This window comes from Clostridia bacterium, assembly GCA_034926675.1.
In the GTDB taxonomy this organism is placed as follows: domain Bacteria; phylum Bacillota; class DTU025; order DTU025; family DTU025; genus JAYFQW01.
Map to the genome: position 1 here is coordinate 57,672 of JAYFQW010000006.1, position 57,671 is coordinate 115,342.

Sequence of the window (57,671 nt, forward strand, 5' to 3'; positions counted from 1 at the left end):
AGGTGCAGCAGACGCCGTAGCTGCATCGCCCGATTTCGAGCTCGCGGGGATCATCCGCCGCCGCGCAGCGAGTGGCGAAACGCTTCACGGGCAGGGCTGGGAAGCGCCCGCAGTTGAGAGAATCGCAGACCTAGGAGGCGCCATCACAGGAGCCCTGGTGTGTGCCCCAACCCGCGAGCTTGCCAGGTCGGAGAAGGCGCTTCTGGAAGCGGGAATAAGCACTGTGGATAGCTTCGATGTGCACGGCGACGCCATGCTCGCCCACAGGGAGGAGCTTATTCCGTGGGCACAGGCAGGAGAATCGGTGGCGGTGATCGCGGCTGGTTGGGATCCCGGCGCCGACTCCATGGTCCGGGCTCTCATGGAGGCCCTGGCCCCAAGCGGGATAACCTACACCAATTTCGGCCCTGGAATGAGCATGGGCCATTCGGTCGCAGTCCGCGCCATTCGCGGAGTGGTGGATGCTATATCCATTACCCTCCCGGCAGGCTGGGGCAAGCACCGCCGAGCCGTGTACACGGTCTCAGACGGCAGTAGGCCTTTCCAGGATATCGAGTCTGAGATACGCCATGACCCATATTTCGTCCACGATCAGACCGACGTATTCCAGGTAGAGTCGATCTCTGGTCTATTCGACACCGGCCATGGAGTGGTGATCGATAGGAAGGGAACATCTGGCGCTGCCGCTAATCAGATACTCAAGTGGGAACTGCACGTGTGCAACCCGGCGTTCACGGGGCAGACCATGCTCGCCGCGTTGAGGGCTGGACTCAAACAGAGCCCGGGGGTGTACGCCATGCCTGAGCTTCCCGCCGCCCACCTGCTGCCCATTTCGATAGAGGAGACGATAAGGCGACTCGTGTGATCCTATCCTCGGCTCATCCCAAAGCGACGCGGTTCTTGCCGCCTCGCTTTGCTTTGTACATAGCACAGTCGACAGCCTTAGTGAGCTCATCGACCGTCGCGCCAGCAACCGGATACGACACGACGCCAATGCTCACAGTGGTGGTGACAGGCTCTCCATCTATGTGCAATGGTGAGTTCTCGACACGGGTCCTTAGGCGTTCAGCCATTATGGCGGCATCTCTTAGATCAGTATCGGGGAGTATCACCATGAACTCGTCGCCAGCGTACCTCGCCGCGATATCCGACTTGCGGATGATGGCTTCGACAGATCGAGCCAGCTCCTTGAGGTGAAGGTCTCCATAAACATGCCCGTACCTGTCGTTGACGAACTTGAGCGAATCCGAGTCGAGCATAACTAGGGACACAATCCCTCCGCGCCTCTTTGCCTGCTCCATTTCCTTCTCGAGGATATCGCCGAAGAACCTGTAGTTGCCAAGGCCCGTAAGGTCGTCGGTAAGGGACAACTCGCGCGCCCGCTGGTAGAGCCTTGCGTTCTCCACAGCCACTGCGGCAGTTGCGGCAATTGTGGTGAGAAGCTCCAGTTCCGCCTCGCCGAAGGCGTTGGCGACATAGCTCTGCGCGGATATCGCTCCGATAACGCGCGAGCCAATCTTCATCGGAACGATCAGTATAGATCTGGTGTTGCCATCTTCCACATTGCCGATATTGATAGAGCCCTCCACCGCGCCACCCTGAACCGAGCTAACAAGGATCGGCTCTCCGCTCATGATCACTCTGCCAGTAAGCCCAACCCCCACCGGGTGTCTCTCGATCGGATACCGTTCGCCCCTGTCCATGGCAAAGGCCATTTCGAACTCGCCCTCCTTCGCGTGATACAAAGCGACGAAGAACGCCTCGGCCATCAGGACCCGGCTGACCTCACGGTAGATCTTCTCGAACAACGCCTCGGGCTCAAGCACGGCCACAATGCCATGGGATATCTGGCTCAGAATCGACAGGTACTCCTCTCTCCGTCGTGCATCCTCCAATAGCCAGATATTCGCCACAACCACACTCAGCTGCTTGGCCAGGGATTCCAGGAACTCCCGATCCTCCGCGGCGAACACGGCGCCTTCCCGGGTATTCCCGAAGGAAATCGCGCCCATGAGTTCGGAACCAGCGAACAGGGGCGCCGCTAATGCGCTTGATACTCCCGCCTCAATGAACTCAGGTATACTGCCTGAGTCGGAGCGGTAATCGGCAGTGATAATAGTAGTCCGTAGTTCAATGGCACGACCGATGGCGCCATCCCCCGGTTCGATGAAGCGGCCCTGAACCGCGCTTGGCGCGTTCCGGGATGCGCGAACCATGAACCGGCCTTGCCTGTCCCTGAGCGCAATCAGACCTGCGCTCACCTCAAGCACAGCAAGTCCACCATCCAGAATCAGCTCAAGCGTTGGAGTCAGCGCCAATCCGGAGCCTATCTCCCTTGCGATATTGGCGACCACCCTATCCCACCGAGCCTGCCTCTCCACACGAGTGCGTTCGGCCTCAACCCATGCCACCGACCGCTGGAAAGCCTGGGCCAGAAGGCCTATCCCACATGATGCGAACACCAGGAGCGCGCATCTGTAAGGGAGAATCCAGGCAGGCCACATGCCAGATCGCCACGATGAGTAGCTGGCGCCGAAGTAGGCGGCCGCCATAATCATGCCCAGCGCGGAACATGGGATAACCGACTCGTGAAGGGAGGCCGCCACAAGAGAGATGACGAAAAGGAAGAAGGCATCACTCGCAAGCCCACCGCCAGAGTGCACGATCGTGGTGATGAGCAGGGTATCAATGGCGGCTGCGACCAGGCCCGCCCAGCGGAACCGGGGCTTGCATTCAATGGAACCGATGTAGATGGCCGCAGCGGCGGCAGGCACAACCGTGAGGATCAGCGAGGGTCTCGCACCTTTGGCCTTCATGGCGAACATGATGCAGGATAGGTAGACCACGGCCCTTAGCATGACCGTGCCTGCGTCAGAGACACGAGCTACGGAGCCACACTGAATCAGACCGGATCCCGAATGGGCCGGTCCTGCGCGCCTCGCATGGTCACGATCTGCTGCCATCCCACACCACCGCTGCCTTTCGCCCAGGTGATCAGGCCTTGACCGCCGATGCCTCTGGTAGCCGAATCTCGCCAGCCTTCTTGAGGGACATGACAACGATAGCAGGGCCGATCGCCTCGAACAGCAGAACTCCTGGAATGACCATCGATGCGATCATCTCGCTCTGTTCGGGCAGCGCCGCGCAGGCTGCAACTGCTAATGCCGCCGCAAGGCCGGCCTGTGGAAGCAGGGACACTCCTAGGTACCGACGCACTCCCCTATCAGCACCAGACAGCGCGGCGGAAATCCACACTCCAACGACCTTGCCAAGGGCCCTAGCCACAACGTACGCAAGGAAAAAACCAAGAGCGGCCCAAAGGGACCTGAACCTCACCGGCACTCCTGCCAGGCAGAACAGAAGCACGTATATGGGTGGAGAGAACCTATCGACAGCCGCAAACACCTTCCTGCTGCCAACCACCAGATTGGATACAGTTACGCCCAAAACCAGCGACGCAATGATTGGAGAAACATGCATCCTTCCGGATAGCCCCGAAGTGAGAAGGATGGACCCCAGCACAATTACAATGAGTTCATCAGCCCCTCGGGCGTACTTGACGAAGAAACCGAGGGCGATTCCTACGACCACGCCGACAACGGCTGAACCAAGCACCTCCCAGGCGGAGATGCCGATTACCCCTGTTAGGGTGCGGGAAACCACTCCATCGGGCAGCGCTCGCGCAACTGCAATTGCCATTGCGTACATCAGGATACACACCGAATCATTCATCGCCACCACCGAAACAAGAGCTTGCGTTAGGGGACCTTCGGACTTCTGCTTCCTGGCAATCATGATCGTGGTGGACGGCGCCGTCGCAGCAGCAATGGCCCCTAGGATGAGGCCGAGCCCAGTTGGCTGGCCGAGCAGATGCGCTGCTCCGGCCACGGCTGCCAGGCTCCCGACCGCCTGCGCGACCGTTATGCCAACCACGCTGCGTGGGAGAGCGCGAAGCCTCTCGACCTCCAGCTCGCCGCCTATTACGAATGTGATCAGGGCGAGGCCGATCTCTGCCACAAACCCGGCGCCGGCTGCGCTTATCGAGCCGCCCAGGCCTGGCCACGCATGCCCCAAAACCAGCCCAGCCACTAAGTAGCCTATGACAGATGAAAGGCCGGACCCGGAAGCTATTCTCCCGACCGCCAGACCTGAGAGCATGAGAACTCCAATGGCCAGAACACTGCTCATCCTGAATCTCTCCGCGAACCCTAGTCGTTATTGATCCGGGTCAACGTTGCCAGAGTGGCGTTTGGGGAACCCCACCGCTCTCCCTACTGGCACAGTGAACAAGAGCCCAGCGCCTGGGCGGGTCAGGTCACCCACGACGCTCTCCACAGCGCCGATAGCCTCATCAACCTTGTCGTCGGGAAGGAGAGCGAAAATGGTCCGGTTGAACGGTCGGCTTTCGTTTAGATGATGGCGCAGGGCTGCGAAGATTGGTATGGATGAGTTCCCTATCTCGGAAATGGTGCGCCCCATGCCTACACTTTCTATGCAGGTGGCACCGGTTATCCCGGCCCTGAGGAAGGCCGAAAAGAGGTCATCGAGGAAGGTCGTATCATTCAGTACAACGAACAGAACCTGCAAGTTCCTTCCCTCCAAGATGGGTGCAACTTCTTACTTAACTATAGTGCAGCCAGATATCGATGACAAGACATGCCTACAATATCGCAAGGAACCGCAGTGCACCATTGCCGCCCGTGTGAAGGTATTCCGCAGAGATGGGAGAATACACGACATTCAAATGAGCAAGGGCGGTGGACGCGACGCGGAACACGATAAACGTTGGAATGCTAGGTTTTGGAACAGTCGGCGCCGGGGTTTACAGGGTCCTGGCCGAAAACGCAGCAGAAATCGGCGCAAGAGTGGGGCGCCCAGTGCGCATCTCCAGGATACTGGTGAAAGATCCCACAAAGCCAAGGCCGCTCAGGTTCGATAGGTCCATTATAACATGTGATGCCAGTGATATCCTGTCGGATCCAGATATCGATATCGTCGTGGAACTTATCGGAAATTCGCATCCTGCACTTGAGTACACACTGCAGGCCATCGGAAATGGGCATCATGTCGTCACAGCCAATAAGGAGGCGATTGCGAAGTATGGCGACAGAATATTCCAGGCCGCAGCCTCTTCGGGAGTAGATGTAAGGTTCGAGGGCAGTGTGGCCGGCGGAATACCGATCATTCGCTCCATCGTCGATTCCCTGGCAGCGAACAGGGTGGAGAGCATTTTGGGCATAGTGAACGGCACTACCAACTTCATTCTCACTCAGATGACCGAGAATCACACGGAGTTCGGCGATGCGCTCTGCGAAGCTCAGCGACTCGGCTACGCCGAGGCCAACCCGAGCGATGACATTGAGGGCTACGACGCGGCCTACAAGACAGCCATTCTGGCCTCGGTGGGATTCTCCGCGCAGGTCGCCCCGGAGATGGTCTCCCGTGAAGGCATATCTCGCATCCACGCATTGGACATCGGGTACGCCCGGGACCTCGGATATGTGGTCAAGATGGTGGCCTGCGCAAGGAGGCGTTGCAGCGGCCTTGAGCTATGGGTGCGGCCCACTCTTGTGCATGAGGCCCATCCTCTGGCGTCTGTTGCCGGGGCTTACAATGCGGTAATGGTTAGGGGCAACGCATCAGGCGATCTCATGTTCTCAGGGCGTGGCGCGGGCGATCTTCCCACCGCCAGCGCAGTGGTTGGGGATATCGTGGAGATTGCCGAGGGAATCGTGCACTCCCGGGGTCCTCGCACATGGCGGTCGGCAGGCAGTCCGGCGCCAGTGTACCCCAATGACGAACTCGAATCCAGTTTCTACATCCGCACAGTGGTCGACGATTCCCCTGGAGTTCTTGCCTCCATTGCGGGCGTATTCGCAACACTAGGCGTAAGCCTGCAATCGGTGATCCAGAAAGGCAGGAAGAGGCCAGTCGATGTGGTGTTCATTACCCACCCTGCCAAACTCGGAGCTGTTCGGACAGCGGTGGATCAGATCAAGGCAGGCAGGTTTGTCCACGATGTTCCAGCCGTCATCCCAGCCCTCGATGATCCCGAGTGGCGGGGCGCCCTTAGCTGATCGGTCTGTTCCCGCCGGACCGCGTCAACCACGCAACACTAATTGGAGGCAGCGACATGTTCGAGAGTCTCATCGACATAACCCGCCCGCTTGATCCAAACACGCCGATATGGCCAGGAGACCCGGCAGTGCGCGCACTGCCCTTCCGTTCCATCCCAGCCGACGGAGCGAGGGTCACTCAGATCGAGATGGGCACGCACTCTGGAACTCACATGGACGCGCCCTCCCACTTCCTAGAAGGCGGCGCAGGTATCGACCATGCTCCACTCCAAGCCATGGTGGGGAAGGCTCTGGTGTGCGCGGTCGGCGATGAGCGCGGGCTGGTCAACCGCGCCGCGCTTTCGGCCGCACTTGGCAATGGCCACCTAAAGCGGCTGCTCCTCAGAACACGTTCCGTGGCACACCGCTCCGGAGCGTGGATAGACACTGATGCTGCGCTCTATCTTGTAAAACACGGAGTGCGCCTGATCGGCACGGAGGGGATGTCGATTGAGGCGCCCGATGGATCCGGCGCCGTTCACAGGGCGCTGCTAGGAGCTGGGATCGTGATCCTGGAGTACGTGGATCTGAGTCACGTGGAACCCGGCATCTACAACCTTATCGCTCTTCCCCTGCGCCTCACCGATCTTGATGCGGCGCCGTGCAGGGCGATACTTGCTTCTGTCGGGGCACACTATCGCCTTACGCGCCGTTCGCTCGGTTTCCTCCGCACGGAAAACCCGAAATGCCCAAGCTGCACGCCAACGGAGTGGTAGTGGCCATGCGCGTATGTGATGAGGCCGGCGCGCTCCAGGGCAAGTCGGCCATCATCTGCCACAAGCTCCGCCGACACCTGAACCGAAACGACCCTTGCTATGAACATCGTGTGTGAACCCAAGCCGATTGACTGAGTCACCACGCATTCGATGTTGAGTGGGCACTCCTCGATGATGGGAGGTCCCACTGCCTCGGCCTTTCCCGGGGTGAGGCCAGTTCGCTCGAACTTGTCAACGTCGCGCCCTGAGGCAACTCCGCAGTAATCGGTTGCCCATGTCAGCTCCCGTGTGGGCACGTTCACCACGAACTCGCCGGAGGACGCAATCAGAGCGTGAGAGTGTCTCTCAGGCCTTACCGACACAGAGAGCATCGGCGGGTCGCTGCACACTGTCCCCACCCAAGCCACAGTGATTATATTTGGTTTCACATCCTGATCTTTGCAGGTGAGCATCACGACTGGAACCGGCGAGAGAACGGTGGAAGGCTTCCATTTCAGCTTCTCGGTGTTTCCCCGAGTTCTTATGCCTCCCTGACTCTCGTCCGACGCTGTCCTGACCATTTCCGATTCACCTCAGTCCGGTTTTCCTGTGTACGCCCGCGCATTCCTTCTGTGACGTAATCTGCTAGCATGCGCCGGCCTGCAGCGGCCAAACTACGAATGCAACCGCAGTTCATGCGAGAAAGGAGGATACCTAGATGCCAAGACGGAGCAATAGGATTATGAACCCGCAGGCACGCCAGGCCCTGAACCAGATGAAATACGAGATAGCCAGCCAAGTAGGCGTCGACTATAACACAACCGGCGGGTATCTCGGAGACATCCCCGCCCGGGAAGCGGGCAGGATCGGCGGCCAGATGGTGAAGCAGATGATCGCCGCCGCTGAGCAGAGCTTGATCGGCCAGACCGTCGCCGGTGCGCAAGCCAGTTTCTCGCAGGCGCTTGGGCCCCAGAGTTCAACAGGCTACACTGGAGGCGCTGCCTCAGGCTTTGGGTCTCACACCAACCTCAATCTGCCGAGATCGTAAGCCTAGTTACCTCCTGAGCTGGCGCGGCATCCGCTAACCGGATGTATCGACCATCCAGAGACAACGCCCGGCCCAGTGCGGTCGGGCGCTGCACTACGCCCGGACCCCGTCGTGAGCTGGTGACTTACGCCGGATGTAGGCGATCCAGTAGGCAACCGCCACAAGCAGCCCACCCCCAGTTATGTTTCCCAACGTGACCGGTACGATGTTCCTGGCCATGCCGGACACGGCCTGCGCCGCCGGAGTTGAGTCAAGCATGAACCCCATGGGCATGTAGAACATGTTGGCGATGGAGTGCTCTGCCCCACACATCACGAAGGCCGACACCGCCATCGCGGTGGGAACGATGCGTCCAGTGACATCATCGGCTGCGTAGGACATCCATATTCCCATGCACACGAGCCAGTTGCATAGCACGCCGCGGAAGAACGCCTGCCAGATATCTAGCGACGCTTTCTTGTGGGCTGTCTCGATTAGCGCACGCGACAGTTCACCGTCTGCCGTACGCCACAGGCCTGTTCCATAGTAAAGCCACGCAACGAAAACCGCGCCCGCAAGGTTAGCCAGGTACACGATGATCCAATTTCGCAGCAAGGCGCCTGCTCGTATCCGCCGATCAAGCAGGGCGGCAATCATGAGTGAGTTTCCGGTGAACAGCTCCGCTCCACCGATAATGACCATGACGATCCCGATGGAGAACGCCAAGCCTGACAGGAGCCGGACTGCCCCTGGTCCGGCCCATGAGCCTAGCCCATTCGCCACAGTATTCGATGTGATAGCAGCTATGGCTATGAAGCCGCCGGCCAGGAAGCCTAGCATGGAGAGAGTTGTGAGATCGGTCGTAGCTTTGGTGATTCCCGAGTTCACAACTGCCTGACCGATCTCAGATGGGGACCTGTAAGACAATGGCTACACCGCCTTCCGGAAGATGACGACCCGGAGAATATCACACCAAATATCTCAGGACGCAGACTCCGTGTCAAGCCGTGGCAGACGTGGCGCCCGTGGCAGTGCCAGTGTCGGCCGCAGCAGTGTCAGAAGCACTCCCAAGAATAGCGCCAAACCGGGCAATGGTGCAGCTCCATCCATTGCTCCCTCCACTTTCCAAAGGGAATCCTGCATCTCTCTGGCGAATAGGCCAAACAAGAGGAAGCCCACCCCTTCCGAACCAGGCCTATCAGAGAAAGGAGTTGCAGGTATTGAGATCCAGAAATCACAGCATCAGATGCGCCCTCATCATCTCAATGGCCATGGCAGTAGTCATCGCCACAGCCGCAAGCGCGGCGTCAGCCGCTGCCGCCTACACGGTCAGGGAGGGCGACTCCTTGTTCCTCATCGCGCGCCGGTTCGGCACAACATCAAACAGCATCCGCTCAGCAAATGGGCTAGCTGGCGACTGGATCTACCCCGGTCAGGCACTGTATATTCCAAATGCTTCCCCAGGGCAGACCCAACCGCCGACCGGCTCCACCGGTCCTTCCGTTCCGCCCTCCCAATCTTCAACCACCTATGTGGTTCGAGAGGGAGACTCTCTTTACCTTATCTCGCAGCGGCACGGTGTAAGCATTGATGCGATCCGCGCGGCTAGCGGCCTCGCAGGCGATTGGATCTACCCAGGGCAGGTATTGAGGATCCCATCCCAGTCAGCATCGCGGCCTCCGTCGTCTCCGACCGTTCCAAGTCAGCCGAGCAATGATCGCTACAGCGCATCCGACACATACCTGCTGGCACAGCTCGTCACTGCAGAAGCAGGAGGAGAGCCATACGAAGGGCAAGTAGCCGTGGCTGCCACAGTGCTCAACAGGACTCGCAGTGGGCAGTATCCCGCGTCTGTATCTGGAGTCGTGTTTCAGGTGGTTGACGGCAGGTACTACCAGTACAGCCCTGTGCTTGATGGCCGCATTCGCAACACGCCGTCGGCATCGGCGCAGAGGGCAGTTCGAGATGCGATGAACGGGTCGGATCCGTCGTATGGAGCACTTGGGTTCTATAACCCGACGAAGACTTCGAACTACTGGGTGCGTTCGCGCACCATCACAAGGGTAATCGGCGAGCACGTTTTCTTCAAGTAACGCGAAAATACGGCAGCATGGCGCCCTAGCTGGAAGACGGGCCAGGGCATCCTCATATGACCTAACACACGCCATGCTGAGAAATTGCCGCCCCGGGCTTGGAGGGCCCCGGGGCGGTCCTCTTCATTGCACTACAATTCCCAATTGGCAGGTTAACATGACTCTGTCTATGTCAAGCGGCGCCGTCTGTTGACTCGAGAGGGTCTTTCCTGTACCATAGTTGTTTGCAGCCTATTCTGGGAGGTGGGGTATTGTCAGGGCAATCATCAGATTCCGTTGTCACTGAGAATCTCCGGCGAACGTACCGAGGCAAGAGCCAGAGGAATCGGAACGGATCCGACTTCGTGGCCTTGGATGGAGTGAGCCTGACGATCCGCAGTGGTGAGCTATTCGGCCTCCTGGGGCCGAATGGCGCCGGGAAAACCACTCTCATCAAGATCCTTTCTACTCTGCTTGCCCCTTCATCTGGACGTGCCTTTGTGGGCGGGGTCGACGTAATGGAGGATCCTAACGCGATCCGAAGGATCATGAATATGGTCTCCGGAGGTGAGAACTCAGGGTACGGACTGCTCACAGTCCGTGAGAATCTTTGGATGTTCTCGCAGTTCTATGGAATACCCACCCAATCCGCACTCCCGTGGATCGATGAACTGCTCCATCGCCTCGATTTCTGGGAAGAGCGAAATACGAAGATCAATAAGCTGTCCACCGGTATGAGGCAGAAGATGAACTTCATTCGGGGGTTCATAAACCATCCGAGGATTCTCTTCCTTGATGAACCCACACTGGGGCTGGATGTGACAGCGTCGCGAAGCATCCGGGGATTCGTAAAGGAATGGGTCGGAGGCGAGGGAGGAAGAACAGTGCTGCTCACAACGCACTACATGGCCGAGGCTGATGAGCTGTGCGATAGGATAGCAATCATCGACTCCGGCAGAATTCTCGCCTGCGATACTCCCGACAACCTCAAGAGGCGCATTGGCAGGAACTCGGTGCTAAGGATAGTCACGTCCCCGGCGCGTGATATCGCCCCAGCTCTCCAGGATGCTCCGGGAGTTCTCAGGTGCGCTGGAAACCTCAAGCCGGAGAGCGATAGCGCTGAATTCACCCTCATGATCGAGGATGACTCTGCGCTATCTCAGGCTGTTCACGTGATTGAGGATGCCGGATCAACCATAATCTCGCTTGCCAAGGACGAGCCGTCCCTTGAGGATGTGTTCATCGAGCTCGTAGGCAGGAGGTTGGCAGATAATGAGCATGCTCAGGGCTAACCTCATGGCCATATGGGGCCGAGCTTACGTAAGGATCGTGGGAGTGAACCGTGAACCCTCATGGATCCTGTTCGATGTCATCTTCCCGATGCTTGGGGTCGCCTCCTACGCCTACATATACAAAGCAATGAACGCAAGCCGGGAGTTCATGGGGTTCGCGATCTTAGGCGGCGCGATGACCGCTTACTGGATGAATGTGATCTGGTCGATGGCAAGTCAGTTCTACTGGGAGAAGCAGAACGGCAACCTGGAGCTGTTCTTCGTGGCGCCCACTTCCAGAATGGCCATACTGCTGGGAATGGCATTCGGAGGCATGGTCACCTCCACCACCCGCGCGGTGGCGGTCATTCTGTTCGGAATGCTTGTGTTCGGAGTGCGGTTTACATTCTCCAGCTTTCCGCTGGCCGTTCTTGCGTTCATTCTGACCGTCGTGGCGCTGTATGGGCTCGGCATGATGCTCAGCTCCGTCTTCCTAATGTATGGACGCGACGCATGGCACATGGCGAATCTCATGCAGGAGCCGGTGTATCTGATCAGTGGCCTGTACTTCCCCGTAAAGGCGCTTGGATTCTGGGCTGCGCTGGCCGGATCGATCATCCCGCTCACCCTCGGCCTCGACGCCATCAGACAGCTTTCGTTCTCAACCGCGCCCACGGGTTTTCTGCCCGTGAAATGGGAAATCGCTGGCCTCTCCTGCCTCACAGTGCTGCTGTTCTTCGGAGCAAGCAGATCCCTCGCCTACATGGAGAAGCTCGCGAAGCGCGAAGGGAGGCTGACGTTGAAGTGGCAGTAGCGGTACAGGCAGCACAGGTAAGGCATAGGATCACTTCTGTCCGGACCGCATTCTGGCTTGGATGGCAGATGGATTCGAACTGGACCGATCCGTTCCTGTTCGCAGTGTACTCTATCATTAAGCCTCTGTCTGGCGCCCTGATCCTGCTGTTCATCTACAGGGTGGCGGCAGGGCCAGCCATAGGAAGCGCGTTCTTCTCCAACATGTACGTTGGGAATGCCTTCTTCGCCCTCGTTGGGCAGATGCTCCTGGGCATGAGCTGGGTGATCGTCGAGGACCGCGAGTTCTTTCGGATGATCAGGTATGTGTACGCCTCCAGTTCACCATACCACCTGTACCTGTTGGGAAGAGGACTCTCCAAACTCGCGATTTCCGCGGTATCCGTTCTGATATTGATGGGATTCGGCCGAACTGTGCTCGGACTTCCAGTCTCACTTCACTCAGTTAACTGGCCGATGCTGTCATCCACTGTGCTCCTTGGCGTACTATGCGCTGCTGGCTTGGGATATGCCATAGCCTCGTTGCAGTTCTTCATGGCCCGCCACGGCGGCGCTGCATCTGAGGCAGTCGCAGGAGTGCTGTATCTTCTGTGCGGCGTACTTTACCCCGTGTCAACCCTTCCGCCGTGGGCGCAGCGCGTCTCGAGGCTCATCCCGCTGACCTACTGGCTTGAGGCCCTTCGCAGGTCGGTGCTTGGATCAGAGACTGCTGCCGCATTCACCGGCGCCTACGCCGGGCGCGACCTATCGCTAATGGCCTTGCTCACGCTTGGAAGCGTTGCCTCTCTAGCCATCGGCCTGCTAGTCTTCAAGGCCGGGCAGGCCGCAGCCACGAGGCGAGGAATCATCGATACAGCTCAGGACTATTGAGTTGCAGCACGGAAGGGTGTAGAATCGTCGGAGGGAGGGACAGATCGTGCCGATTTTCGAGTATGTATGCAGCAAATGTGGGAAGTTTGAATTCCTGCACGGAACGGGAGAAGGCCCCCTTGCCCGCTGTCCAAAATGCGGGGCGCCAGTTAAGAGGCTTTTCAACTCACGTATGGGCATCATCTTCCATGGATCTGGCTACTATGTCACCGATCACCGGTCTGAGAGCTACAAGAGACAGGCGAGCACGGATAGCTCCGCCAGCAGTTCATGCTCTGCCAGCAGTTCATGCTCTACCGGCAACTGCGACAGCAAGTAGAGGCCACGCCCATCTGCTCAGACAGGCCCTGACCTGCAGATCCTGCGAATCCGGGCGATCGCGCTTCTGTTGCGACCGCCCTTTGCATTTCTCGCGCAGCCATCGGCGCCTACATTGCTGCATCAGGACCCCAGTCCGGCAGAACGGAGTTCCCAGTTTCAGTGAGCTGGCACAGGCCGCGGCCTGGCTCGAATGCATGCACCGCGTAATGGCCCGACCCATCGACCCTGGCGGCCACTGCCACTGCCCTGGAGTCGGGGCTCCATGCAAGCCCAGCATAGCGCGGATCAGTAGCGATTGTGGCCTCCTGGGTCGCAATATCACCGTCACGCCCTATGTCCGCCACTGCCACTGTCACTGCCTGCCCCCATCGCTGTGGTTCTCCTCCAATGCAGTATGCAAGCCTGCGCCCATCGGGTGACCATGTCAGGGACCACGGCCAGATGTCCACTGACACTCCGATCTCGGTTTCATTTCCTGTGAATGTATCCAGGATACGGAGGACTATCGAGCCAGATCCGGACGCGATGTATGCTGCGCGTGCTCCATCGGAGCTGCCTGCAAGCCCCCATATTCTCCCGGGATCTGCACTGATCGTCGCGCCGTCGCCAGTTGCCATGTCCCGCCGGGTCAAGGCGCCTCTCGATACGAACAAGGTGCGGTATCCATCTCCGAGCCAGCACGCGAGAAGCCCTTCGAAAGCAAGAGCCTCCTCACCCGTAACTGCATCGATCAGCTTCGTGGCGCCGCCAGTCTCGATCATGAGCGCCTCTCCACTCGGCGCCCACCTCGGCGACACCAGACCTGGAAGAGGATCTCCTATTGCCTTTTCCTCCCTCGTACGTACGTCATAAGCCCGAAGCCGCCCGTCCGCTCCTTGGAACGCAACGCGCGAGCCGTCAGGCGATATGACAGGGGCAGACGCCCATGTGCAGCTGGATACGGGGGCCTCATGGATGGCGCCATTGGATACGTTGACGAGGATGAGACCGGGGTTCTGCATGTGATCGGAAAGCGCGGCAATGGTCCCGCCCAGACCATGCTGTGCAGTGTAGCATGGCGTGTATTCTAGCATCGCTAACACCTCGCTTGCGGCCGTGCCTAAGACCAAGTATATGCCTTGCGCACCGATTCTGTGCGCACTGGCCCCTTGGCTCAGGCACGGCCGCGGGAGGCCTTACTTCATCTCAGCCCTATGGCATGCCACGACATGGCCCTCGCCATGGGCAATCAGAGCCGGTTCCTTCTCTTTGCAGATATCCATGGTGTAAGGGCACCGCGGGTGCAACCTGCATCCACTCGGGGGGTTGATGGGGTTCGGCACCTCGCCTTGCAGTACCTCTCCAAAGCCCTTGTATCTCGGATCAGGCACAAACACAGCACCGATCAGGGCCGTGGTGTACGGGTGCAGCGGATTCCGAATCACCTCGTCCACCATCCCCATCTCCACAACCTTGCCCAGGTACATGACTGCGACCCTGTCGCAGATGTGCCTCGCGGTCGCCAGGTCATGGGTGATGTACACGAAGGTGACGCCTTTCTTCCGTGAAAGGTCGAGCATCAGATTGAGGACCTCTCCCCTGATCGATACGTCAAGCATCGACACGGGCTCATCGGCTACGATGAAATCGGGATTCAGAGCCAGGGCGCGCGCTACGGCGATTCTCTGCCGCTGCCCTCCCGACAACTCATGGGGATACCGGCCCATGTACTCCTCTGGAGGAGTCATCTCCACGTCCACGAGTGTGGACATGACTGTCTCCTGGGCATCCCGAGTCGATTTGGCTATTCCCTGCAGGCGTAGGGGTTCGGAAATGATAGTCTGAACATCCATGCGGGGGTTCATCGACTCATACGGATCCTGGAAGATTACCTGCATCTTCCGACGGATCTGCTTCATCTCGACCGAACCCAGCTTCAGTATGTCGACTCCTTCGAGGTTCACGGAACCACTCGTTGGCTCGATAAGCCTCAGTATCATCCTCGCAAGCGTGGTCTTGCCACAGCCCGATTCGCCCACAATTCCGAAGACCTCGCCCTTCTTCACATCAAGGCTGACACCGTCCACCGCGCGGAGCACGGGAGTCTCCTTGGCGCGAAGCGACTGCCCAATGCCCATCCTAACCGGGAAGTGCTTGACCAGATCACGCACCTTCAGTATCACATCTCCGGTCTTGGGCGCGCGAGCCTCGCCCGCCTTCGCTACTGCCGAGCCCATATGTCCACCCCCTTCTGGGTCAGCTCTGCCTTATGACATGCCACAAGATGACCCTTCGCTCCCACCTCGCGAGGCATCGGCTCCGCCTGGGTGCATTCCTCATCCGCCAGAGGGCAGCGAGGATGGAACCTGCACCCAGACGGTGGGTTCAGCAGGTTGGGTGGAGATCCAGGCAGGGATCTCACGGGAGACCTCTCCGCCTTGATGTTGGGAAAGGACCTGACCAGGCCTATTGCATAGGGGTGAGCCGGAGTGATGTACACGTCCCGCACATCGCCGTACTCGGCTATCTTGCCGGCGTACATTACTGCCACGGTATCGCATGTTTGCGCTATCACCGACAGATCGTGGGTGATGAGCATCATGGAGAGATTGAACTTCTCTCTGAGCTCCTCCATGGCCTTCAGCACCTGCGCCTGAACCATGACATCCAGAGCGGTAGTGGGCTCATCCGCAATCATCAGTTCCGGATGGCACGCGAGCGCCATGGCTATGACAGCACGCTGCTTCATACCGCCGCTGAACTCGTGGGGATACTCACCATAGCGCTTAGGGTTGATCCCAACAAGATCGAGAAGCCCCCGCGCCCGCTCCTGAGCATCCTCGCGGCTGACATCCTCATGCTGCACGATGGCCTCGACGATCTGATCGCCAACTCTGTGCACTGGATTCAGGGCGTTCATCGCGCCCTGGAACACCATGGACATCCTCTTCCACCGCACTGTTTTCCGGAATTGATCCTCCGGCATGTGCAGGATGTCCTGGCCGTCCATGGTCACAGATCCCCCGATTATCTCCGCATTGCTCGGGAGAAGCCGCAGCAGCGCTGTGGCCATGCTGGATTTTCCGCACCCAGACTCCCCAGCGATTCCGATCGCTTTTCCCCTCTCGATATCAAAGCTGACGGAATCGACCGCCTTGACATGGCCCCTGAGGGTCCGGTAGTACATCTTCAGGTCTCTCACTTCAAGTAGGGCCATGGCTACGATCTCTCCCTATACCGTGGATTGAGGACCTCATTCACTGTGTTGCCGATGAAGACAAATGCCAAGCTGAGGAATGTGAGCGCAAAGCCTGGAGGCAGCAGCCACCACCATGCCAGTTCGGTGAATGCCCCAAACTGCCTGGCATTCTGCAGCATTCGTCCCCACGTAGGCACTCGAGGGTCGCCAAGGCCCAGGAAGCTTAAGGCAGCCTCCGTCAGGATGGCGCCCGGTATCCTCAGCACCAGGTTCGCAAAGATGAGCGGAGTGACGTTGGGAAGGATGTGGGCGGCCATGATATAGTTTCCCGACGCGCCTGACGCTCTCGCCGCCTCAATGAATGTTCGTTCCTTGAGTGTGAGCGTCTGTGACCGTATGATCCTCGCTATGCCCATCCACGCGAATGCCGACACGATTATCACTACATTGAGAAGGCTCTTTCCGAACAGAGCGCCCAGCACAATCAGGATCGGAAGATCTGGAATGGACAGCAGGACGTCCACGAGCCTCATCAGGAACTCGTCCAGGGCGCCTCCAACGTATCCGCTCACGATTCCCACGGTTGTGCCGATCGCCACCGATATGAAAGCAGAGGCCAGTCCGATGATAAGCGCAAGCCTGGTCCCGTATATCAGTTGCGCCCATAGGTCCGATCCCATGTGATCGGTGCCCAGCACTCCGTGGAGCAGTCCGAGGATCTCAAACGTCACCGGGCTTATCCTGACAGACGCGGGCCCAGACGGCGACTCAGAGGACACCAAGAATCGAAGCAGGTAGTCGCCCTTCTGTGAGAACACGACTGTGGCAGGATCGTCGAAGAAAGATAGCCCCATTCGCATCTTCATATCGAAATCGCGTGCGTCTGCAATGGCGGGGCTCTCCCCCTGGCTGCCGTTGACGGCAGCGTCCCATAGGTCATGAGTTGTGCCGTCTGGCGAGATCATCTCGAGCCTCACCTTGGTCACAGCATCATCAGGCGCATCCACTGTGTAGTCGAACTTCGCGGAGAAGGTCTGGGGAGGTTGATAGGCGTACTTCATCCCGTACGATAGCACGACGCCATCCCCGGACCCTTCGCCTTCGGCGCGCGCAGGAATGCTGATGTCCACGCCGGCGCCTCGGTCGAATTCGGTCTTGGAAATGGTCGCTCCCCCGTCCTGCTCAACATGCCAGTCCTTCTCCGCAATTATGTTGCGGGAGGTCGCCGGCCAATCCTGGTATTTCGGATTCACCTTGCCAATCCAAGCAGGAGCGGCAAGCCGGTCTGCCAGGTACATGTCCTCCATGGGGTTGTAGGGGGTAATGTACGGGGCAAACACTGCAGCGAGCACGTACACGAGCACTATTGCCAGCCCGACCATTCCCTGAGGTTTCCTTCGGTACTGCTCCCAGAAGGTGACCGGCCTTGGGGGCCTCGCTGTCGAAATCGCTGCCGATCCAGTCTTCGCCGCGGTATTCGTATCCTGCGTCATCTAGAAACACCTGCCCCCACGCGGATCCTCGGGTCGACCAGACCGTACGCGATATCCGACAAGAAGTTGGAGACGATCACGGCGAGCGCGATCAGGTAGAAGGCGCCCTGCGCCGCTGGGTAGTCCATCTGCAGGGTAGCGTCGAGCAGGTATTTGCCGACGCCATACCATGAGAATATGCTCTCAGTGATCACCGCGCCGGAGACAGCCCCGGGCAATGACATGAATATGATCGTCACGATCGGAGGAAGCACACTGCGGAGCGCATGGTGGTATAGGATGTCCCGAGGAGGGATTCCCTTCGCCCGAGCAGTAATGATATAGTCCTGCCCCAAGGCCTCAAGCATCGTATTGCGGGTGTACAGGGCCCACGATCCGAAGCCCATTATGACCAGGCTCCCTGCGGGCAGCACCAAGTGCCACATCCGGTCGAGCAACCGCAGGAACATGCCATCTGGCGGAGGCGCGCTCATTGTGCCATGTATAGGCAGAATCGGCCAGTAGTAGCCGAATAGCAGCAGCAACATAAGCTGTATGAAGAAGCCGGGAACCGCATGGGCGAAAAGCCCGGCGCCGACCACGAATCTATCAGCGAAAGTATCTCGCCTAGAGGCCGCGTACACCCCTAGAGAGATGCCGACAAGCATGTCCAAGATGAAGGTGACGAGGAACAACACGGCAGTGTTCGGAAGCCTCTCTGCAAGCTCCTCTCGCACAGGCCTGCGCGTGGAGAATGAGAGCCCCATATCGAACCTGAGCAAAGAGGTTATGTAGTTCCAGTACTGCTTCAGCGGCGGATCGTCAAGGCCGTACTGCTTGCGCAGCATCGCCCTTGCCTCTGGAGTGAATTTCGGGTCGATTATCATCTTCGTTGCATCGCCGGGCATCAAACGAAAGAGGATGAAGTTGAATGTGAGAATTACGAATAGAACAATCACTGCGTAGAATACTCGCCTGAGCAGGTATGATCGAAAACCCAAGTCCTTCTCACCTCGTTCTGCCTCGCTACTAGAACCGCCGCTCGGGACCTAGGCCCCGGAGCGGCGGTCCACGACATCAGCTCGGCGCTACTTCGCAGTTGGCTTGATGTGCCAGTAGTTCGGGTTCTTCACGAGCGTCACGTACTCGCCTGGCCTGTAGTCCTTCAGCATGAAGGGTCCGAGGCCGATGAGCTTCGTGAGTCCTTTCACCTTTGGATGGGGCTCTTTCCAAGGCTCGAAGGTCTTGTAGTCCTTGACATCCTTCCATATGTGCTTGGGGATGAGAATGGGAGACGCGTTGTACAGGTGCCAGTAGCTCTCTGTGCTGAAGTACACCTTCACCGTGTACTTGTCGACTATTTCCGTCTTCACTATATCCTGGGTCGCAGAGAGAAGGCGGGCTACCTGCTGCTCCTTAGCGTAGTCGATGGAGAACTTGACATCCTCCGCCGTGAACTCGACTCCGTCCTGCCACTTGACTCCCTTGTTGAGGTAGAAAGTGATGACGGTGCCCTTCTTGCCAGGCTCAGGGTTCCAAGTTCCAACATCCCACTTGCGGGCGATCCAGGGCATATCCTCGAGGGTCTCCGGATGCATCCGGATCAGCGAGTCGGTGATCTTCCGGTATACATCGAACTCGTAGGCGCTGGACATGACCAGCGGGTTCAGGTTCTTCGGCTCCTCTTGGAGCAGCCAGCGGATGGTGCCGCCCTCAATGGGCTTGCCGGTGCGGTCAACACGGCGGATATTCAGAGGAGTCCAATAGTTCGAGGACTCGGCTGCGCCGAAGCCAGGCTGCGGCACATAGCCGGTGACTAGGTCCGTGCGCCAGGCATCGATGTACGGCCTCGAGTATAGCGGCACGTACGGCATCTGCTCTGCCAGAATCGCCTGAGCCTTGTCGGCAGCGGTCTTGGCGCCCTTCTGGTCGACTGCGTAGAACAGAGCCTCAGTGGCCTTATCGAGCTCTGCGTTGTGGATGCCAGGCCTGTTGTAGCCTGCCTCAACGTCGAAGCTGGAGTGGAAGAAGTCGTACAGGAAGGTAGGATCACGGTCGAGGCCCCATGCAAGGGCGTACATATCGAACTCAGACCTGTCCAGCTTATCGAGCATGACTGGAAAATCCATCGGCTCGGGAACGATGGGGATGCCGATCGCCTGCGCGGCTTCAGCGATCATCCTGCCAATTTCGGCAGAGGTGGGCGCCACTTCGTATGTAGGCGTAAAGAACTTGATCTCAGGCAGCGGCTTGCCGGTCTTGGGATCGATCCGGTTCTTGCCTGTGGCGTCAAGCTTGTACCCGGCCTTGTCGAGGAGCTCCTTCGCCTTGGCAGGGTTGTACGGGTACGTAGGGACATCTGACTTGTAGTAGTTCGACGACTGCGGCACGAAACTGGTCATCGGCAGCATGTAACCCTTGAAGAGGGTCCGGATGATGTTGTCGCGATCAGTTACGTACGCAATGGCCTGACGCAGGACCTGGGAATCCAGGGGGGCCTTGCGCATATTGAAGCACACATAGAACATATGGAACCCGAGAACCTGGGTGAGCTCGACGTTCGAGCTGCCTTTGAGCTTGTCGATGTCCGCCGGCCTGGTGAGGCCTGGGAATACAATGCTCTCTCCGCGCTCGAACGCAATGCGCCGGGCCTCAGAGTCCTTCACGATCGGCATGATGATGGTGTCAACGTGGGGTCCCCAATCCTCCCACTTGAATTTCGCGGCACTCTCCACGCTCGACGCGCCAAACACGAGTGCAAACAGCAACACTAGGGCGACGGACAAGCGGATCCTTCTTAGCATCAAGTTATACCTCCTTGCGATACGAGATTGAACCGCGGTTGCACTGCAGTGGAACCGAAACCCGTAGGATTTGTTCTCACATCCCTCCCTCCGATAACCAGCGATTTGGAAAGGACAGCAAATCATGGCGAATATACCTCTGCCGATTGTATTCGGCGCCAGGGAGCGAAACTCCTTCTAACAACGGCCTAGCCCAAGGTCCCATATTCAGCAGGGTATAATCCGTAGTGACTACAACACAGCAGGACGTAATCGCGAATAGAGGATCACAGACTCGCCATTACTCTGCTGCTCACATCGGATTCAGCGCCGCCGTCCCATCCCTCGCGAACATATGTTATCTGCCCGGATCTGTTGATCACAAACAGGACCGGCACTCCCCTGACTCTATACAGCACAGCAGCATCGGATGCCGCAGTTCCTCCGGCCAGCGGAAAGGAAACGCCTGCCTGCTGCCCAGCTTGCCTTACAACCGACGCGTCCTCGCCGACGTCGGATAGCCCTGCGCATACTAGTCCCCTTCCCTTGCACGCATCCCAGATGCGGCCAAGAGCAGCAAGGGCCTCCACTGACAGCCTGTATCTGCTGTTCCAGAAAAGGACGACAGTGACCTTTCCCGGCGATGGTATTGCCACGATCTCCCTATGGGCGCCCTCAATGCTCACCCGTGGCGCCGCGGAACCAACCAAGGATGAAGGCTGGGCAAATGCGGGAAGGCACACAAGGAAGGCAACCACGACAGCCGCCGCAGAAGCACAGGCGCCAGCGGCGGCCGCTCGCTTGAGCATCGCGTTCACAGAGCTCACCTCGCAGCTTGATGCGGGACGGCATCGGCGACGCCATCCGCTCACTGCGATGCGACGCGCCAGGCCAGGAATTGTTCCGCCTGCTCAGCCCCTTAGCTTCCCCCGAGGTAGGCCTGGCGCACCTTCTCATCCTGTGCGAGTTCACGTGCTGCTCCGGAGAGGATAACCCTTCCGGTCTCCAGAACATAGGCCCGGTCCGCAATCGACAGAGCCATGTTCGCGTTCTGCTCCACCAGGAGCACTGTAGCTCCGGATTCCCGTATCTTGACTATGGTGTCGAATATCTCTCTTACAAGAAGTGGAGCAAGTCCCATAGAAGGTTCATCAAGCAGGAGCAGATCCGGCCTCGACATGAGCCCTCTGGCAGTGGCCAACATCTGCTGTTCCCCTCCAGAGAGAGTGCCCGCGATCTGGCCTGATCTCTCCAGGAGCCGCGGAAACAGCTCAAACGCCCATGCCAGGTCGGCAGCGATTCCCGCCTTGTCGTTCCTGGCGTACGCTCCAAGCTGGAGATTATCGAGAACGCTGAGGTTGGCGAATATCCTTCTGCCTTCAGGCACATGCGATATTCCCAGGGAAACTATCTTGTGCGCAGGTACGGCAGCCAGATTAACCATGGACTCATTTCTACTCGAGGCCTTTGTGGACGTGAACGCAATCGAACCGGACGTGGGCCGGATAAGCCCCGACACAGTCCGCAGTATGGTGCTCTTGCCCGCTCCATTGGCGCCGATCAGGGTCACGATCTCCCCTCGGTCCACATCGAACGATACGCCCTTTATGGCGTGGATCGCTCCATAGCTCACGTTAAGGTCATTCACTGAGAGCAGCATCAGCACACCTCCTCGCCGAGGTAGGCCTCGACGACCCTTCGGTTGCGCCTTATCTCCTCAGGAGAGCCCTCAGCAATCGTGATCCCATAATCAAGGACTACGATCCGCTCGCACAGCTTCATGACCAGACTCATGTCGTGTTCAATCAGGAGAATAGTCAGCCCAAAGCGGTCGCGGATCCACAGGATCAGTTCTGAGAGTTCGCTTGTCTCCTGAGGGTTCATCCCGGCCGCAGGCTCATCTAGAAGAAGGACCCGGGGACCAGTGGCGAGGGCCCGAGCGATCTCAAGCCTGCGCTGCGCGCCGTACGGAAGTGAACTCGCCATTTCGTCCGCCTTGTCATCAAGGTGCAGAAGCTTCAGGAGTTCCAACGACTTCACGCGTATCTGCTCTTCCTGGGCGCCGTATCTTCCGGCCCGAATCACAGCCTCAGCCATGGAATACTCACATTCGCCATGGAACGCCGTCCTCACATTATCCAGGACCGAAAGGCTGTTGAACAGCCGGATGTTCTGGAACGTGCGCGCCATGCCCATGGCAGCAACGTGCGATGCCTTTCTGTTTGTTATGGTCTTTCCCATCAGGCGGACTTCGCCGGATGTAGCGTCAAGCATCCCTGTAAGCATGTTGAACACCGTGGTTTTCCCGGCGCCGTTCGGGCCGATCAACCCCACCAGCTCTCCATGGCGCAGGGCAACGCTGAACTTCGACACTGCCTGAAGGCCCCCGAAGGAACGCGACAGATCGCAGGCTTCCAAAACAGGGACCTCGTCCGACAGCTTCAGCGGGCGGCGACGCTCAAGCTCCGGCTGGCCGCCGGACCCGCTGGGCGCTGACCGTCCTTTGCCATTGCCAAGCCCCAACGACGCAAAGGAGAATTCAGTCGTTCCCATCAGCCCCTTGGGGCGGTAGATCATCATCACGATGAGCATCAGCGAGTAGATGACCATCCGATACTCGGCAGCCCCCCGCAGAAGCTCTGGAAGCATGGTCACTATGACTGCGGCGACAACTGTGCCCGTGAGGCTTCCAAGGCCGCCGAGGACTATAACGACCAGGGATTCAATGGATTTCATGAAATCGAACTGCCTGGGATCGATGAAGGTTATCTTGTGCGCGTACAGCCCCCCAGCGACCCCTGCGAAGAATGCTCCGATGATGAAAGCGAGGATCTTGTATCTGGTTGTGTCGATGCCCACAGCCTCCGCAGCCGTCTCATCCTCGCGTATCGCCACGAACGCCCTGCCCTGCTTCGACCAGATCATGTTCCTAATGATAAGAACCACAGCCGCTGCAGTCCAATACGCCCAGGCCATGCTGGTGTTTGCGGGAATCGCCCACATGCCTCTGGATCCTCCAACTGCCTCGATGTTGACTATCGCCACACGGATTATCTCGCCGAAACCCAGAGTGGCTATGGCCAGGTAGTCTCCGTGCAGCCTCAGCGTTGGAACGCCGACTAACACTCCGCCGACCGCTGCGCCGATTCCACCGGCAAGCAGGGCCAGGGGAAATGGAAGGCCCATCATCTTGGTCATGTATGCCGCAATGTATGCTCCGATCGCCATGAATCCCGCATGCCCCAGGGAGAATTGCCCGGTGAATCCGTTGATCAGGTTGAGGCTTGCCCCCATGATCACATTGATCCCGATCCAGATGATGATCTGCACATGGTAGTCGGATAGCACGCCCGCCCGGTAAAGCCATGTAAGCCCCAGGTATCCGAGAGCGAGGGCCCCTGCCCCGATGAATAGCCGCAGCGCCGTCCTGCGTTTGTCCGAACCACTCACTTCGCTCATTGCCGCTCCTCCTAGACCTTCTCCCGTGCAGCCCGGCCCAGGATGCCGGCGGGCTTCACGAGTAGAATGACAATGAGTATCGCGAAGGCAATCGCGTCTTTCAGCATGGAGGAAGCGAACGCAACCACCGACACCTCGGCGATGCCCATGATAATGCCTCCCAGCATCGCGCCTGGAACCACGCCGATCCCTCCCACAACTGCCGCAACGAAGGCCTTGAGCCCATACATGCTGCCCATCGTCGGAGAGATCCTATTGTAGTAGAAACCGACCAGCATGCCTCCAGCGGCCGCCAGCGCGGACCCGATGGCGAAAGTCACCGAGATGATCATGTCCACGTCGATGCCCATGAGGCTCGCGGCATCTTTGTCGTAGGAGACGGCCCTCATGGCCTTCCCGATCTTGGTCCGATACACCACTAGGCTCAAGATCACCATGAGCGCGACTGCCGTGCCCAGCATAACAAGCTGCGCATTGGAGATCATGACCCCTCCGATATCGTACACTGCCCTTGGCATGATGGGAGGATAGGGCCTGGGTTTGGCCTCAAAGAGAATCAGGCCCAGGTTCTGGATGAGCAGAGACACTCCGATCGCAGTGATCAGGGCCGCAATTCTGGGCGCGCGCCTCAGTGGGCGATACGCAAATCGCTCCATGACTACACCGGTTACGGCGGCGAGGATCATCGAGAGCGGAGCCGCCACATAGAACGGGGCTCTGGCTCGAGTCATCAGCAGGAATCCGTAGTAGGCGCCTAGCATGAAGACATCGCCGTGGGCGAAGTTGATTAATCGGATGATGCCATAGACCATGGTGTAGCCTAGGGCCACGAGGGCGTACACGCTGCCGAGCGCCAGCCCATTCACAATCTGCTGAACGACCTGGCTTAAGTCCACTGTGCTGCCCACCAAACGCACCTCCTTATGAACGAACCGCAAGCCCAGTGCTTGCGGACGTGAATGCTCGCGGATGAAGTTGCAGCTGCTTGGTGACAATTATACATAGGTGCGCTCAGGCGGTCAAGTGCATATCCGACATATCCGGCATGTTTCCCGAATGCGAGCACAGCCTGGAACCTGATCCAGGGTTCACTGCTCCTCAGTTTGCGATGCAGGCACCCACACCATCTTCCCAACGTGCTCTGAGTAGCGGTACTGCCCACCTCCGGCCGCAATTGAGTCCCTTATGGTCCGCTCGAACTTGTTCACTTGGGCGTCCATGTTGTCGGCATGATGCAGTATGCACGCCTCAATGGTGGCTGGCTGAACAGGGGACCCCCACTCAAGCGTCCCATGATGGCTCACGATCATGTGGGTGATCTCAAGCGCCATCTGCTGAGTCCAGCATCCAGAGGCGCAACTCTGCTTCCGAGGACAGCTCGTAACGAGTTCCGCAATTCGCTTGCTGACCATCTCAACTCCGAGCACAATGTGGTCGGTCATAACCCCAGCCGGGGACATGCTCGCGGCTCCGCGAGACCTTTCATAGTCGTAGCTTCTCATCTTCCCTACATCGTGGAGAAGCGCCCCAGCGGCGAGCATATCCCAGTTGACGAACTCATACTGCCCTGCAGCACACCTGCACACCCTCAGAACACATAGCGTGTGCTCAAGAAGCCCCCCCGAATACGCATGATGGTGTTTCACCGCCGCGGGCCATTCCCTGAACCTTCCCATGAACTCAACGTCGCCGAAGAACGAATCGAGAAGGCACTTCACAGGTTGCTGCCTGACTGATGCGATAGTCTCAAGCAACTCGCTCGCCATCCCGTTCACATCTCTGGACGTGGACGGGACGAAGTCGGAAAGATCGCACTCCTCAGGGTCGCAGATAGCGAACGCCCCGCCGTACTGCTGGCTGTCGACGGAAAGCTGGAGGTTTCCGTTGTACTCTGTCACGGTGAGGTTTCTCAGCCTCACGAAGACGCCTGGCGCCAAGCTGGATAGTGCCTGCTGATTGTAGTTCCACAGCTTCATGCTGATCTCTCCGGTCCTGTCCGCCAGACGAACGTCGGCGAACCACGAACCGGACTTGGTTTGACGCGCCCGGACATCTGTGCACAGCAGCACTGTGCTAACAACGGTTCCCGGGCGAAGCTCGGATGCGTACTGCGATTTGGACACCCCAGTAGACATTAGACAAATGACCCCATTTCAAATAGTGCCTGTAAGCTAGGCGAAGAACCGGGCTGCCTCGGCCTCGGCAGATTCGCGGCTATCAGACGCATGCACAAGGTTGTACCTGATCGACGTGGCGAGATCCCCGCGAATAGTGCCGGGCGCAGCCGCCACCGGATCAGTCGCCCCGATCACCTTTCGGCAGGCTTCCACCGCATTGTGGGCCTCAAGAACAATAGCGAGCACAGGGCCGGAAGCCATGTAGTCCAGTATCTCTGGAAAGAATGGCTCTCCCTCAAGATGGCGGTAATGCTCCCTGATCAGCCTCTCCGACATCATCAGCGTCTTCGCTTTGACAACTCGAAGCCCCCTCCGCTCGAAACGGGCAATGATCTCGCCGCAAAGCCCACGGGCAACGCCATCAGGCTTGATCAGAACGCAGGTCCGTTCCACGCAGTGTCCGCCTCCTTGGTTAAATGGCGTTCCGGCGGAGCTGAAGCTCCCGTCCGAGGTTCACCAGGTCGCGGAGGGCAGAGCCTGCGGCTGCAGTGAGCCCGCCAGACCCCCCCATCATCACGAGTTCACCAAACAGATCCGTCCGAAACCTGATGCCCTTCGCATCGCCGGTCACCTGTGCGAGAAAATCCCGATACGGAAGGGGAGTCGGCTTCACATCTATGCTCACGCCGTCTTCTGTTCGCACTGCCCGCCCCACCAGCTTGACCGTGCGCCCCTCCACCGACCAGGCTGCGATATCCCGTCGGCTTATGTTGTCTATGCCGCTCACCCTGACATCCCCAAGTTTCTTGTGGGCGCCCATTGCCGCATTGGCGAGAACCAGCATCTTGCAGGCGGTATCTACACCCTGCACATCTCTGCCTGGATCGGTCTCAGCAAGTCCCATAGCCTGAGCACGGCGGAGCGCGTCTTCGTAGGAGAGTCCCTCATCTGACATGGCGGTCAGCACGTAGTTAGTCGTGGAGTTCAGCACTCCCTCGATGCTCAGGATCTCCGCCCCGGCCAGGCTGACCTTCACGGTGTCGATGGTCGGCAGCCCTGCTGCCGTGGCGCCGCTGAACTTGAGCAGGACATCATATTCCCGCGCGGTACGCTTCAGCCCATCGAAATCCACTACCAATGGGGCCTTGTTCAGGGTGATCAGGTGACATCCCCTGCGGGCCGCACCTAGCAGCCGCGAGAGCCCAGGCTCTCCTGTTGACAGATCCGACCACGTCGCATCCACAAGCACCATCGGAACGCCGGAAGCCTGTGCCGGAAGCCAGATGTCGAGATCCTCAGGATCTCCCCCGATGAATCCGGGCTGTTCCGCAAGGACCCTCGGACCCCGGGCGCGCTCCAATAGCTCCGAGGCGGACATCCCGTTGGGCGCTGCAACTCCGCCGTGGGAAGCGACGATGGACACTACCTGGGGCTCAATGCCATACCGCATAGCGAGTTCACCAGACCTGTCCGCCAATATCCTGACAAACTCGCGCCCCACGTTGCCGAAACCGAATAGGCTCACTGCGATCTGCAAGAGGCCCGCTCCCTCCGTTGCATAGATTGTCTGCAATCTCACCTGCCCGATGCGTGCTGCGGCCTCACTGTGCCATCTTCTCGCCTGCGGGTATTGGATCGCCCTTCCTAACCATTCCAATGCTGAACAGAGCGGCCAATGTGCACAGGACCGCGAACGGAAACAGCGATCCGGCGCCCAGAATGTCTTTCAGAAGCCCGAACAGGGGCGGTCCGGTGATCGCCGCCATGGAGGAGAACAGGTAGTAGAGACCGGTATAGGCGCCTGTTTTGGATCTGCTCGCCATGTCCACCACCATGGGGTATGAGTTGATGTTTATGCAAGCCCAGAATATGCCTGCTACTACCAGGATTGCGGGGACAATTATCGATACTCCCTTAACACCACTGCCGATGAATCCCAGCGCAGCCAGGCTCGCTGCCAGCCCAACTATACCGATCTTGATGGTTCTGCCCCGCCCAATGGATGTGGCCAAAATGCCAGCTGGAATCGAAGATAGAACCAGAGCAAGTGAGAAGAACCCAAGGTAGAAGGCGGCGCTCGCCTCTGAGATGCCCCACACGGACTTCCCGTAGAGGGTGAAGAAGGCCTCGATCCCCGCCCAGGCCACGAACCAGAAGAAGATCGCGAGAAGCATGGCGCGTGCGCTTCTGTCCTCATCGCTGAAAACTTCCCGCAGAGCGCCGAGGATGCCTACGGCCTCGTCGCCCTTTTCCGTTCCCTCAACTGCTGGAGTCTCCTTGATCCACAGCCGCAAAGCGACTGTTGACAGTATCATCAGGACTGCGGCGAAGTAGAATGGGAATCCCTTGTTCGCCCGGTACAGCAGTGATCCAATGAAGAACGCGAGCAACGCCCCAAGCCCGCCCATGAGGTTGATTACCCCATTAGCCTTGCTTCGAAGGGGTGACGGGGTGATGTCTGGCATGAGCGCAACGGTTGGAGCGCGAAACACCGCCATCGAGATGTTCATGAGCACCAGTGTAGTGATCATGGCCAAAAATGAGGAACGAAAGACCGGAATCAGCGCGAGAAAGAGCGCCCCCAGAGGCATTCCGACCAATATGTAGGGCATCCTTCGTCCGTGCGCGTTCCACGTTCTGTCGCTCTTCGCGCCGAAATACGGCTGAAGAGTGATCGCAGCGATATTGTCGAAAGTCAGGATGATCCCAATGAGAGTGCTCTTGTACGCGACATCGGCAAGTAGTCCATCGAGGAATACGGGAACGAACGCATTGTACAGCGCCCAGCTCAAGCTGATGGCGAAGAAACCGAGGCCGAGGATGAATGTGCGTCCGTAGTCTAGCTTCATGCCTTTTCCTCCCTCTCCCTGACTTCCAGGGCCGTGGCGGTGTCATTGGTGATCACGGCATCCACACCCGATCTGATCATCCGAACCAGGTCATCAGGCTTATCCACTGTCCAGGCATTAACCGCAATTCCAGTGGCGTGCGCACCCGCCACAAACTCAGGGAAGACGGTGTAGTGGGCTGGATGCAGCGCATCCGCTCCAATCCTCCTGGCATAGCGCCACGGCTCTACGAGGGCCTCCATATACAGCAGGCCTACCCTGAGATCCGGCGCGATCTGCTTCAGCTGCATCAGGCTGTAGTGGTTGAATGATGAAAAGATGACCTTGCCCTCAAGAGCACGCTTGCGCACAAAAGCCACCAGCTCCTGTTCGATGCCGGGGTACAGCACGATCCCGCTCTTGATCTCGATGTTAAGCAATGTGCATTCCGCCCCTACCTCATCGACGACCTCCGCGAGGGTGGGGATGCGGTGTGGCGCGCAGTCCCGTCCGAACTTCGCCGCAGCATTCAGCCCGAGGAGCTCCGCAAGGGTCTTGTCGCGCACTAGCCCAGAGCCATCGGTAGTGCGATCCACCTTCTCATCGTGGATCACCACAAGCTGGCCATCCTTGGACAGATGGACATCGAGCTCGATTCCGTCAGCTCCCGCGCGCATCGCCTGCCGAAAACTGGGAATCGTGTTTTCGGGAGCAGACACGGGCATCCCACGGTGCCCCAGTATCAGAGGCACACTCGCCAAGGCACATCACACCTTTCGTGGCGGCAGGGGTGGACCGCCTGCCATGCCGCACACTCTAACCCTGGTTTAATTAGACACGATGCGCTGAAATCCTTCGCCGAGTAGATCCGCGGCGATACCGATATCTGGGTAGGCCCCTATTCCAGATAGCAGCCTGAGCGCAGCGCTCTGAAACCCAAGGCATGCTTGAGGATCGCTCTCAACGGCCCTGCCTTCGCCTGCCAGCAGCATCCGAGCTGAATAGGCATTATCCAGGCACGCAGCACATTCGATCCCACTTCGCGTTCGCATGGCCGCAAGCTGCGCCTGTCGCGCCAGGAGCATCGGTTCATCAGACAGAACCTCAATTCCTCTGCCAGGAGGAAAAGCAGACCCCTGCTTAGGGCGAAGGCCCATATAGTCAGCCTCGGCTCGGACTCCGATAGACCACGACGGAGCAGCCTCATTCCCAGCCCACTCGAGCCCCGCTGTTACCGTGAACCGCGGATCCATTTTGCTTGCTTCAGCAGAGGCTGCCGCCAGCGCCAGTTCCGCTTCGGCTTCGACCACGGCTGGGTCAGAGTCGATCCATATCCGCGCCAGCTCGTCGACACCGAACATGCGGACTGAATCGAACATGTCCAGGAGTAAGGAGAACCCCGCATGATCCATGAGCACAGTCCGGGGATCGGCCGCATCCAGCCCCAGCATTGCGCATGCCTCGGTCAGGCCCCTGAGCGCCGCCAGCGATTCGCCCTCCCGCGCCGACTGCACTGCCCACCTCACTCGATCAAGGGCAGCAGCCGCTGCCTCTCCTACTGCTCTAACAAGCCCAAACTGCGCAGAGCGAAGTCGGAGTTCGCGCCAGTGGGCAAGGGGATCACTACCAGGCGCCGTGCACCCGCCGCGGCCGTTCGCCAGAACGGACTCCAGGGGCGCCTCGAGCCGCGCTCGCCACTCCCCGGCCTCACAGCTCAGATGGGAGGGAAAGGTGTACACAACAGACGCCCCCATCCCCGCCGCGCTTTCCAGCCCGCCAATCACCTGGAGACCTCCAGCCCGGACCTGGGTCGTAATCGAAAGCCGCCAGGCATCGGAATCCGCCTCCTCACGGCCAAGGTCCGAAAGCCGCAGCCAAGCAGAGACACAACCCGAGTCGGCGACTGCCGCTCTTGCACACAGTTCCTCCAGGCCCATTGTCACCACGCTGGCATCTGGCCTCTCTGCGACAAAAGCTGCGCCCTCCCGCGAAGCCGAACCCGCTCGAGCTGCGGGGAGAGGCGACATCAGGGCTGCCATCAGGGCAAGCGTCATGGCCAGGCACGGGACACGCAGGGCTCTTCCTCCATGGATCCGCATGATCGAAATCTCCCCCATTCTCTTATTCCAGTTACCCAGAGAATAGGGCATCTTCCGTTGGCCCGCCATCGCCCATCTAGGTGATTTCCCTGATCACTACGGTGTAATCCACACCATTCACCCGCATGGTCAGTAGACGCCCGTCATGTGGCCCGCCATCCGTCTCTGCGCACATCGGATCATGAGACTGCGCCTCCATGCAGCTGGAAGCACCGTGCGTCGTTGTGCAGCCCCTGCATGCCTCGCTCTCTCGCTCCCACGGAGGGGTGCGGGCAAGCGCGTTCGCCTTCTGCACCGGGATTCCGCAGAATTGCACTCTCGCGCCCGGGCGCAGCTGCGCAAGGACGCTCTGATCCTCCCGTATCACACAGGCGATTTTCGGGTATCCGCCCGTCGTCTGCCTGTCCGCCATCATCACTATGGGTTTTCCGTCCGCTGGCACCTGGACCGCGCCTGCCGGCATTCCGTCGGATATGATGTCCGCGCCTTCTAGGCGCTCGATTGGAGGTCCGTCGAAACGCATGCCCATCCTGTCGCACTGCGCTGTGAGTGTATACTCACTATCAAGGAACGAAGAGAGTCCGCACAGAGTAAAGCAGTCATCCTGCGGACCAATGACGACCCGTATGCGATTCGCGCGTCCGGCCGATTCGGCATCGAAAACTGCGCGGAGCGCTTCCCTCGTCCATGCCAGCCTTCTGGGGTCCACCGCATATGCGCCCATGTCATCAAGGCGGCCTCTTCCTGCCCTGCTCACCGATATCATGTCGCCTTCACGGAAGGGCCGACCATGCAAGCCTCCGAGCTTGCCTCTTACATATGTTGACGCGCTCTTCCCGATCCGAGGGACATCGATTCCGCCCATCACTGCCACGTACACTCGAACCCCCGAATTGGGCGCGCTCACCCTAAGCACCTGATCGGGGAATGCCTCAAACGCCTCCCACATCTGCCGCTGCTCGCCATCTAGGGTGATCTCGGCATCAGCTCCGGTGCACGAAAGCACGGTACGCCGAAGAACCTGCGCCTCGAATCCGCCCATGGTCAGCTCGATCCCTGGGCTTCCAGCACTGTTGCCCGCGATCAGGTTGGCCATGCAAAAGCTCTCCCTGTCGAGCGCACCAGAGGGAGGCAGCCCGTATTTCATCCATCCAGTCCTGCCCAGGTCCTGCACTGTTGCGCATGGGCCGGAAGAGACGACCCTAAGAACCTCCGCCATCCCGAGCTGCCCCTCCTCTCTCGCAGGTTGCCTCAGTGAACTGCGGCGCGTAGGACCCGCGCTCGACATCGGCGCAGATGGCCTCGTACTCACCCCGCGTTACCGGAGTGAACCGCACGAAATCCCCCGTTTGGAGCAGGCATGGGGGATCAGCGGCAGGCTGCGCGAGCCGAACTGGGGTGCGCCCGATGATCCTCCATCCCCCGGGGCTGTCCACAGGATAGACGCCTGTCTGGTCTCCTGCTATCCCCACAGACCCGGCCGGAACCCGCGTTCGCGGAGTCGCAAGGCGCGGGGTGGCGATACTCGATGGCATTCCTCCCAGGTACGGAAATCCTATCGTAAAGCCTATCATGTACACGAGATAATCGCAGGAGGAATGGATCGCTGCCACGTCTGCCTCTGAAAGGCCGGTATGGGTCGAGACGTCGGCCAAGTCCGGACCTAAGTCCTCCCCGTAACAGACCGGTAGGCTGAGGCGCCGGGGCGGCGGAGCACACTGGACAGCTGAAAGCCCATCCAGATCCCTGAGCGCCTTCACTACCTCGTCGGGACACGCGAGGCCTGGATCGTACATTACCAGAACGGACCTATACGATGGCACAGCCTCCTGAAACCACTCGTGCCCAGCGGCTTCCACAGCTCTTGTCATCGCCCTCACTCTCATGGCGATTTCCGGGGATATCTCATTGCCGTACTCCACCGACACCGCAGAATCGCCCGCCCACCGGTAACGTGGCTCGCTCATCCTCTCCCCTCCCTTCTCTCATGCTGGCGGCTCGCGGCGTCCCCAACATCCATCCCCATGAGGAAACCCTGCACCGAGCTGTCAGGAATATCGGTGATGAACATGAACCCCGGCGAATGGGTGATCATCAGCTCGGGCCCGGCTGTTAGCGCCACAGCCTGAGGCGTAACCCCGCACGCCCAGAACACAGGGATCTCGCCGTCCCTGATGGGCGCCGGGTCTCCGAAATCCGGTACTGCAAGGTCTCTGATGCCCAGGGATTCCGGGTTCCCGATGTGGACCGGCGCGCCGTGCACTGCATGCATCGCAGCGGTGACCTCCACTGCTCGCGCCACAAGCCCGGCGGGAATGGGCCTCATGCTCACAACCATGGGTCCACTGAAAACCCCCGCAGGCCTGCACTTGATGTTCGTGATGTACATGGGTGCATTGCATCCGCATTCAATGTGCCTAACAGGAACCCCGGAGGCCAAGAGTGCACTCTCAAAGGAGAAGCTGCAGCCCAACAGGAATGCCACCAAGTCATCGCGCCACATGGAGATGATATCATCTGCCTCGCCTGCAAGCTTCCCGTGTCGGTAGACCCGGTATTTCGGGATATCGGTACGGATGTCGGCGCCGTCTGCACAGTAACGGGGCACAGCAATTCCCCGATCCAACACCTCAATGATCGGGCACGGCTTCGGGTTCCTCGACGCGAACAGAAGGAAATCGAAGGCCAGATCCCCCGGGATAACCACCAGGTTCGCCTGGGTGTAGCCAAGGCATACGCCCGGGGTCGGACGCCGCCACAGCCCATTCCGAACCACTTCGCGAAACTCACTGGGCGTTGTGTTCGCCATGTTATCAGCAGCCAACCGTCTGTCACCTCTCTTGCCGCAGTCCGTGCCGTATCGCTGGGGCAGTGCAATAGCAATTTTCTCCAGGATCACCCCTCATTCGCACCCTCCAACACCCGAAGAAGGGGAACAACGCGGACGCCTGCGTCCTCAATGCCCGCCCGCACCAAGGCGCCAAGTCGGGCCGCCCCCGTCGTGTCGCCATGCAGGCATATGGTATGTGCGTGCACAGGGACGGCCTCCCCGGTGGATGTCCATACAAGCTGGTCTCTGGCTATGGATATGGCGCGCCTAAGGACATCATCGGGATCGTGCACCACAGCTCCAGGCTGGGAACGTGGCGCGAGGGCGCCGTCAGGACGATACACTCTGTCGGCGAAGGCCTCCCCGGCAAAGCCAACGCCTGCCTCCTTGGCAGCGATGCCCATCTCAGATCCTGCAAGGCCCACTAGGATCAGGCCGAGGTCAAGCGAGCGAACGGCCTCTGCTATCGCTCTCGCTGCCCCGTGATCTCGTGCGGCCCTATTGTATAGAGCGCCATGGGGTTTCACATGTGTGAGCTTGACGCCCTCCACCCGGGCAGCGGCCCATACCGCGCCCACCTGGTAGACGAGGTCGTCGAAGATCTCCTCCGGGGACACGGCCATGTCGCGGCGGCCGAAGCCCACTAGATCGGGATACCCAGGATGCGCGCCACATGCCACACCCCTCTTGCGAGCGGCGGAAAGTGTGGCCCTTATCACGCCCGGGTCGCCGGCATGGAACCCGCAGGCAATATTCGCGCTGGTGATCGCCAGCATCACCAGTTCATCCTCTCCTAGCGTGTAGCGGCCGAAGGACTCCCCCACATCCGAGTTCAGATCGATGAGCACAATCTCCACCTCCCAAGGCATCGTCACTTTTCGAGGTGCTCATTCGCCTGCACTGCCCGGTGTTCCTGCCTCAAACCAATCCGCCGCGTGCACATATGGAAAGGAAATCGTGCGCCGACGGCGAACTTATCTTCCCCGAAAGGATGGTGAGTGGTCCCTTCCAGGGACCGGCGGAATGCTCGTAAGGGATCGCATGTCGTCGCGCCCGGTGACCGTAAGTCCGGAAACATCGGTAATGGATGCTCTTGAACTGATGAAGAGGAACAACGTGCGCCGGCTGCCAGTGATGTCGGGCGATACATTGGCAGGAATCGTCACTGAACTCGACCTGCTCCATATCTCGCCTTCCCCCGCCACATCGCTTTCGGTATTCGAAATCAACTACCTCATCTCCAAGATGAAAGTGCGCGAAGCCATGACCACCAAGGTGCTCACGGTGGCCGCAGACGACACTCTGGAGAAGGCCGCGCTCATGATGCGGAAACACAAAATCGGCGGCCTGCCTGTGCTCGAGGGAACGCGGCTTGTCGGCATCATCACCGAAACCGACATCTTCGACGCGTTTATCGAAGGGTTCGGCCTGAAGCATGTAGGAGTGAGGCTCACCGTGGATGTGGCCGACCGGAGGGGGGCGTTCGCCGAGCTTACACAGGCGATCTCCTCAGCCAATGCCGACATCATCAGCCTCTCCACATTCGAGCGCGCGCCCGGAGTCGCAAGGCTTGTGATTCGGCTCCGCAATGAGAATGCCGACAAGGCCTGCGAGGCCGTTGCCGCCCAAGGGTTCACGATAGTGCACAAGCACGCCGAGTAGTGGCCCTCGCAAGATGGGCCCGAAGGCCGAGGAGCCGCATGCGCGCGAGCTCCTCGGCACTTCTCATCTGGCGCCGAAGCGATCCCGCGCCGCTAGGAGTTCATCACATGTGGAACCGTCAGCAGGATATGTGACTACCCACCACTGAAGCTCCGGCGCCTGTATCCTGCCTGTGCTCGACGACACGGCGACAGCCCTCACCTGCCGGCTGATCCTGTTGGCCGCCATCTGGGCCCGGGACGCGTCAGCTCCAGGGAGGAGTATGGTGAACTCATCGTCGCCGAACCTCGCCGGCACGTCGCTTGCACGAGAGTCCCCTTTGAGTGCACGGGCAACCATTTCAAGCACCGCGTCGCCCATCTCGTGCCCGTAAGAGGCGTTGATCTCTCCCATCCCAAGGACACCGAAGAACAACAGTGCGAACTGGCCTCCTCCCCCGCGGTTCACTCGGGAGATCTCCTCATTGATCCTCTTGGCCAGGTGTTTGCGGTTGTACAGGCCGGTCTGCGGATCAGTCTCCAAGGCGCGCCTGAGCCGAGCTGCGAGGGACTTCCCCTCAATGAGAATGCCCAGGAAGTCCGCGACACTCTGGTGAACCCCCAGCTCCTCATCGCCGAACACCCCTTCTCTGGAGTCGGACCCAATCACCACACCCACTACCGACTTCCCGCCAAGCATAGGAGCACACACCTCTGATTTCGCTCCAGGGCACGTAGGTTCCAGGCGCTCTCCGGCGGCATGGCCAAGGAGAATCGAGGATCCGTGGCTAACGCAGTAGGTGAGTGTTCTGGAATCGGACGGGTTCGGAACCAGCAGTCTACCTGAAGCCTCGGGCCACGATCCGGAGAAAGCAAGCCTCACCGCGCCGCCATCCTCAGAGAAACCGACTGCACAAGATTCATAGTCCAGAGCATCTCTTACTGCGTGAGCTGCCGTCTGGCGGATCTCGTCGGGATCCGAAAGCTCGCGAAACTCCCTGGCGAGTTCAGCGAGGGCCTGAAGCAGCTTGCCATCAGCATGTTTCTGCGCACACATGAAACGCCACCCCCGATGCAGGTTAGTTCTCGATTACTCACCTGAGTTCCTGCGGCATCGACCGCGGCAAGGCGGTGGGCGAGGCGGTGGGCGAGGCGGTGGGCGAGGAAACGTCGCGCGGACAAGCCGCTTTCAGGCATGCATCTAGACGCAGGGCGGGGCATGACAGCCCCGCCCTGCTCATCTGCAGACCCCTACAGACCCGTCTCGATGCGAAATCGTGTCAGTTGCCGGCGCTTGCTACCAGAACCTTCGCCGCCAGCCCGGCCCGAACCATGGGCCTGGCCCCCAGAATGGGCCGCCGCCCCACCATGGCCCACCGCCCCACGGGCCTCCCCAACCGGGACCGAAGAACGGGCCTCCGCCCCACCATGGCCCGAGAATAGCGGAATTGACGCCTTGCTCAGCAGCTTGTGCAGCCATGGCAGCCTCGGCAGCCGTGATGTCATCGTAGTAGTAGGCGGGCGCGTTCAACATCCACGCCACCTCCATCACCCGTCTTGGAATGCGCATGTTAGCATATTCCGGGCTAGGCCGCTGTGGACTGGTCATGGCGGCCTACCATGCCGCTGGCCTGGGAGCGAGACCCGCTGAATGCCAGGATGATCTGTGACTATCTGACTATGGCGAACACTCCTTGCTTGTAGATGCCGATCTGGTGGCCCTTAACGCTGAATATCACCCGCATGCTCGCGTCGGGCACGCCCGGGAAGTAGCGTCTGAGCCATGCCATGGCGACTGCCCCCGCCTCAGCGTAGGCCTCCGTCACCTCGGAATCGGTCACCGAGAACTGGGTCCCAATGACGTACTCATCCCATGTTGGCTGGGCCAGGGTGTCGACAAACAGGTCGACAGACTCCGGACCAAGGAAACACCTCACACTCTGTCGCATGATCCTCGGCGTTAAAGCGCCCGGCGCATTGTAGTACGCGGTAACCGTAAGCGCCGATAGTTGCCCTGCAGTAATCGGAACGATCTCATTGAGCGAATTCGGAAGGTATGGGAAACTCACTGACTGCTCAGGGCCTGGCACGCCAGGCCATGGCATGGGCGCCGCAGTGACAGCGGCGCCGCAGCATGCGATTCCGAGCACAATGACGGAGACGGCCACGCACGCCATCCCCCGCCTGCGTGCACTGCATGCTTGCATGCATTTCATGATATGTCCCTCCTCATACATGACGGCGCCCTCTCTGAATCGCGCCGCCGCGCGAATGACCAGATGGCAATGCTCCCGGCTGCTCGGATAAGTGCGCAGATGCCTAACGCCCAGTATATGTCCAGTGAACGGACCAAAGCCTGGCCCACCAACGGGCCTATGAACGATGCCAGGTTGATGCAGGTGTTGTAGTATGCGATGTACTTGGTCCTTCCCTCGGCTGGGGCCAGCTCTAGCAGGGAGTTCAAGAGGAGCAGCGTCGTCCCGGATGTGAAGATGCCCATTGAAACGCTGAACACCGCCACCACCCACGGATGCCGAGACATCCCGATCATCACAGGCGTGAGAGCCATTCCGACTGTAGCCGCTGCCAGGGCTGCCGCATTCCCCTTCTTCGCCGCGTACACGCTCCACACTGGAAAGGAGACAAACTGCGCCATGCCGGAAACCACAGAGAACACGCCGACCCAGAAATTGCCACACCTCAGCACTCTCACGTAGAAAATGGTGAAAAGCGGCTGTCCCATCAGCCACCCGAGGTAGAACAGCATAGTGCGCAGTGTGAACCCTCTGAAGTCCCGGTTCGCCAGCACTCGGCTGAGAGCAGTCTGAGGAACCTGTGCTCCCTTGCCACTGCATAGTCCGTCCATTACGGGTTCCCTGATCTGCCTTAGCACATGGATCTCCGCCATCGAGACCGCGAACGCTGCCACGAACACCGCCTGGTAGCCAATGGGGAATGCCGCGGCATCCAGGATGTAACCTCCAAGCATCGCAGGCAGGAAGCCTACAGCAGTCACCAGACGGCTCCTCGCGGCGAAAGCCTCGCCCCTGTGCTCCTCGGGAATGCTGTCAGCTATGAGGGATTGCCATGCCGTATTCGCAACAGCTCCAGGAATGTTCATGAGTGCGATCAGAGCCACTAGTGCACCCGCACGCCTATCGGAGGTAATCAGCGGAAGGGCAGCCACACCAAGAAGGAAGAGTCTGCTCGCGAAGTAAAGAGCACAGGCTGCTCGCTTCTTGCGAGGAAATCGGCTGAGAAACGCCGCGCCGGGCATGCCCACGGCGAAGGACACAGCAGCCGGAAGCGCAGTGATCAATGCCACCTGTGCGTTGGTGCCGCCCATCCTGATTGCGATCACGCCGAGGAACGGGTTGAACAGGTTTAAGGCTAGGCTTTGCCACGCGCCGTGGGCCTTGTTGATGCGGATGTTGTGGCGTATGTCGGCGCGATCTAACCGCACCGATCGTTCATCGTGCTCTTCAGAAATCGTGCTCACCTGCTCCAGCCATCCAGCATGGCACGGATGGTCTTGCGCTGGGCCTCGCTTCCAAATGAGGCCTCGAGGGCGTGTGCGTTCATCGCTGCGAAATCCGCTGCCCCCATGCCCCACGTTTCCGCGGCCCGAGCGTATTCGCCGCTCAGTGTGATTCCGGAGATGCCAGGATCATCAGTGTTGAGGCAGGTTTTCACCCCCATCTCCATCAGCCTAGGCAGAGGGTGCGCCTGCAGATCAGCGGCCACTCCGGTCTGGACATTGCTGGTCAAGCACACCTCGAACAGGGTTCCCCTCTCGGCGGCGAGTGAGGCGACCCGTGGATCCTCCACGGCCCTCACCCCATGGCCAACGCGCGGGGCGCCCAGCTTCTCAATAGCAGTGCGCACTGAGTCCGACCCCTCCGATTCACCGGCGTGCACAGTCACGCCCAGCCCGTTCGCACGAGCCCAGGCAAACGGGCGCAGGTACTCCTCAAGAGGCAGGACCGTTGTATCGGCTGCGATGTCCACACCGCGGACCCCTGCCTCGCGGTAATCCGCGGCCAACCTCACACCATCCCATCCCGCCTTTTCCCCCGATGGCTGCAGTATGATGGCGATGAAATTCACGATAATATCCGGCAATCCGCGCTTGGCAACCCTAGCTCCCTCAAGGACCGCCTCCACCGCCTGCACTGCACTGAGGCCAGTCAGTTCCTGGATGAACGACGGAGCGAACCTGAGCTCGGAGTAGATGATCCCGTCGGCCGCGCAGTCCTCTATGGCCTCGGAGGTGATCCTCGCAAGGTCTGCGGCAGATGCAATACAGGGCATGAAGAAGTTGAACTTCCCCAGAAACGTGGAGAAGGACCTCTCTCCCTCCATCATCTGAATCCTCGGTATGAGCTCTTCGAGACGTGCGCCTAGGTGCTTGCCCCGGTTTCGCTGATAGAGGTCGAGAATGGTTGAAGGCCTAATCGCGCCCTCAAGGTGCCTGTGGAGTTCCACCTTGGGCACTCCCTGGTACTGGAAGGCATCCATGTTGAGCATCCCTCCATGTTCGAGGCTCCAGCGACCCGGCTACTTCCTGTATCGCCCGAGGCCTAGGTATCGGCCGATGTTGGCTGCTTCACACACCACCGGTTCAATGCATGATGAAGCGGAGGTCATGATCGTGGCAACGCCCGGGCCGTGGCCTGCCAGCAGACAGTCGGAGTGCACCACAACCCCGATGCTGATTGCGCCGCGCCTGAAGCTCCTTCCATACAGGTTGTCGCAGTCCTGCAGAGCAACGATATCGCCAAAGCGGAGCTTATCAATGCCCAAGCGTGCGATCTCTTCCTTGTCGGTGGTGGTGATGTCGTAGTCGCCGGACGCAGCATCAGCCGAGCCTATCCCCGATCCCATCAGAACGGCCGGAACCAGCGCAGCCACGCGCACTCGGATCACGCCAGAAGCCTCTTCCGGATTCATCAGCTCAAGAAGACCGGGATCCAGGTTGAGCAGCTTGATGTCAGGGTAGTCCGTAAGCGCCAACCCCTGCCCAAACGAGCGAATCAGAATCTTGTCATCGATGGCAAGCTTGTCCATGGCATCCTCATCGAAGTCGATGATGACATGCTCGATTCCACCGTGGTGCCCGGTGACCACTCCCTGAGCGCCCTTTGCATCCCCGCTCACCACGCGAGCCTTGTTTCCGATGCAGGCGAGAACGTTGTACCCAGTGTTCTTGGCATCGCCGCGCTTGTCGTAATCAGCCGCAGTGGAGACCCCAGGTTCCACGTGATCCGCTGCCCAGCCGAAGGCGGGATCTCCGACGCGAACGTTGTAGGTTATCCCACCTACCCCTGGAAGTGCAAACGGCACGCCATCGGAGCCGATTCTGAATGCCTGCCTCCGCACAGGCGGTGCGACCACCCCCTGAATAGACATCATGACAACCTTTTCTCTGTTTGTTCTAACCACAGAAGAAAGCCCCCTTCCCGAAATGGCTTCACCTTGGAGTTATTCCCCCCGTGCGGCGAGATTCCTTCAAAAGTGCCCAAGGTGATGATGGCCCAGCATGGGTTGGCGAATAGGATGGGCTGGAATGTCCCGTCTCGGTAACTTCGGGTGCAAGGGAGGACGATCCATGAGACCTTATGACGTGCATCAGCCTGCGATGCTGGCCGTGGCGCATGTATGTCCGCAGGCGTACACTCAGAGATTCAACCCCATCGAGGGCCTCAAGCACGGGACGATCTTCCCGGAGCTAGTCATGGCCTACGTGCCTGAGCGGGAATGCCCGTGTGAGCCAAAGGAGGCAGATGGCTAATGCCGTGTGTGAGAACCCGCGAGGAGATGCTCGAACGGATTCAGGCTCTTGAGTTCACCGCAGTCGACCTGAACCTGTACCTCGACACACATCCATGTGACTCCAGGGCCTTGGCCGATTACAACCAGGTATGTGTGGCGCTGCGTCAAACATGTGACGCGTACGAGCACGCGTTTGGACCGATGATGAACTTCGGGAACTCGATAGCGCGCTGCCGGTGGTCATGGGTGGATGAGCCATGGCCCTGGCAAAGTCAATCTTGATTCCGGCCGTGCGGAAGGAGGGAATGCCAGATGTGGGTGTATGAGAAGAAACTCGAGTATCCCATGAAGGTGAGCGGACCGAATCCAAAGCTCGCGAAGTCCGTGGTCACCCAGTATGGAGGCCCTGACGGGGAGCTAGGCGCGTCCATGCGCTACCTTACGCAGCGCTACTCCATGCCAACCTCCCAGGCAGTGGGGGTCCTGACCGATATCGGAACAGAGGAATTGGCTCACATGGAGATGGTGGCATCTCTCGTGTACAACCTGCTCAAGGGGGCATCGATCCAACAAATAAAGGCGGCTGGGATGGATGGCTACTACGCCGATCACGATAGGTCGGTATTCCTTGTGAACGGTGACGGTGTCCCGTGGATTGCCGCGTACATCCAGTCCAAGGGCGATCCCATAGCCGATCTCCACGAAGACCTGGCCGCCGAGGAGAAAGCCAGGGCCACGTATGAGCATCTCATCAACCTATCAGACGACCCGGGCGCTACCGATGTTCTCCGTTTCCTGCGTGAACGGGAGGTAGTGCATTTCCAGAGATTCGGCGAGACGCTCAACCTCGTTCATGAGCATCTATCATCTAGGAAGGTCTGGTGACACCGAGACCGCGCCTCAGCTGCCCGAGCATGGAGCGAGCAGCATGCACGGGCAGCTTGACGCGCATATTGCATTGTGCTAACTTGTGTACATCTTATATGCATTACCAGAATTTGTAGAGAGTCGGGTGTTCGAATTGCGCAGCCTGGTCAACGAGATTCAGTCAATCGGCCTCATCAACCCAGGAGCTATACACCACAACCTTTCGCTGCCGTCGCTTATTGAAGCCGCCTTGGCAAACGGCGAAGGCGTTCTCAGCGCCACAGGCGCACTGTGCGTTGCCACGGGGAAGTACACCGGCCGTTCTCCGGAGGATAAGTTCGTGGTGGACGAGCCTGAGAGCCACGACAGGATTGCGTGGGGAAACGTGAACAAACCCTTCTCGCAGGAGCGGTTCGACGCGCTTTACAGGAGGGTTATGGCATACCTTCAGGGCAGGCAAGTCTATGTGTTCGATGGGTTCGCGGGAGCAGATCCAGCCTACGAGCTGCCCATTAGGGTGATCAACCAGTACGCGTGGCAGAACGCCTTCATCACCCAGCTCCTGCTCCGGCCCTCGGCTGAGCAACTCAAGTCGCACAAGCCCAGTTTCACCGTCATTGCCGCCCCAGGCTTCAATGCGGATCCGGAGCTCGATGGAACAAGGTCAGAAGCGTTCGTAATCGTCAACTTCGCGAAGAGGGTCGTGCTGATCGGTGGAACGCACTACGCAGGAGAAATGAAGAAGTCCGTGTTTACTGTGATGAACTACCTGATGCCCCTGGCGGGCGTGCTGCCGATGCACTGTTCCGCGAATGTAGGCGCTGACGGGAGGACGGCCCTATTCTTCGGGCTTTCCGGAACTGGGAAGACAACGCTTTCCGCAGACCCTGCACGCAGGCTTATTGGCGATGATGAGCACGGATGGGACGACAGCGGCATCTTCAACTTCGAAGGAGGATGCTATGCCAAATGCATCGGCCTTTCCCATGAGCATGAACCGCAGATCTGGGATGCGATCAAGTTCGGCTCCATCACAGAGAACGTGTTGGTGGATCCACTGACACGGATCCCGGACTATTCAAGCGACTCGATCACTGAGAACACACGCGCGGGATATCCGGTGGAGTATATTCCGAATGCGCAGATCCCTGGAGTCGGAGGCCACCCATCCACGGTGATCTTTCTGACCGCTGATGCCTTCGGAGTGATGCCACCCATCTCCAAACTGGATCGGGCAGCTGCCATGTACCACTTCATCTCCGGGTACACAAGCAAACTCGCAGGAACCGAACGTGGGATTATTGAGCCTACGGCCACCTTCTCCGCCTGTTTCGGCGCTCCGTTCCTTCCCATGCCGCCTGCGAAATACGCTGAGATGCTGGGGGATAGGCTGGACAAGCATGGTTCGGCAGTGTATCTGGTGAACACCGGATGGATTGGCGGGCCTTACGGTGTCGGCAAGAGGATCAGCCTCAGGCATACTCGCGCCATGGTCTCTGCTGCACTCGATGGATCGCTCGACTCGGCAGCATACAGCCGGGATCCGATCTTCAACGTCCTCGTGCCAGCGTCCTGCCCAGGTGTTCCGCAGGAGACTCTCAACCAGAGAGGACTGTGGGCTGACAGTGCGGCGTACGACAGGGCCGCGCAGGATCTCGCTCACAGATTCGCGAAGAACTTCGCCAGCTTTCAGGGCATGCATGCTGAGATCGGATCAGCGGGACCCATCGCGTAGGGCGCAGATCCTGGGGCGGGTGGTTCGGGGCCGATAGGTCAAGCGGCGCGATTAGTGCCCGGCCCCGGGGAGAACCTGCTCAATGCCCTATGCGAAGTGAGCAGCTCACGTTCCGCATGTAACATATGGCAAGCAGGCATTTGGGGAATGATCAGCTAAAGGCTTATTTGCTCGCTCTGGTAATGTGGATCCCGGAGGTGCATGCTGTTGCACAACGTGTGTAGAACACGAAGAGATGGCACTCCGCGTTTGGATAGACTCGCGCCACGGTTTTAACGTGCCACGACTCCTTCGGCTTGCAGGCTTTGACGCCAATATCTACACCGATCCTTCGCCCCATATTCAGCACCCTCGGGCCTTGAGTCGCTTGGTTTTCAGAGGAAGCGGTTTTCTCGCGGAATTGTTATGCAGACCGACGGCGATAGTGCGATACTCCGAGGGTCCGGAGCATCTTGTCCGGGAACGGCTTTGATTCGGAAAGCAGCCGACTGCCATCGGGAAGCTGAACAACGATGACAGCATCAAACGAATCCAGGATCATCCGTGCTGTAGGCCGTTTTGTTGTCCTTTTGCCCGGGATCGGCAACTCCTCATCAGTGGCTTCAGCATAACGCCTTGCTCGTCGCTGGATGATCGCACGAACCAGAGCTGCGAGGAGCACTACATATGCAAGAGCCTCCAGCCGTTCAGGCTTCTGAATATGGACTGGGGCTCCGAGGGCGCCCAGAATACTGGCGTTTCGGCCCCCAGACCACCAGCATTGAGACGCCCCAACGGGCATGGAGACACACGTTTGGCCAGGGTCGGGTGGTCAGCGTGGCGCGCTGCTGCAGCCGCGCCACATATATGATCCCCGGCTGTGTCCCCGCGCCGCCTGACGAGGCGCGACCAACGCGATCGAGCACTGGAACGATACTGTCGATGAAACCAGCATTGAGACGCCCGCAGTGTCGATGAAACCAGCATTGAGATCCTCCAAACGCGCGTTCCGGCGAAATTGGCGACACTGCGCGCGAGAGAGCGGGATCATGGCATAATGTGGCGCGGCTGACTTGCAGCTAGACGTGTTTTCGGAAATCGCCCGCGCGCGTCATGGAATCTGCGCGAACCTCGACCGCGGGAGTCGGACCGTCAATGTCGACCAATTGGACACTGACCCCGTGGTCAATGTCCAATTGAGTGGCATTGAGCGCGCGACAATGCCGGTTTGGCCGACATTGACAGCCTGCGGGACCGGAATCTTGAGAACCACGGAGCCGCATCAGCGGCTGTAGACGGCGTGCGAGACGTTGCCTTCCGCGATGCCAAGGCAATGCCCCGGGTACAGACTATCTAGCGAGCTCAGGGCTGCAGCGAAAACCGAGCGATTGAACGCCCAAGGGTGCTGAACATGGGATAGACTCGCCCCACGGTTTTGACGTGCCATGACTCCTTCGGCTTGCAGGCTTTGATGCCAATATCTACACCGATCCTTCGCCGAATTGGTTGAGGGGTTCATCTCCGAATTCCAAGCTGGGAACATTTACATGCGGGACGTGAGGAGCAGGAGTCCTATCTGGATTGCGAGGCTCCCAAGCCATCTCATGCAAACCTGATGCGAGATTCTCAATTGTGCTCCTCATGGCGATCACTCGGAGCCATTTCGATGGGATCGCTTCTACTCCGTAATAGGCCCCTGCGAGCTGCCCATACACTGCAGCAGTGGTATCCGCATCATCCCCTAGGTTAACCGCCTTCAAGAGCCCGTCCTCGAACGATTCCCCGTGGAAAAACGCCCAAAGCGCTGCTTCCAGCGAATCCACGACATAGCCCGTGCCGCGGGGATTGGCAGGACGTTTGAATGACCCATGCGCAATCGCATCGATTGCCGAGGCTAGGGGAGCACCCTCCCATATTCCAAGGGAAGGCTGGAAGTGGCTGGATAGTATCTTGTCCTTGTCCGCTCCAGCTACAGCCCCTGCGATGAGCGCTCCCAGGTACCGGCAGGCATCCACCGCATTGCGAGCACCGTGGGTCGTTCGCGAACTCAGGCCCGACATCTCCACCGCCTTCGCTGGATCAGCAGCGAAGAACAGAGGCACAGGCGCAAGCCGCATTATCGAGCCGTTTCCCGCCGCACCCGGGTCATCTGTTCCACAGTAGGCCTCACCAGTGCGTTCGAACCTCCGGAGAGCCGCCATTGTGGTGTTCCCCACATCGAACGCCCGTCCGGTGCACGACATGTATCCTTTCCGCAGCCATTCCAGGTATCTGCGCAACTGGTCTACAGGGTCGAACCTCCTGATCTCCACCAATGATGCTGCAAGGCAAAGCGCCATCGAAGTATCGTCGGTGAACTGCCCGGGAGCGAGACCATGGGGGCCGCCTCCAACCATATCGGTCACCACTGGGAATGATCCGGGGGGCATGAACTCGACCTGTGCCCCTATGGCATCGCCGACAGCGAGGCCGAGAAGGCTTCCAAGATACCGGCTCTCCCTTTCCAATGAAATCGCCACCTTCAGCTGTGCATCACCGTTCAATCCAGCCTGTCCCCGTGATTGTGCGGTCAGGCAAGCCCTGCCTCCCTGTGCTTGGCTGCGATCGCGTCGGCAAGTCCCTCTATCGCCTGGAAATCTGCTTCGCGCGGCATCCCCTTGCATACGACTGGCTGGATGATCTCTGCCTTCAGATTCGCGATAGCGGCCGCTATCTGTTCCACTGCCTTACCGCCCCAGCTGAAGGAGTTGATCACCGACACGTACTTCGTCCTGGGCCGAAGTGCGTTGGCCAGGAAGGCCACATTGGCCGCTGCGGGATGAGCGCCTGCTAGAACTGTTGGCGTGCCAATCACGACGGTAGCCGCATCCACAAGAGACATGGCGATGCGCCCCACCTCAGACCCGGTAAGCTCGAACCGCTCCACCATCACTCCCCTGGCCGTCAACTCCTGCACAAACGCGTCAACCATCATCCTGGTGCTGCCGTGCATGCTGACGTAGGGAAGGGAAACCAGGTTCGACATTGGACCGCTCGTCCACGCCCGGTACTTCTCGATGATGAACTCCGGATCGTCCTGGATGGGCCCATGGCTGGGCGCGACGAGTTCGATGTCCAGTGAGGCGATCTTGTCAAGGTTCTTCGTGATGATGTTGCCAAACGGCATCATGATCTCTGCGAAATACCTCTTAGCAGCCTCCTGCGCCTTCGGGCCCTTTCCAGCGTACAGCTGACTCGTGGCGAGATGAGAGCCGAGAAAGTCGCACGTGAAGAGGATTCTCTCCTCCACGAGGTAGCTGAACATAGTCTCAGGCCAATGCACCCACGGAGCGTGGATGAACCGCAGGGTCCTCCCGCCGAGATCCAGCACTTCCCCATCATACACGGTCATTATGTCACTTTCCGACAGGTGGAGCAGATCCATGAGCATTGTCTTGCACTTGGGAGTGCACACCACCACCGCCTCAGGATGCCTCGCCAGAACATCGGGGATTGAGCCCGAATGATCCTGTTCGGCGTGGTGAGCCACGATGTAGTCGATTCGTTCCACCTCATCGAGCTGCCTCATAAGCTCACCTGACTGTGAGGGGTCCACGGTGTCGAGCAACGCGATCTTATCGCGCCCTCGGACCAAGTACGCGTTGTAGCTGGTTCCATCTGGAATTGGGACCAGTGCATCGAACAGACGCCTGTCCCAATCCACAGCGCCGTTCCACATGACCCCGTCCCGAATGCTTCTTGGCTTCATGTCCTCATTCCAACCTCCTCGTTGTACATCCCCGCGACAGTCTGTTACGATAGTGACCGCACTCTGTCGATTCTTTCGTCAGCATGATTCCAAATCCTCCATCAGGTGTGCGCCCTGGGGTCTGCACGCATGTGCGCGCTACCGAAATGCAGGGCCATGCAGGTATGATATAATACTTGTGGATATCCATACATCCTATGCCAACGATGCGACGCACTGGGGGGTTGTTTGTGTGACTGGTCCCTTCCACGAGCGAGGTTCCACCATGGTTGAAGTGCTGGTCTCTGTGGTAATCGTCAGTCTGGCTCTAACGTCTCTTCTTGCGTCGATATCCGAGGCGATCAGGATGGAGCGGGCGGCAGAGATGGCAGCAACCGCTGGCAACCTGGCAGGTGAAGCAATAGAGGAGTGCCGGGCCTACTTCAACTCGCATGATGAATCGAGGCTGGTGGCCAGAACCGCGCAGCAGGAGTCGGCAGCTCTGGCATCGCGGGGGCTTGGCAGCTACAGCAGAACCGTGTTGGTGTCCGAATCAGGAGTGTCTCCCAATCGGACGTGGACCCTACAGGTGACTGTCAACTACAGTGTGGGAGGATCTGAGCGCAGTGTCGTCCACCAAACGCTATTTGCTGAACGATAGAGGCGCCTCGCTTGTGGAGGTTCTCGTAACCCTCGTTCTGTCTGCTATGCTTGTAGCGGCAGTGTGGAGCACAGTAGGTGCAGCCAACGCCTCCTGGCGGTCCGGATCTGCGATGGCAGCGGCCACGAGAGAGTCAGAGGCTGCACTCATGGCAGTGTCATCGAAACTCAGGGTAGCGAGCAATGTAGATCTGTCTTCGCCCTCGTCTCCGGCTATCCTGGTGAGGACGCAGACTGGAGACTATTCATACGCATTCTCTCTATCGCAGACCACGCTCGAAATGCACACGCTGCGCCCTGATGGCACTGTGTCCACTGGCCGCGTCTGCTCAGATATCACGAGCCTAGTGATGTCCGAAGCCTCCGCAGACTCTTATGATGTACAGCTTACGAGCTCGGTCCGAGGAATATCGAGGACAGCTGCAACGAGAGTCACGATTAGGCGATAGGGGGTCAAGCCAATGCCCACGAGGTTCCGACTCGACACCGACCAGCGAGGTTCGGTGCTGGTCATTTCCCTTGTGGCCCTCGCCATTCTCGGAACCATAAGCGCTGGCCTGATAATGGCGGCCTCATCTACTTATCAGATACAGATGAATAATCGAAACAAGGTACAGGCACTGCTTGCAGCCGAGGGCGGCGCGGAGAAGGCCTACAACCTCATCAAAACTGATTCGTCTTACCGCACCACCAGGGACTTCTCAGCCCAGATTGGAACCGTTTCAGCGAGCGGATTCATAAGCCGCGACGGCGGTTCCTATTCAATCACGTCCACGGCCACCGTGAATCGCGTGTCCCAGACTGTCCAATTGGCAGTGTACACTGGTGTGTACAGCTACGGGCTGTATGCTGGCCAGTTCATTCAGGGCGAGCAGAACAACTACGTCCACGGCGCCGATGTAGTGGCAGGAGGAACCATCACCGGCATAGCCGTGGATCCAGGGTATGGGCTCTACCCCAGGAGTCCGCAAGTCTTCCCCGTATTCGCGGAGAACGAGTATTCCAAGTATCCTTCACCTCAGGTGGTTGGCGACACCATAACCGTAACCGGCGCCAATTACCTCAGCAATGGCATCGCCGGCAAGAACGACGTCAACATCATCTGCCCCAGCGGAAACGGGATTCTCTATATCAGCGGCGATCTTGTCGCGAACAATAACCTCATCTTCTCAGGAGACCTTGTCGTCATTGTCGATGGTCATATGGAAGCCAAGAACAACGCCGCTACGAGCTGGGGGATGACCCATCTGATCGTGAAGAAGAACGTGCACGTGATGAACAACATGACACTCACAGGAAGCGTACTGGCAGAGGGCTCGTTCCAGTGCAAGAACAACCTGGCCATAGATTACCAGCCTGGCGCCCCTGCTCCGACCGGATCTGGAATCGGTGGATGGGCGGTGTCGTGGCGAAGGTAGGATGAGGCGGCGGGGATTCCCCGCCGCCCGGTCTTCATGCGCGATTCACCCCGAGGCTACTTTAGCCACAGCGTTCCAAGGGCGCCCTCGGGCGCGTGCTTCGTGAGATGCTCTGCCATCTCGGCCAGCAGTTCCTCATTTGTGATGTTCCCCGTGTGGCCAAGGCGTGGGAAGCACTTCACGCACCCATCGTAATATGGGTCCTTCGTCGCCTCCAGGAACTCCTGTATCTTGTAGACTCCATTGTTCAGGTAGTAGTTATCCATGTCGCCAACGCGAATGTGAATCTTGCCCACGAGTTTCGGACCGATCGTCGCCCACTCCTTCTCGAGCTTGTACCGGATGTCGAAGTTCTCCTTCCAGAATGCGGCGACATCCTTGTTGATCACGCCGGTTATTGGATCCCATATCCTCGCGGGATAGCCATCTGGCCCCACAGGTCCGTATACGGCTTCCCAAACCGACCATTGCCCACCAGACTTGTTGCCGGGTCCAAGTGCGCGCTCCCAGTCGTTCTCCTGCTTCACCGTGAATTTGATGTTCCCATCCGTGGCTCGCGCCGACGGGCGCTCGACCTGGGTCCATTCGTACTCGGTGTAGTAGGCGTTGGCGTCCTTGTAGATGTTGATCAGCTGGAAGTAGCTGAAGTCGCCCGAATCAGGGCACAGCGGCCAGGTCCCGCCGAAAGAGTCAGGGCGCCATACCTGCAAAGCGAGAGCCTCCCATCCTCCAGTGGATCCTCCACTCAGAAGGCGCGCCCAGGCCTGGGGGATAGCGCGGAAGTTGCTCTCGATGTACGGAATCAGTTCAGTCATGATGGCATCGCCGTAAGGCCCAAGGTTCGCAGAATTGATCGAGTAGGATGTATCGTAGTATGGATTCTCATCTCGGATCTCCACGACTATCATCTGCGGGCACTGCTCCGATGCCCAGAACTTGTCGATCGAACGTCCCTGTCCGTAGCGGAGCGGAGGCCTGCCTCCCGGCCAGTGGCCCTGCTGATACCAGACTGGGTAATGCGCCTCAGGATGGCTGGCATATGTCCTAGGGAGTAGGATGTTAGCGCCTATGTACATCGGTTGGCCCCAAAAGTCGGAGAGGAGCTTACTCTGGATTTTCACGTATTTCACCATGTCGGTATCGGCGTAATTGCCCTGTTGCGCTACTTGGCCTGACCCTTCGGCCGGAAGGCCTGGCATCGCCTGAGACAGGCTGAGGTTCACCGGAGCTTTGGATGCCGGATCGATATGCATCTTCTCCGCCTTGCTCTTGAGGTTTCCAGGAGTGCTGAACATGGCCAGCGGGCCGCCTCCACCGGTCGACGCGGGCAGCTTCACCGTGTGTCCATCTGCCCTATGGTAGGTGGTGTATATGGTGAAAAACGCCTGCACGAAGTAGTCGCCGGCAGGAATGCCGCTGATATCGGCGATTGGATACCCATCCACATCAGGATCCCCGGAAGAGATCGTCATGATCTGTCCCGGCATAGCCCCGGAGATCTCCTTGCCCCAGAGCGGGACGCCAGTGACATCCACATCATCTTTGGGCTCGCTTCCGGCATCCTTCGAGATGATCACGAACACCCTTCCGTCAAGGGGGCCGGGGTTCGCCTCTGCCGGGAAGCTGATCCGAAACTGCAGCGTCCCAGGTCCTGCCGGCGCGGGGAGTCCGGCCGCCGAGACGGCAACCGAGGCTAGTAGAGCGACAGCAATTGTTGCCGCGAGTTGGAGTACTGTGTTCCTGCGCATGATCCCACCTCCAAGTGCATTACTATGCACCAATACTGCATCAGCATGCACCGCTATGTCAAGGCCACGCTTTTCCATAGTTGCATCCAATATTTTACCTCGGCGTGCATTGCGGCGCGCCCCCAAATGCCCCATGTGATAGACATCCACAACAGCTGATGTGGATTCGCCGTGCATAGCAAATGGCCTCACGCGCTCCAGCGTCGTGAGGCCTGATCGGGTTCCCGAAAACACAACATAAACCTTGGTGGAGGCGCCGGGAGTCGAACCCGGGTCCGAAGAGGTTACTTGAGCCGCATCTACGTGCGTAGCTCGCGAACTGTGTTTTGCCTCCGAAGTCGCGCACGGGCGCGCTACCCGAAGACTATCTCGATGATCTTAGCGCGCACCTCCGAGAATTGGTGAGCGAGCATCCTGGATTAAATGACGCCCTAGCCAAGCTCCCAGGAGAAGCCCGGGTCGGACGGCCGCTCAGTTAATTAAGCAGCGTAAGCGTAGTTGTTGGCACTTATCGTGCTTCCACCGTTTATCGAGAAGGTGGGATCTCGGCACGCCGCGCCTCGCGAAACGCTCCCCGTCGAAACCGTAACGCCCCCATGTGTACGTTCCAGATTATATCACGCTGCCACCGCACGGGCAAGTCACTCTCGCCCTCGCGATTTCGATGCCCTCTCTATCTCGCGGTCTGCATCTCGCTTCGCGATATCCTCTCGCTTGTCCCACAGTTTCTTCCCGCGGGCAAGTCCGATCTCGACCTTGGCGAGGCCTCGGACGAGATACATCCTGAGTGGGATGATCGTGTAGCCTTTCTCGCGGACCCGCGAGTCGAGCCGAGTGATCTCGTGCTTATGAAGAAGAAGCCGACGGGGCCGCAGTGGGTCGTGGTTAAGCCTGTTGCCGTAGTCCCACTCGGATATGTGGGAGTTCACCAGGAACATCTCGCCCCCGCGCACTTCCGCGTAGGCGTCTCCGAGGCTCACACGCCCACGGCGTACGCTCTGGATCTCCGTTCCTGTCAGGGAGATCCCGGCCTCGTAGGTCTCCTCTATGAAATACTCGTGCCTGGCCTTTCTGTTGCTAGCCACCAGTTTCTCCCCGGCGCTATCCCCGGTCTTCTCGGAACCCATCCATGGCGCCCCCTCTCCCGGAACCTACTACAGGCCGAGCTCTGAAGCATGTGCCTGCATGGCAGTGAGGCACACCTCTATGAACTCCGGCAACTCCATGCCGAACTCGGCGCAGGCGGCGATCTGCTCCCTCCGCGCACCCCTAGCGAAGCCTTTCTCATGATATCTGTTGACCACAAAACCCGTGTCGATCGCGTTCAATCTCTTGGCGGGATGAATGAGAGCAGAAGCCACTATCAGGCCAGTCAATGGGTCAACTGCGTACAGCGCCTTGTCCATCATCGACACTCTCGGCAGTCCGTGGCAGTCGTTGTGCACCTTTATGGCGTACACCACGTCGCCCTCGACGCCCAACGCCTCCACCATGTCCGCTCCTAACAACGAGTGCCTGGCGGGGTCGGTTCCAACTGTGTCGTAGTCGATATCGTGGAGCAATCCGGCGAGCCCCCACGCATCCTCGTTCTCGCCAAGCCTCGCCGCAAGAGCCTTCATGCATATCTCCGCGCTGATCATGTGCTTCACCAGGTTCTTGTTCTTTACGTTGGCCTCAACTGCGGCCAGTGCTTCATCCCTTGTCATATGATATCCCTCCCTGTGTACAGTACTGAAGCATCTGCTCAGCCTTCCGAGCTCTGTGGATGCGGGCTCTGACCACCGCGCGCCCCCCTGTCGGCGGCGCGGATCGCTCTTCGAAGAGGCTTTCCCGCGCCATCCCGCGGAACCGAGTCACACAGAACAACCTGCGTCGGCGTCTTGTAGTTCGCCAGGCGCCGCCTGCAGAAGGAGGCGAGTTCCGCCGCATCAACCGCCATGCCGGGCCTGATCGCTACGTGAGCCGCCACAGTCTCACCCCGAAGCGGGTCCGGCCTGCCGACAACTATCGCATCCTGAACCGCCGGGTGAAGCCTCAGGATCTCCTCAACTTCGCGCGGGCATACCTTGTAGCCCGCCACGTTGATCATGTCCTTGGCCCTGTCGGCCACGTACAGGTATCCGTCTGAATCCACCCGTCCGATGTCCCCGGTTCGAAGCCACGCCCCATCCATCACAGCGCTTGTCTCGCCATGATTTCCGAAGTAGCCTGTCATTACCCCGGGACTTCCCACTGTGATCTCCCCGGCCTCACCTGTGAGAGCGTCTGCGCCCATCTCGTCGACGATGCGCACTGTCACCCCGGGTATGGGGATTCCCACAGAGCCACGTTTCACACCTGAGCCCACCGGATTCACCGACACCACAGGCGAGGCCTCGGTCAGCCCGTAGCCCTCGGATATCCTAATGCCAAACTTGGCTTCAAAGGCGTCGAATCCATCCTGGGGAAGAGCGGCCCCCCCGGAAATGCAGGCGCGCAGCCCACGAAAGGCCGCGGGATCGACACCCCGATCCACAGTGAGCGAAAGGAGCATCGTGGGCACTCCCGCGAGCACAGTCGACCCTGACGCAACTGCCAGCCTTGCGATGGCCGCCGGGATAAACTGCGGCGCGATCACTGCTCTCCCTCCTGTTAGAAGAGGCATGTTCAGCGCCACCGTGGCCCCGAACGAGTGGAACATAGGAAGCACGGCAAGATGCACATCATGCTCTTCGCAGCCAATCGCTTTTCCGAATGACAACGCGTTCGCAGCTAGGCCGGCCCCAGTCAGCATCACGCCCTTGGGCCTGCCTGTCGTGCCAGACGTGTATATGATGACGTCAACGCCTTGCTCTGTGAGATCGTCATCAGCGGGGTCGGCCGATCCACCGTCATTCGTGTGCTGCCCCGTACCGTCGCAGCTGCCAGTCGTCGCGAACTCCCAGGTGCTCCCGCGCGCCATCACTATGGCGCCGAAACGGGTGGAGGCGCCCTCAACTGCCTCGCGCAGGGCACTGGAACTCGGATGAGCCATTACTATGGCCACGCCTCGGCAGTCCGCCATGATGGCTCTGAGTTCATCCCGCCGAAACGTGGGATTGACAGGGACCGCAACAGCGTGCGCCGCCATGGTGGAGTAGTAGGCTAAAGCGAACTCGATGCTGTTCCCCATTGGTATGAGCACGCGCTGCCCTCTGCGTATGCCCGCATCCTGCAGATCCCGGGCATGCTCTGTCACGCGTGCCCATAGCTCCCCATAGGTGATGCTGCGATCTCCTGAGACCAAGGCCACCCCGCAGGGATTGCGCCTGACTCTCGATGATAGTCCGCCGATGAGATCCACTGCGCCACCCCTCCAAACCGCTCCTGCACGCTACACCGTGGGGAATAAGGACCCAAGCGTGCGGGAAGCAAGAGACGACAAAACCTCGCACCTGAGCCCAAGTGCGAGGCTGCCAGCATCGGCTCGTTTTCGGCAGGACCTATACGAAGGAGAAGAGGACCGAAACCACGAGAAAGGCAACTGCAACCCATGTAGTCGCCTTATCGAGGATCGCGTCCAGGCCCTTGTTCTTAGAAAAGAAAAGCTGGCTGCCACCGCCCAACGAACCAAGCCCCTCGCCCTTGCTCGGCTGGAGGATAACAATCGCGATGAGCGCGATAGAGACCAAGAATTCCAGGATGATGAGAAGCGTCTTGAACAACGTCCCAACCCCCAATGCATCTGACTGCAGATGATTGTATCACAAGGTCCTCCACGTTGACAACCGTCGCCAGACCCCCGGAGCCCCCAGCCCGCTCCGTCCCCGCCGGTCATCAGGTGTCCTACCTTGGTCCATTCCCGAACCCGACTCTTCGGACTGCAAGCACGACTGGTGTGACTATCACCGCAGCCGCAAGCGCCTCCGGAATGCCCTGAACTGCCGCAATGGTGATGGCGCCTATGGTCTGCCCCGTGCTCGTCAACGGGATGTAACCGAAGGTGACCGCGAGGGCCAGTGTGCCCACGGTGTTCACCGCACTGCCGAGAGCAGCGGCTGCAGGGATAGACCACGCGGCCCTTCGGCATGCCGCGAATACGATGTAAGCTGCAGGGCCGATGAGAAGCCTCGCGGGAATCACGACGCGAAAATCACCGAGAAATCTGAACGTGAACAGGCCGAACAGGAACCCGACGAATGCCCCAACTGTAGGTCCCTCGAGAATGCCTGCGAGTATCACGGGAAGATGCATAAGAGTGGCAGCTCCAGCCGGCGTGGGAACAGGCACAAACCCGATTCCCGTGGCGCCCAAGGCAAGGGTCAGCGCGCTCAAAACTCCAGAGATGGCGATTTGCTCGGTCTGGATCTTCATTTGGACTGCACCTCCGTTCCAGCCCCATTCGGGTGCCGGACGATATGATGATGCCTGGGATTGGAAAGCCCCATCGGGGTCGAGCAGGAGACGGTCCCGGTCACTTCGGATCCGAGCCGCTCCTTGCCACATCCCGCGCTGCGGGGCAACCCCCCGCTGACTCTGCCGACATGGCCGCCCTCACAACGGCCATCGCGAGCACCTGCGAAGCATATGAGCCGATCAGGGTGATGTCCGCTGCCCGATCCCGCGAGAGCGGCCTGCTCCCGGTGGACAGGCAGAACACCACATCCCCGTCATACATGGTATGAGCGGGGATGATGGAGCGGGCAAGCCCATCCTGGGCCATTTGGGCGACCTTGTTCGCGCCTTCCTTATCTAGCATAGCATCTGTGGCCACAACTGCAATAGTAGTGTTGACCCCCGCGACTCCCGCCTCGAGTGCAGCACTGCCTCCGCGTGCACCGACCCACGGGCTTCCCGGTCCAGCCCCGGGCCCCACAAACTGCCGTTCATTTCTGTCGTACGCTCCCGCGACTACAGCGCCAGTCCACGGGTTCACCACGTCTCCGAGAGAGTTCACCACAACTACCGCGCCCACATGCACTCGCTTGCCCCTACGCTCTCTTGGAATCTCCTGGGAATAGCAGCCCACTCCGCCCTTCATCGCGTGGGCGTCACCGCGCATCTTTCCGAGGGTCGCTCCGGCCCCGGCGCCTACGTTGCCCTCTGCGCACGGCGACGACGACGCGGCCGCACACGCCCTATAGCCCATTGCTGCATCAGGCCTGATTCTGGGATCCCCGACACCGAGATCGTATATGACAGCAGCGCCAACGATGGGAACGATCCCGTAGGGCGTTGAGAAGCCGTGGCCCTGTTCTTCCAGATACTGCATGGCGCCGGAGGCAGTGTCCAACCCGTATGCACTCCCTCCGGAGAGCATCACTCCATGGACGCGCTCAACCAGATTGCAGGGACGCATCAGATCAGTCTCCCGGGTTCCGGGCGCCGAGCCTCTCACGTCCACCCCGGCCACTGCCCCGAGCGGCGTCAACACCGCAGTGCAGCCCGTAAGAGCCATCAGATCATGGGCGTGCCCGACGAGCACGCCCCCTACATCAGTCATGTTGTGCATGGAGATTCCCTCCAGTGGCCGAGTCTTGCCTACCTTATGGAGTAGAACGAGTCCATTCCAGAATACATCGCTGCGTCGCCGAGCACGTCCTGGATCCGAAGAAGCTGATTGTACTTGGCTACACGCTCCGTCCTGGCTGGAGCCCCCGACTTTATCAGGCCGGTGTTCATGGCCACCACGATGTCGGAGATGGTTGTGTCTTCAGTCTCGCCGGATCGGTGTGAGACTACTGCAGTGTAGCCCGCCCGCTTGGCCATTTCGATCGCATCAAGAGTCTCGGTAAGCGTGCCGATCTGATTGACCTTGATCAGTACCGAATTGGCTACTCCCATCTTGATCCCGCGCTCGATTCGTTCCACATTCGTCACGAACAGGTCGTCACCTACCAGTTGCACCTTTCCGCCCAACCTGGAGGTCGCCATCTTCCAGCCGTCCCAGTCATCTTCGGCAAGGCCGTCTTCGATGGAGATGATCGGGTACTTCCCAACCAGCGCCTCGTAGTACGACACGAGGCCTGCCGCATCGAGTTCCTTTCCCTCTCCCTCCAGTGCGTACCTGCCGTCCCGGAACAGCTCCGTGGCGGCCACATCCAAAGCCACGTACACATCCTCGCCAGGGGTGTAGCCTGCCTTCTCGATGGCCTCAACGATTGCTGCGATTGCATCTTCGTTGGAGTTCAGATTGGGAGCGAAACCTCCTTCATC

58 protein-coding genes, 1 other RNA gene and 1 pseudogene (2 of these 60 cut by a window edge) are annotated in these 57,671 nt (G+C 59.2%); 17 read left to right on the plus strand and 43 right to left on the minus strand.

The annotated features are described in order from the left end of the window. Positions 1 to 865 carry the 3' portion of a diaminopimelate dehydrogenase gene (locus VB144_02580; protein MEA4882542.1) on the plus strand. It extends 47 nt beyond the left edge of the window, so 865 of the gene's 912 nt are visible here — the last part of the coding sequence; its start codon lies beyond the left edge, outside the window; it ends in the stop codon at positions 863 to 865. Between the two features lie 13 nt (positions 866 to 878). Here the strand turns inward: VB144_02580 and VB144_02585 are convergent, their stop codons facing one another. The 3 genes from VB144_02585 to VB144_02595 form a co-directional block, all read right to left on the minus strand. Further along, positions 879 to 2,858 (minus strand): sensor domain-containing diguanylate cyclase, encoded by a 1,980-nt coding sequence (locus VB144_02585; protein ID MEA4882543.1) that lies wholly within the window; start codon positions 2,856 to 2,858, stop codon positions 879 to 881. 136 nt (positions 2,859 to 2,994) lie between these two features. After that, positions 2,995 to 4,188 (minus strand): cation:proton antiporter, encoded by a 1,194-nt coding sequence (locus tag VB144_02590; GenBank protein ID MEA4882544.1) that lies wholly within the window; start codon positions 4,186 to 4,188, stop codon positions 2,995 to 2,997. Positions 4,189 to 4,215: 27 nt separating this feature from the next. Next, positions 4,216 to 4,587, minus strand: a complete 372-nt coding sequence (locus VB144_02595; GenBank protein ID MEA4882545.1) for a hypothetical protein — start codon at positions 4,585 to 4,587, stop codon at positions 4,216 to 4,218. 170 nt (positions 4,588 to 4,757) lie between these two features. Here VB144_02595 and VB144_02600 point away from each other — a divergent pair, with 170 nt between their 5' ends. Both VB144_02600 and VB144_02605 read left to right on the plus strand, forming a co-directional pair. Further along, entirely contained in the window at positions 4,758 to 6,077 is a 1,320-nt protein-coding gene (locus tag VB144_02600; protein MEA4882546.1) for a homoserine dehydrogenase, read from the plus strand. Positions 6,078 to 6,133: 56 nt separating this feature from the next. Further along, on the plus strand, positions 6,134 to 6,832 hold the full coding sequence (locus VB144_02605) for a cyclase family protein (GenBank protein ID MEA4882547.1): 699 nt from the start codon (positions 6,134 to 6,136) through the stop codon (positions 6,830 to 6,832). On the opposite strand, the gene VB144_02610 is transcribed toward VB144_02605, so the two are convergent. Then, complete coding sequence (locus tag VB144_02610) at positions 6,751 to 7,392, minus strand: flavin reductase family protein (GenBank protein ID MEA4882548.1); 642 nt, start codon at positions 7,390 to 7,392, stop codon at positions 6,751 to 6,753. The genes VB144_02605 and VB144_02610 overlap by 82 nt on opposite strands. Before the next feature lie 137 nt (positions 7,393 to 7,529). On the opposite strand from VB144_02610, the gene VB144_02615 reads away from it, so the two are divergent. Further along, a complete protein-coding gene (locus VB144_02615; protein MEA4882549.1) occupies positions 7,530 to 7,859 on the plus strand; it encodes an alpha/beta-type small acid-soluble spore protein in 330 nt (109 codons plus the stop codon). 93 nt (positions 7,860 to 7,952) lie between these two features. Here the strand turns inward: VB144_02615 and VB144_02620 are convergent, their stop codons facing one another. Beyond that, positions 7,953 to 8,765 (minus strand): formate/nitrite transporter family protein, encoded by an 813-nt coding sequence (locus VB144_02620; protein ID MEA4882550.1) that lies wholly within the window; start codon positions 8,763 to 8,765, stop codon positions 7,953 to 7,955. A 293-nt stretch (positions 8,766 to 9,058) separates the two neighbouring features. On the opposite strand from VB144_02620, the gene VB144_02625 reads away from it, so the two are divergent. The 5 genes from VB144_02625 (at position 9,059) to VB144_02645 (ending at position 13,183) form a co-directional block, all read left to right on the plus strand. Next, positions 9,059 to 9,931, plus strand: coding sequence for a LysM peptidoglycan-binding domain-containing protein (locus tag VB144_02625; GenBank protein MEA4882551.1), 873 nt, complete (start codon positions 9,059 to 9,061; stop codon positions 9,929 to 9,931). A 251-nt stretch (positions 9,932 to 10,182) separates the two neighbouring features. Further along, on the plus strand, positions 10,183 to 11,202 hold the full coding sequence (locus tag VB144_02630) for an ABC transporter ATP-binding protein (protein MEA4882552.1): 1,020 nt from the start codon (positions 10,183 to 10,185) through the stop codon (positions 11,200 to 11,202). Further along, positions 11,183 to 11,995 carry an ABC transporter permease gene (locus tag VB144_02635; GenBank protein MEA4882553.1) on the plus strand — a complete coding sequence of 271 codons (813 nt, stop codon included), beginning with the start codon at positions 11,183 to 11,185 and terminating at the stop codon, positions 11,993 to 11,995. Before VB144_02630 ends, VB144_02635 begins: the two co-directional genes overlap by 20 nt. Beyond that, entirely contained in the window at positions 11,986 to 12,864 is an 879-nt protein-coding gene (locus VB144_02640) for an ABC transporter permease (protein MEA4882554.1), read from the plus strand. The genes VB144_02635 and VB144_02640 overlap by 10 nt, the downstream gene beginning before the upstream one ends. 46 nt (positions 12,865 to 12,910) lie before the next feature. Further along, a complete protein-coding gene (locus tag VB144_02645; protein ID MEA4882555.1) occupies positions 12,911 to 13,183 on the plus strand; it encodes an FmdB family zinc ribbon protein in 273 nt (90 codons plus the stop codon). Positions 13,184 to 13,292: 109 nt separating this feature from the next. On the opposite strand, the gene VB144_02650 is transcribed toward VB144_02645, so the two are convergent. The 20 genes and pseudogenes from VB144_02650 to VB144_02745 all read right to left on the minus strand — a co-directional run bounded on the left by VB144_02650 (position 13,293) and on the right by VB144_02745 (position 34,799). Continuing rightward, a complete protein-coding gene (locus VB144_02650) occupies positions 13,293 to 14,258 on the minus strand; it encodes a hypothetical protein (GenBank protein ID MEA4882556.1) in 966 nt (321 codons plus the stop codon). A 102-nt stretch (positions 14,259 to 14,360) separates the two neighbouring features. Then, complete coding sequence (locus tag VB144_02655; GenBank protein MEA4882557.1) at positions 14,361 to 15,401, minus strand: ABC transporter ATP-binding protein; 1,041 nt, start codon at positions 15,399 to 15,401, stop codon at positions 14,361 to 14,363. Further along, on the minus strand, positions 15,386 to 16,381 hold the full coding sequence (locus VB144_02660; GenBank protein ID MEA4882558.1) for an ABC transporter ATP-binding protein: 996 nt from the start codon (positions 16,379 to 16,381) through the stop codon (positions 15,386 to 15,388). Before VB144_02660 ends, VB144_02655 begins: the two co-directional genes overlap by 16 nt. 2 nt (positions 16,382 to 16,383) lie before the next feature. Further along, positions 16,384 to 17,856, minus strand: a complete 1,473-nt coding sequence (locus VB144_02665) for an ABC transporter permease (GenBank protein MEA4882559.1) — start codon at positions 17,854 to 17,856, stop codon at positions 16,384 to 16,386. Then, positions 17,853 to 18,836, minus strand: coding sequence for an ABC transporter permease (locus tag VB144_02670; GenBank protein ID MEA4882560.1), 984 nt, complete (start codon positions 18,834 to 18,836; stop codon positions 17,853 to 17,855). Before VB144_02670 ends, VB144_02665 begins: the two co-directional genes overlap by 4 nt. A gap of 87 nt (positions 18,837 to 18,923) precedes the next feature. After that, entirely contained in the window at positions 18,924 to 20,639 is a 1,716-nt protein-coding gene (locus VB144_02675; GenBank protein MEA4882561.1) for an ABC transporter substrate-binding protein, read from the minus strand. Between the two features lie 266 nt (positions 20,640 to 20,905). Then, complete coding sequence (locus tag VB144_02680) at positions 20,906 to 21,436, minus strand: hypothetical protein (protein MEA4882562.1); 531 nt, start codon at positions 21,434 to 21,436, stop codon at positions 20,906 to 20,908. A 101-nt stretch (positions 21,437 to 21,537) separates the two neighbouring features. Then, a complete protein-coding gene (locus tag VB144_02685) occupies positions 21,538 to 22,278 on the minus strand; it encodes an ABC transporter ATP-binding protein (protein ID MEA4882563.1) in 741 nt (246 codons plus the stop codon). Further along, positions 22,278 to 24,077 carry a branched-chain amino acid ABC transporter ATP-binding protein/permease gene (locus VB144_02690; protein MEA4882564.1) on the minus strand — a complete coding sequence of 600 codons (1,800 nt, stop codon included), beginning with the start codon at positions 24,075 to 24,077 and terminating at the stop codon, positions 22,278 to 22,280. Before VB144_02690 ends, VB144_02685 begins: the two co-directional genes overlap by 1 nt. Positions 24,078 to 24,088: 11 nt before the next feature. Further along, the gene (locus tag VB144_02695) at positions 24,089 to 24,985 is read right to left on the minus strand and encodes a branched-chain amino acid ABC transporter permease (protein ID MEA4882565.1); all 897 of its coding nucleotides are present in this window, start codon (positions 24,983 to 24,985) and stop codon (positions 24,089 to 24,091) included. A gap of 180 nt (positions 24,986 to 25,165) precedes the next feature. Continuing rightward, positions 25,166 to 26,212 carry an HD domain-containing protein gene (locus tag VB144_02700; GenBank protein ID MEA4882566.1) on the minus strand — a complete coding sequence of 349 codons (1,047 nt, stop codon included), beginning with the start codon at positions 26,210 to 26,212 and terminating at the stop codon, positions 25,166 to 25,168. Positions 26,213 to 26,248: 36 nt separating this feature from the next. Further along, positions 26,249 to 26,647: a nucleoside-diphosphate kinase gene (ndk, locus tag VB144_02705; GenBank protein ID MEA4882567.1), complete on the minus strand. Its 399-nt coding sequence runs from the start codon at positions 26,645 to 26,647 to the stop codon at positions 26,249 to 26,251. 19 nt (positions 26,648 to 26,666) lie between these two features. Further along, positions 26,667 to 27,731 carry a homoserine dehydrogenase gene (locus tag VB144_02710; protein ID MEA4882568.1) on the minus strand — a complete coding sequence of 355 codons (1,065 nt, stop codon included), beginning with the start codon at positions 27,729 to 27,731 and terminating at the stop codon, positions 26,667 to 26,669. A 64-nt stretch (positions 27,732 to 27,795) separates the two neighbouring features. Then, positions 27,796 to 29,043: an MFS transporter gene (locus tag VB144_02715; GenBank protein ID MEA4882569.1), complete on the minus strand. Its 1,248-nt coding sequence runs from the start codon at positions 29,041 to 29,043 to the stop codon at positions 27,796 to 27,798. Next, positions 29,040 to 29,774 (minus strand): glycerophosphodiester phosphodiesterase, encoded by a 735-nt coding sequence (locus tag VB144_02720; protein ID MEA4882570.1) that lies wholly within the window; start codon positions 29,772 to 29,774, stop codon positions 29,040 to 29,042. The genes VB144_02715 and VB144_02720 overlap by 4 nt, the downstream gene beginning before the upstream one ends. A gap of 75 nt (positions 29,775 to 29,849) precedes the next feature. Then, on the minus strand, positions 29,850 to 31,121 hold the full coding sequence (locus VB144_02725) for a hypothetical protein (protein ID MEA4882571.1): 1,272 nt from the start codon (positions 31,119 to 31,121) through the stop codon (positions 29,850 to 29,852). Positions 31,122 to 31,197: 76 nt separating this feature from the next. After that, entirely contained in the window at positions 31,198 to 32,340 is a 1,143-nt protein-coding gene (locus tag VB144_02730) for a biotin-dependent carboxyltransferase family protein (GenBank protein MEA4882572.1), read from the minus strand. Next, positions 32,324 to 33,088, minus strand: a complete 765-nt coding sequence (gene pxpB / locus VB144_02735; protein ID MEA4882573.1) for a 5-oxoprolinase subunit PxpB — start codon at positions 33,086 to 33,088, stop codon at positions 32,324 to 32,326. Before pxpB ends, VB144_02730 begins: the two co-directional genes overlap by 17 nt. 80 nt (positions 33,089 to 33,168) lie before the next feature. Beyond that, a pseudogene (locus tag VB144_02740) lies at positions 33,169 to 33,930 on the minus strand (putative hydro-lyase). 86 nt (positions 33,931 to 34,016) lie between these two features. Continuing rightward, positions 34,017 to 34,799, minus strand: coding sequence for a 5-oxoprolinase subunit PxpA (locus tag VB144_02745; protein ID MEA4882574.1), 783 nt, complete (start codon positions 34,797 to 34,799; stop codon positions 34,017 to 34,019). 193 nt (positions 34,800 to 34,992) lie between these two features. Between VB144_02745 and VB144_02750 the strand changes: the two genes are divergently transcribed. After that, complete coding sequence (locus VB144_02750) at positions 34,993 to 35,613, plus strand: CBS and ACT domain-containing protein (GenBank protein ID MEA4882575.1); 621 nt, start codon at positions 34,993 to 34,995, stop codon at positions 35,611 to 35,613. A 63-nt stretch (positions 35,614 to 35,676) separates the two neighbouring features. Here the strand turns inward: VB144_02750 and VB144_02755 are convergent, their stop codons facing one another. The 6 genes from VB144_02755 to VB144_02780 form a co-directional block, all read right to left on the minus strand. Then, positions 35,677 to 36,648 (minus strand): sensor domain-containing diguanylate cyclase, encoded by a 972-nt coding sequence (locus VB144_02755; GenBank protein ID MEA4882576.1) that lies wholly within the window; start codon positions 36,646 to 36,648, stop codon positions 35,677 to 35,679. Between the two features lie 240 nt (positions 36,649 to 36,888). Then, the gene (locus VB144_02760) at positions 36,889 to 37,125 is read right to left on the minus strand and encodes a hypothetical protein (protein MEA4882577.1); all 237 of its coding nucleotides are present in this window, start codon (positions 37,123 to 37,125) and stop codon (positions 36,889 to 36,891) included. Between the two features lie 136 nt (positions 37,126 to 37,261). Next, positions 37,262 to 37,807: a hypothetical protein gene (locus VB144_02765; GenBank protein ID MEA4882578.1), complete on the minus strand. Its 546-nt coding sequence runs from the start codon at positions 37,805 to 37,807 to the stop codon at positions 37,262 to 37,264. Further along, positions 37,804 to 39,090, minus strand: coding sequence for an MFS transporter (locus tag VB144_02770; GenBank protein MEA4882579.1), 1,287 nt, complete (start codon positions 39,088 to 39,090; stop codon positions 37,804 to 37,806). The genes VB144_02765 and VB144_02770 overlap by 4 nt, the downstream gene beginning before the upstream one ends. Further along, positions 39,087 to 40,109, minus strand: coding sequence for an adenosine deaminase (add, locus tag VB144_02775; protein MEA4882580.1), 1,023 nt, complete (start codon positions 40,107 to 40,109; stop codon positions 39,087 to 39,089). Before add ends, VB144_02770 begins: the two co-directional genes overlap by 4 nt. A gap of 39 nt (positions 40,110 to 40,148) precedes the next feature. Continuing rightward, positions 40,149 to 41,033, minus strand: coding sequence for a DUF4438 domain-containing protein (locus tag VB144_02780; GenBank protein ID MEA4882581.1), 885 nt, complete (start codon positions 41,031 to 41,033; stop codon positions 40,149 to 40,151). 166 nt (positions 41,034 to 41,199) lie between these two features. Here VB144_02780 and VB144_02785 point away from each other — a divergent pair, with 166 nt between their 5' ends. From VB144_02785 to pckA, 4 genes are all read left to right on the plus strand, one after another. Further along, positions 41,200 to 41,382, plus strand: a complete 183-nt coding sequence (locus tag VB144_02785) for a spore coat associated protein CotJA (GenBank protein ID MEA4882582.1) — start codon at positions 41,200 to 41,202, stop codon at positions 41,380 to 41,382. Next, positions 41,382 to 41,645, plus strand: coding sequence for a spore coat protein CotJB (locus VB144_02790; protein ID MEA4882583.1), 264 nt, complete (start codon positions 41,382 to 41,384; stop codon positions 41,643 to 41,645). The genes VB144_02785 and VB144_02790 overlap by 1 nt, the downstream gene beginning before the upstream one ends. Positions 41,646 to 41,675: 30 nt before the next feature. Beyond that, positions 41,676 to 42,248, plus strand: coding sequence for a manganese catalase family protein (locus VB144_02795; protein MEA4882584.1), 573 nt, complete (start codon positions 41,676 to 41,678; stop codon positions 42,246 to 42,248). A gap of 145 nt (positions 42,249 to 42,393) precedes the next feature. Beyond that, positions 42,394 to 43,965: a phosphoenolpyruvate carboxykinase (ATP) gene (pckA, locus tag VB144_02800; GenBank protein MEA4882585.1), complete on the plus strand. Its 1,572-nt coding sequence runs from the start codon at positions 42,394 to 42,396 to the stop codon at positions 43,963 to 43,965. 403 nt (positions 43,966 to 44,368) lie between these two features. Here pckA and VB144_02805 read toward each other — a convergent pair whose 3' ends face one another. The 3 genes from VB144_02805 to VB144_02815 all read right to left on the minus strand — a co-directional run bounded on the left by VB144_02805 (position 44,369) and on the right by VB144_02815 (position 47,692). Continuing rightward, complete coding sequence (locus VB144_02805) at positions 44,369 to 44,626, minus strand: hypothetical protein (GenBank protein ID MEA4882586.1); 258 nt, start codon at positions 44,624 to 44,626, stop codon at positions 44,369 to 44,371. A 799-nt stretch (positions 44,627 to 45,425) separates the two neighbouring features. Then, a complete protein-coding gene (locus tag VB144_02810) occupies positions 45,426 to 46,451 on the minus strand; it encodes an ADP-ribosylglycohydrolase family protein (protein MEA4882587.1) in 1,026 nt (341 codons plus the stop codon). Between the two features lie 62 nt (positions 46,452 to 46,513). Continuing rightward, positions 46,514 to 47,692, minus strand: a complete 1,179-nt coding sequence (locus tag VB144_02815; protein MEA4882588.1) for an FprA family A-type flavoprotein — start codon at positions 47,690 to 47,692, stop codon at positions 46,514 to 46,516. 265 nt (positions 47,693 to 47,957) lie between these two features. On the opposite strand from VB144_02815, the gene VB144_02820 reads away from it, so the two are divergent. The 3 genes from VB144_02820 to VB144_02830 are packed head-to-tail and all read left to right on the plus strand — an operon-like array spanning position 47,958 to position 49,749. Continuing rightward, on the plus strand, positions 47,958 to 48,332 hold the full coding sequence (locus tag VB144_02820; GenBank protein MEA4882589.1) for a hypothetical protein: 375 nt from the start codon (positions 47,958 to 47,960) through the stop codon (positions 48,330 to 48,332). After that, positions 48,298 to 48,780 carry a prepilin-type N-terminal cleavage/methylation domain-containing protein gene (locus VB144_02825; protein ID MEA4882590.1) on the plus strand — a complete coding sequence of 161 codons (483 nt, stop codon included), beginning with the start codon at positions 48,298 to 48,300 and terminating at the stop codon, positions 48,778 to 48,780. The genes VB144_02820 and VB144_02825 overlap by 35 nt, the downstream gene beginning before the upstream one ends. A gap of 12 nt (positions 48,781 to 48,792) precedes the next feature. Next, entirely contained in the window at positions 48,793 to 49,749 is a 957-nt protein-coding gene (locus VB144_02830; protein ID MEA4882591.1) for a hypothetical protein, read from the plus strand. 56 nt (positions 49,750 to 49,805) lie between these two features. Here the strand turns inward: VB144_02830 and VB144_02835 are convergent, their stop codons facing one another. The 9 genes from VB144_02835 to eno form a co-directional block, all read right to left on the minus strand. Continuing rightward, positions 49,806 to 51,497: an alpha/beta hydrolase-fold protein gene (locus VB144_02835; protein ID MEA4882592.1), complete on the minus strand. Its 1,692-nt coding sequence runs from the start codon at positions 51,495 to 51,497 to the stop codon at positions 49,806 to 49,808. 245 nt (positions 51,498 to 51,742) lie between these two features. Further along, positions 51,743 to 52,093: a transfer-messenger RNA gene (gene ssrA / locus VB144_02840) on the minus strand. 45 nt (positions 52,094 to 52,138) lie between these two features. Next, entirely contained in the window at positions 52,139 to 52,624 is a 486-nt protein-coding gene (smpB, locus tag VB144_02845; protein MEA4882593.1) for an SsrA-binding protein SmpB, read from the minus strand. A gap of 27 nt (positions 52,625 to 52,651) precedes the next feature. After that, positions 52,652 to 53,203 (minus strand): HDIG domain-containing protein, encoded by a 552-nt coding sequence (locus tag VB144_02850; GenBank protein MEA4882594.1) that lies wholly within the window; start codon positions 53,201 to 53,203, stop codon positions 52,652 to 52,654. A 38-nt stretch (positions 53,204 to 53,241) separates the two neighbouring features. After that, a complete protein-coding gene (locus VB144_02855) occupies positions 53,242 to 54,819 on the minus strand; it encodes an AMP-binding protein (GenBank protein ID MEA4882595.1) in 1,578 nt (525 codons plus the stop codon). Positions 54,820 to 54,958: 139 nt separating this feature from the next. Next, positions 54,959 to 55,180 carry a preprotein translocase subunit SecG gene (secG, locus tag VB144_02860; GenBank protein MEA4882596.1) on the minus strand — a complete coding sequence of 74 codons (222 nt, stop codon included), beginning with the start codon at positions 55,178 to 55,180 and terminating at the stop codon, positions 54,959 to 54,961. Positions 55,181 to 55,301: 121 nt separating this feature from the next. Further along, positions 55,302 to 55,829 (minus strand): ECF transporter S component, encoded by a 528-nt coding sequence (locus VB144_02865; protein MEA4882597.1) that lies wholly within the window; start codon positions 55,827 to 55,829, stop codon positions 55,302 to 55,304. A 100-nt stretch (positions 55,830 to 55,929) separates the two neighbouring features. Beyond that, positions 55,930 to 56,967 carry a P1 family peptidase gene (locus VB144_02870; protein ID MEA4882598.1) on the minus strand — a complete coding sequence of 346 codons (1,038 nt, stop codon included), beginning with the start codon at positions 56,965 to 56,967 and terminating at the stop codon, positions 55,930 to 55,932. A 29-nt stretch (positions 56,968 to 56,996) separates the two neighbouring features. Continuing rightward, positions 56,997 to 57,671: the 3' portion of a phosphopyruvate hydratase gene (gene eno / locus VB144_02875; protein ID MEA4882599.1), read on the minus strand. Its footprint extends 609 nt past the window's final position; the window shows 675 of its 1,284 coding nt (coding positions 610–1,284); the start codon falls outside the window, past its right edge; it ends in the stop codon at positions 56,997 to 56,999.

What these genes read in the sequence shown, in the direction of transcription:
- VB144_02685 (MEA4882563.1), bottom strand. Translation starts at nt 22,278, where the DNA reads ATGCTGCTCTCAGTGAATGACCTTAACGTGAGCTATGGAGCGATCCAC.
- VB144_02585 (MEA4882543.1), bottom strand. Translation starts at nt 2,858, where the DNA reads ATGCTAAGGGCCGTGGTCTACCTATCCTGCATCATGTTCGCCATGAAG.
- VB144_02850 (MEA4882594.1), bottom strand. Translation starts at nt 53,203, where the DNA reads ATGACAAGGGATGAAGCACTGGCCGCAGTTGAGGCCAACGTAAAGAAC.
- VB144_02795 (MEA4882584.1), top strand. Translation starts at nt 41,676, where the DNA reads ATGTGGGTGTATGAGAAGAAACTCGAGTATCCCATGAAGGTGAGCGGA.
- VB144_02815 (MEA4882588.1), bottom strand. Translation starts at nt 47,692, where the DNA reads ATGAAGCCAAGAAGCATTCGGGACGGGGTCATGTGGAACGGCGCTGTG.
- VB144_02690 (MEA4882564.1), bottom strand. Translation starts at nt 24,077, where the DNA reads ATGAGCGAAGTGAGTGGTTCGGACAAACGCAGGACGGCGCTGCGGCTA.
- VB144_02650 (MEA4882556.1), bottom strand. Translation starts at nt 14,258, where the DNA reads ATGCTAGAATACACGCCATGCTACACTGCACAGCATGGTCTGGGCGGG.
- VB144_02830 (MEA4882591.1), top strand. Translation starts at nt 48,793, where the DNA reads ATGCCCACGAGGTTCCGACTCGACACCGACCAGCGAGGTTCGGTGCTG.
- VB144_02870 (MEA4882598.1), bottom strand. Translation starts at nt 56,967, where the DNA reads ATGCACAACATGACTGATGTAGGGGGCGTGCTCGTCGGGCACGCCCAT.
- VB144_02835 (MEA4882592.1), bottom strand. Translation starts at nt 51,497, where the DNA reads ATGCGCAGGAACACAGTACTCCAACTCGCGGCAACAATTGCTGTCGCT.
- pxpB (MEA4882573.1), bottom strand. Translation starts at nt 33,088, where the DNA reads ATGAGCGAGCCACGTTACCGGTGGGCGGGCGATTCTGCGGTGTCGGTG.
- VB144_02790 (MEA4882583.1), top strand. Translation starts at nt 41,382, where the DNA reads ATGCCGTGTGTGAGAACCCGCGAGGAGATGCTCGAACGGATTCAGGCT.
- VB144_02610 (MEA4882548.1), bottom strand. Translation starts at nt 7,392, where the DNA reads ATGGTCAGGACAGCGTCGGACGAGAGTCAGGGAGGCATAAGAACTCGG.
- VB144_02765 (MEA4882578.1), bottom strand. Translation starts at nt 37,807, where the DNA reads ATGAAATGCATGCAAGCATGCAGTGCACGCAGGCGGGGGATGGCGTGC.
- VB144_02730 (MEA4882572.1), bottom strand. Translation starts at nt 32,340, where the DNA reads ATGGCGGAGGTTCTTAGGGTCGTCTCTTCCGGCCCATGCGCAACAGTG.
- smpB (MEA4882593.1), bottom strand. Translation starts at nt 52,624, where the DNA reads ATGGGTTCCGAGAAGACCGGGGATAGCGCCGGGGAGAAACTGGTGGCT.
- VB144_02660 (MEA4882558.1), bottom strand. Translation starts at nt 16,381, where the DNA reads ATGGCCCTACTTGAAGTGAGAGACCTGAAGATGTACTACCGGACCCTC.
- VB144_02785 (MEA4882582.1), top strand. Translation starts at nt 41,200, where the DNA reads ATGAGACCTTATGACGTGCATCAGCCTGCGATGCTGGCCGTGGCGCAT.
- VB144_02700 (MEA4882566.1), bottom strand. Translation starts at nt 26,212, where the DNA reads ATGTCTACTGGGGTGTCCAAATCGCAGTACGCATCCGAGCTTCGCCCG.
- VB144_02755 (MEA4882576.1), bottom strand. Translation starts at nt 36,648, where the DNA reads ATGTGTGCGCAGAAACATGCTGATGGCAAGCTGCTTCAGGCCCTCGCT.
- VB144_02675 (MEA4882561.1), bottom strand. Translation starts at nt 20,639, where the DNA reads ATGCTAAGAAGGATCCGCTTGTCCGTCGCCCTAGTGTTGCTGTTTGCA.
- VB144_02665 (MEA4882559.1), bottom strand. Translation starts at nt 17,856, where the DNA reads ATGACGCAGGATACGAATACCGCGGCGAAGACTGGATCGGCAGCGATT.
- VB144_02590 (MEA4882544.1), bottom strand. Translation starts at nt 4,188, where the DNA reads ATGAGCAGTGTTCTGGCCATTGGAGTTCTCATGCTCTCAGGTCTGGCG.
- VB144_02865 (MEA4882597.1), bottom strand. Translation starts at nt 55,829, where the DNA reads ATGAAGATCCAGACCGAGCAAATCGCCATCTCTGGAGTTTTGAGCGCG.
- VB144_02635 (MEA4882553.1), top strand. Translation starts at nt 11,183, where the DNA reads ATGAGCATGCTCAGGGCTAACCTCATGGCCATATGGGGCCGAGCTTAC.
- VB144_02760 (MEA4882577.1), bottom strand. Translation starts at nt 37,125, where the DNA reads ATGTTGAACGCGCCCGCCTACTACTACGATGACATCACGGCTGCCGAG.
- VB144_02615 (MEA4882549.1), top strand. Translation starts at nt 7,530, where the DNA reads ATGCCAAGACGGAGCAATAGGATTATGAACCCGCAGGCACGCCAGGCC.
- VB144_02655 (MEA4882557.1), bottom strand. Translation starts at nt 15,401, where the DNA reads ATGGGCTCGGCAGTAGCGAAGGCGGGCGAGGCTCGCGCGCCCAAGACC.
- VB144_02725 (MEA4882571.1), bottom strand. Translation starts at nt 31,121, where the DNA reads ATGCGGATCCATGGAGGAAGAGCCCTGCGTGTCCCGTGCCTGGCCATG.
- VB144_02820 (MEA4882589.1), top strand. Translation starts at nt 47,958, where the DNA reads ATGGTTGAAGTGCTGGTCTCTGTGGTAATCGTCAGTCTGGCTCTAACG.
- VB144_02715 (MEA4882569.1), bottom strand. Translation starts at nt 29,043, where the DNA reads ATGAAGCTAGACTACGGACGCACATTCATCCTCGGCCTCGGTTTCTTC.
- VB144_02605 (MEA4882547.1), top strand. Translation starts at nt 6,134, where the DNA reads ATGTTCGAGAGTCTCATCGACATAACCCGCCCGCTTGATCCAAACACG.
- VB144_02750 (MEA4882575.1), top strand. Translation starts at nt 34,993, where the DNA reads ATGTCGTCGCGCCCGGTGACCGTAAGTCCGGAAACATCGGTAATGGAT.
- add (MEA4882580.1), bottom strand. Translation starts at nt 40,109, where the DNA reads ATGGATGCCTTCCAGTACCAGGGAGTGCCCAAGGTGGAACTCCACAGG.